Annotated in this window: 40 protein-coding genes, 1 tRNA gene and 1 pseudogene (1 of these 42 only partly in view); 26 read left to right on the forward strand and 16 right to left on the reverse strand. The window is 63.1% G+C overall.

Going from position 1 to position 41,330, the window contains the following annotated elements; genetic code table 11:
- The 5 genes and pseudogenes from QM716_RS24120 to QM716_RS24140 all read right to left on the reverse strand — a co-directional run.
- Positions 1 to 344, reverse strand: the beginning of a protein-coding gene (locus QM716_RS24120) for a carboxylesterase family protein (RefSeq protein WP_283306656.1). Its footprint begins 949 nt before the window's first position; 344 of the gene's 1,293 nt are visible here — the first part of the coding sequence; it begins with the start codon at positions 342 to 344; the stop codon falls past the left edge of the window.
- A gap of 98 nt (positions 345 to 442) precedes the next feature.
- Positions 443 to 1,003, reverse strand: a complete 561-nt coding sequence (locus tag QM716_RS24125; RefSeq protein ID WP_283306657.1) for a TetR/AcrR family transcriptional regulator — start codon at positions 1,001 to 1,003, stop codon at positions 443 to 445.
- A 15-nt stretch (positions 1,004 to 1,018) separates the two neighbouring features.
- Positions 1,019 to 1,485: pseudogene (locus tag QM716_RS24130) on the reverse strand (nuclear transport factor 2 family protein).
- A gap of 128 nt (positions 1,486 to 1,613) precedes the next feature.
- Positions 1,614 to 2,288: a Crp/Fnr family transcriptional regulator gene (locus tag QM716_RS24135; protein WP_003943506.1), complete on the reverse strand. Its 675-nt coding sequence runs from the start codon at positions 2,286 to 2,288 to the stop codon at positions 1,614 to 1,616.
- Positions 2,289 to 2,555: 267 nt separating this feature from the next.
- On the reverse strand, positions 2,556 to 2,828 hold the full coding sequence (locus QM716_RS24140) for a hypothetical protein (protein WP_019746620.1): 273 nt from the start codon (positions 2,826 to 2,828) through the stop codon (positions 2,556 to 2,558).
- An 80-nt stretch (positions 2,829 to 2,908) separates the two neighbouring features.
- Here QM716_RS24140 and nth point away from each other — a divergent pair, with 80 nt between their 5' ends.
- From nth to QM716_RS24160, 4 genes are read left to right on the forward strand one after another with little or no spacing between them, the layout of a single operon-like run.
- Positions 2,909 to 3,694 (forward strand): endonuclease III, encoded by a 786-nt coding sequence (gene nth, locus QM716_RS24145; RefSeq protein ID WP_003943471.1) that lies wholly within the window; start codon positions 2,909 to 2,911, stop codon positions 3,692 to 3,694.
- A 6-nt stretch (positions 3,695 to 3,700) separates the two neighbouring features.
- The gene (locus tag QM716_RS24150) at positions 3,701 to 4,354 is read left to right on the forward strand and encodes a TlpA family protein disulfide reductase (RefSeq protein WP_283306658.1); all 654 of its coding nucleotides are present in this window, start codon (positions 3,701 to 3,703) and stop codon (positions 4,352 to 4,354) included.
- Positions 4,351 to 5,070 (forward strand): NUDIX hydrolase, encoded by a 720-nt coding sequence (locus QM716_RS24155; protein ID WP_283306659.1) that lies wholly within the window; start codon positions 4,351 to 4,353, stop codon positions 5,068 to 5,070. Before QM716_RS24150 ends, QM716_RS24155 begins: the two co-directional genes overlap by 4 nt.
- Positions 5,067 to 6,257 (forward strand): MarP family serine protease, encoded by a 1,191-nt coding sequence (locus tag QM716_RS24160; RefSeq protein ID WP_283306660.1) that lies wholly within the window; start codon positions 5,067 to 5,069, stop codon positions 6,255 to 6,257. Before QM716_RS24155 ends, QM716_RS24160 begins: the two co-directional genes overlap by 4 nt.
- A gap of 3 nt (positions 6,258 to 6,260) precedes the next feature.
- Here QM716_RS24160 and QM716_RS24165 read toward each other — a convergent pair whose 3' ends face one another.
- Genes QM716_RS24165 through nhaA form a run of 3 tightly spaced genes read right to left on the reverse strand, consistent with a single transcriptional unit; the run spans position 6,261 to position 9,055 of the window.
- A complete protein-coding gene (locus tag QM716_RS24165) occupies positions 6,261 to 7,199 on the reverse strand; it encodes an alpha/beta fold hydrolase (RefSeq protein ID WP_283306662.1) in 939 nt (312 codons plus the stop codon).
- Between the two features lie 15 nt (positions 7,200 to 7,214).
- On the reverse strand, positions 7,215 to 7,724 hold the full coding sequence (locus QM716_RS24170; protein WP_283306663.1) for a phage holin family protein: 510 nt from the start codon (positions 7,722 to 7,724) through the stop codon (positions 7,215 to 7,217).
- Complete coding sequence (gene nhaA, locus QM716_RS24175) at positions 7,721 to 9,055, reverse strand: Na+/H+ antiporter NhaA (protein ID WP_502942131.1); 1,335 nt, start codon at positions 9,053 to 9,055, stop codon at positions 7,721 to 7,723. Before nhaA ends, QM716_RS24170 begins: the two co-directional genes overlap by 4 nt.
- 172 nt (positions 9,056 to 9,227) lie before the next feature.
- On the opposite strand from nhaA, the gene QM716_RS24180 reads away from it, so the two are divergent.
- Complete coding sequence (locus tag QM716_RS24180; RefSeq protein ID WP_283306665.1) at positions 9,228 to 10,619, forward strand: MFS transporter; 1,392 nt, start codon at positions 9,228 to 9,230, stop codon at positions 10,617 to 10,619.
- Between the two features lie 53 nt (positions 10,620 to 10,672).
- Here the strand turns inward: QM716_RS24180 and QM716_RS24185 are convergent, their stop codons facing one another.
- The 5 genes from QM716_RS24185 to QM716_RS24205 form a co-directional block, all read right to left on the reverse strand.
- The gene (locus QM716_RS24185) at positions 10,673 to 12,355 is read right to left on the reverse strand and encodes a purine-cytosine permease family protein (RefSeq protein WP_283306666.1); all 1,683 of its coding nucleotides are present in this window, start codon (positions 12,353 to 12,355) and stop codon (positions 10,673 to 10,675) included.
- A gap of 135 nt (positions 12,356 to 12,490) precedes the next feature.
- A complete protein-coding gene (locus tag QM716_RS24190; protein ID WP_283306667.1) occupies positions 12,491 to 13,546 on the reverse strand; it encodes an AAA family ATPase in 1,056 nt (351 codons plus the stop codon).
- 10 nt (positions 13,547 to 13,556) lie between these two features.
- Entirely contained in the window at positions 13,557 to 14,594 is a 1,038-nt protein-coding gene (locus tag QM716_RS24195) for an aliphatic amidase (protein WP_230816507.1), read from the reverse strand.
- A 26-nt stretch (positions 14,595 to 14,620) separates the two neighbouring features.
- Complete coding sequence (locus tag QM716_RS24200; RefSeq protein ID WP_283306668.1) at positions 14,621 to 15,241, reverse strand: AmiS/UreI family transporter; 621 nt, start codon at positions 15,239 to 15,241, stop codon at positions 14,621 to 14,623.
- A 110-nt stretch (positions 15,242 to 15,351) separates the two neighbouring features.
- A complete protein-coding gene (locus tag QM716_RS24205; RefSeq protein ID WP_283306669.1) occupies positions 15,352 to 16,431 on the reverse strand; it encodes a substrate-binding domain-containing protein in 1,080 nt (359 codons plus the stop codon).
- Between the two features lie 107 nt (positions 16,432 to 16,538).
- Here QM716_RS24205 and QM716_RS24210 point away from each other — a divergent pair, with 107 nt between their 5' ends.
- Positions 16,539 to 16,964, forward strand: a complete 426-nt coding sequence (locus QM716_RS24210; RefSeq protein WP_283306670.1) for a MarR family transcriptional regulator — start codon at positions 16,539 to 16,541, stop codon at positions 16,962 to 16,964.
- Between the two features lie 36 nt (positions 16,965 to 17,000).
- On the opposite strand, the gene acs is transcribed toward QM716_RS24210, so the two are convergent.
- Positions 17,001 to 18,932: an acetate--CoA ligase gene (gene acs, locus QM716_RS24215; RefSeq protein ID WP_283306671.1), complete on the reverse strand. Its 1,932-nt coding sequence runs from the start codon at positions 18,930 to 18,932 to the stop codon at positions 17,001 to 17,003.
- A gap of 364 nt (positions 18,933 to 19,296) precedes the next feature.
- Between acs and QM716_RS24220 the strand changes: the two genes are divergently transcribed.
- The 5 genes from QM716_RS24220 to QM716_RS24240 all read left to right on the forward strand — a co-directional run bounded on the left by QM716_RS24220 (position 19,297) and on the right by QM716_RS24240 (position 25,449).
- Entirely contained in the window at positions 19,297 to 20,913 is a 1,617-nt protein-coding gene (locus QM716_RS24220; RefSeq protein ID WP_283306673.1) for a peptide ABC transporter substrate-binding protein, read from the forward strand.
- 125 nt (positions 20,914 to 21,038) lie between these two features.
- The gene (locus tag QM716_RS24225; RefSeq protein WP_033235977.1) at positions 21,039 to 21,965 is read left to right on the forward strand and encodes an ABC transporter permease; all 927 of its coding nucleotides are present in this window, start codon (positions 21,039 to 21,041) and stop codon (positions 21,963 to 21,965) included.
- Positions 21,958 to 22,914: an ABC transporter permease gene (locus QM716_RS24230; protein WP_283306675.1), complete on the forward strand. Its 957-nt coding sequence runs from the start codon at positions 21,958 to 21,960 to the stop codon at positions 22,912 to 22,914. Before QM716_RS24225 ends, QM716_RS24230 begins: the two co-directional genes overlap by 8 nt.
- A 5-nt stretch (positions 22,915 to 22,919) precedes the next feature.
- On the forward strand, positions 22,920 to 24,644 hold the full coding sequence (locus QM716_RS24235; RefSeq protein WP_283306676.1) for a dipeptide ABC transporter ATP-binding protein: 1,725 nt from the start codon (positions 22,920 to 22,922) through the stop codon (positions 24,642 to 24,644).
- A gap of 55 nt (positions 24,645 to 24,699) precedes the next feature.
- Positions 24,700 to 25,449: a Fic family protein gene (locus QM716_RS24240; protein WP_020905979.1), complete on the forward strand. Its 750-nt coding sequence runs from the start codon at positions 24,700 to 24,702 to the stop codon at positions 25,447 to 25,449.
- Between the two features lie 391 nt (positions 25,450 to 25,840).
- Here the strand turns inward: QM716_RS24240 and QM716_RS24245 are convergent, their stop codons facing one another.
- On the reverse strand, positions 25,841 to 26,659 hold the full coding sequence (locus tag QM716_RS24245) for an HAD-IB family hydrolase (RefSeq protein ID WP_283306678.1): 819 nt from the start codon (positions 26,657 to 26,659) through the stop codon (positions 25,841 to 25,843).
- 311 nt (positions 26,660 to 26,970) lie between these two features.
- Between QM716_RS24245 and ssd the strand changes: the two genes are divergently transcribed.
- From ssd to QM716_RS24280, 7 genes are all read left to right on the forward strand, one after another.
- A complete protein-coding gene (gene ssd / locus QM716_RS24250; protein WP_283306680.1) occupies positions 26,971 to 28,065 on the forward strand; it encodes a septum site-determining protein Ssd in 1,095 nt (364 codons plus the stop codon).
- Positions 28,062 to 29,243 (forward strand): TadA family conjugal transfer-associated ATPase, encoded by a 1,182-nt coding sequence (locus tag QM716_RS24255; protein WP_283306681.1) that lies wholly within the window; start codon positions 28,062 to 28,064, stop codon positions 29,241 to 29,243. The genes ssd and QM716_RS24255 overlap by 4 nt, the downstream gene beginning before the upstream one ends.
- Positions 29,240 to 30,028, forward strand: a complete 789-nt coding sequence (locus tag QM716_RS24260; RefSeq protein WP_283306682.1) for a type II secretion system F family protein — start codon at positions 29,240 to 29,242, stop codon at positions 30,026 to 30,028. The genes QM716_RS24255 and QM716_RS24260 overlap by 4 nt, the downstream gene beginning before the upstream one ends.
- On the forward strand, positions 30,025 to 30,609 hold the full coding sequence (locus tag QM716_RS24265; RefSeq protein ID WP_283306683.1) for a type II secretion system F family protein: 585 nt from the start codon (positions 30,025 to 30,027) through the stop codon (positions 30,607 to 30,609). The genes QM716_RS24260 and QM716_RS24265 overlap by 4 nt, the downstream gene beginning before the upstream one ends.
- A gap of 65 nt (positions 30,610 to 30,674) precedes the next feature.
- Positions 30,675 to 30,878, forward strand: a complete 204-nt coding sequence (locus QM716_RS24270; RefSeq protein WP_230816494.1) for a DUF4244 domain-containing protein — start codon at positions 30,675 to 30,677, stop codon at positions 30,876 to 30,878.
- On the forward strand, positions 30,878 to 31,237 hold the full coding sequence (locus QM716_RS24275) for a TadE family type IV pilus minor pilin (protein WP_283306684.1): 360 nt from the start codon (positions 30,878 to 30,880) through the stop codon (positions 31,235 to 31,237). Before QM716_RS24270 ends, QM716_RS24275 begins: the two co-directional genes overlap by 1 nt.
- Positions 31,234 to 31,584, forward strand: a complete 351-nt coding sequence (locus QM716_RS24280; RefSeq protein WP_283306685.1) for an Rv3654c family TadE-like protein — start codon at positions 31,234 to 31,236, stop codon at positions 31,582 to 31,584. Before QM716_RS24275 ends, QM716_RS24280 begins: the two co-directional genes overlap by 4 nt.
- Positions 31,585 to 31,591: 7 nt before the next feature.
- Here the strand turns inward: QM716_RS24280 and QM716_RS24285 are convergent, their stop codons facing one another.
- A complete protein-coding gene (locus QM716_RS24285) occupies positions 31,592 to 33,880 on the reverse strand; it encodes a DEAD/DEAH box helicase (protein WP_283306708.1) in 2,289 nt (762 codons plus the stop codon).
- Positions 33,881 to 34,336: 456 nt separating this feature from the next.
- Between QM716_RS24285 and cspE the strand changes: the two genes are divergently transcribed.
- The 8 genes from cspE (at position 34,337) to QM716_RS24325 (ending at position 41,261) form a co-directional block, all read left to right on the forward strand.
- On the forward strand, positions 34,337 to 34,540 hold the full coding sequence (cspE, locus tag QM716_RS24290) for a transcription antiterminator/RNA stability regulator CspE (protein ID WP_003946117.1): 204 nt from the start codon (positions 34,337 to 34,339) through the stop codon (positions 34,538 to 34,540).
- Positions 34,541 to 34,725: 185 nt separating this feature from the next.
- Positions 34,726 to 35,310, forward strand: coding sequence for a hypothetical protein (locus QM716_RS24295; protein WP_283306686.1), 585 nt, complete (start codon positions 34,726 to 34,728; stop codon positions 35,308 to 35,310).
- Between the two features lie 169 nt (positions 35,311 to 35,479).
- Positions 35,480 to 38,410 carry a type I DNA topoisomerase gene (gene topA / locus QM716_RS24300; RefSeq protein WP_283306687.1) on the forward strand — a complete coding sequence of 977 codons (2,931 nt, stop codon included), beginning with the start codon at positions 35,480 to 35,482 and terminating at the stop codon, positions 38,408 to 38,410.
- Between the two features lie 33 nt (positions 38,411 to 38,443).
- A complete protein-coding gene (locus QM716_RS24305) occupies positions 38,444 to 39,673 on the forward strand; it encodes a DNA polymerase III subunit delta' (protein WP_283306688.1) in 1,230 nt (409 codons plus the stop codon).
- A gap of 30 nt (positions 39,674 to 39,703) precedes the next feature.
- Positions 39,704 to 39,776, forward strand: a tRNA-Thr gene (locus tag QM716_RS24310).
- Positions 39,777 to 39,897: 121 nt separating this feature from the next.
- Complete coding sequence (locus QM716_RS24315; protein WP_283306689.1) at positions 39,898 to 40,458, forward strand: RDD family protein; 561 nt, start codon at positions 39,898 to 39,900, stop codon at positions 40,456 to 40,458.
- Positions 40,459 to 40,488: 30 nt separating this feature from the next.
- Positions 40,489 to 40,911 carry a DUF2752 domain-containing protein gene (locus QM716_RS24320; RefSeq protein WP_283306690.1) on the forward strand — a complete coding sequence of 141 codons (423 nt, stop codon included), beginning with the start codon at positions 40,489 to 40,491 and terminating at the stop codon, positions 40,909 to 40,911.
- Positions 40,912 to 41,063: 152 nt separating this feature from the next.
- Complete coding sequence (locus QM716_RS24325) at positions 41,064 to 41,261, forward strand: hypothetical protein (RefSeq protein WP_003946112.1); 198 nt, start codon at positions 41,064 to 41,066, stop codon at positions 41,259 to 41,261.
- The last annotated feature ends 69 nt before the right edge of the window (positions 41,262 to 41,330 follow it).

The following is a 41,330-nucleotide window of genomic DNA, read 5'->3' on the forward strand; positions in this document are numbered from 1 at the left end:
GAGCCGCCGCCACTGGAATAGCCGCCACCGTGCAGCCACACCATCACCGGGCGATGACCGGTCAGCGACGGGGTTGTGACGGTGACGGTGAAGCTGTCCTCGCTCTGCTTCGGTTCGGGGAGCGGTGGCCCCATGATGCGTTCGAGTCGTGAAGGTGGTTGGGGGAACACCGTTCCAAGCGCTGTGGCGTCGAAGACGTCGGAGAACGGTTCCACCGGCCGCGGCTTCTCGAAGCGCGGTGCGCGGGCGTAGGGGATCGCACCGAAGTAGTAGGAACCGTCACGCTTTCGGCCGCGGATCTTCCCCGAAGTTGTGGATGCGATCACCGTCTCGGACGAGGACATGGGTTCCTTTCTTCTTGTGCTGTCGTTTCGGACATGCCTTTTCGAGCATGCCAGGTGGATGCCGCGGCACAAATGCCTTTGTGGTCGTGCGGTATGCGTTACGGCGTGAGTGCCTGTGCCAGTCGATCTTCGAGTCGCGTCGTCACTCGGGTGTACACGGCACCGTCGTCCAGGGCTCGGGACATCACTATCGCGCCTTGGATTCCGGCCACAGCTTCTTCGGCGAGTCCGATGGAATTTTCGGCACCGACGAGTGCCGCCTCGAGAGCGACTGTCCATTCGTCGAAGTAGGTTCGCACCCTGGCGCCGAATCGGGTTCGCTCTTCACCGAGTGCAAATGCGCCGAACAGGCAAATGCGTTGCCCTGACCGAAAGTAGTCGGCCACGGTAGCGAACATGCTCTGGATGCGCTGCCTCGGTGGAACCGACTCTGCTCGAAGCGGTTCGAAGACTTCGGTGCGAAACCATCCGTCGACCTCGTCGAGCACGGCCTCGGCCATCTCTTCCTTCCCGCGCGGAAAGAAGTTGTAGAGACTGCCTTTGCCCAAACCGGTGTGTTCGGTGATGACGGCCAGGCTTGCTCCGTCGAACCCGTAGGTTCGAAACACGTTCGCGAGAGCGGGGATCGTGTCCGAGCGTTCAGCTACCTGTCTGGCCATGGATTCATCCTTTCATCACAGACCCCACTCGCTCAGGCTCGGATGATCGTGCGGGCGTGGTCCGGTCGAATTCCAGAAGAACTTTCGCTCGGACTCCTTGATGGGGACGTCGTTGATGCTGGCATGACGGTGGTGCATGAGGCCGTCCGCGGCGAATTCCCAGTTCTCGTTGCCGTAGGCGCGGAACCACTGCCCGTCGTGATCGTGCCACTCGTACGCGAATCGCACGGCGATGCGGTCGTCGCTGTGTGCCCACAACTCTTTGATCAACCGGTAGTCCAGCTCGCGGGTCCACTTCTCGGAAGTTCGACGATCTCGGATCGGCCGGTGACGAACGTCGCCCGATTACGCCACCAACTGTCCGGCGTGTAGGCCAGCGATACCTTGTGTGGATCGCGCGAGTTCCATCCGTCCTCGGCGAGGCGGACCTTCAGGGCGGCGGTTTCGTGGGTGAAGGGCGGAATGGGCGCTCGGACGGTCATGGTGCGGCCTCTCGATTCAACGTGTACCTATCGGTACAAACTGTACTGATAGGTACAATCAAAGTCCAGAAACGATTTCGGCCGCCCCCACCGAAGTGGGAGCGGCCGACAAAGTCGAACAGGAAGAACTAGCGTGCGCGACGAGCCAGACGCTCGGAATCCGAGATCAAGACGCTCTTGCCTTCGAGGCGCAGCCATCCGCGGTGTGCGAAATCGGCGAGCGCCTTGTTGACGGTCTCGCGGGAAGCGCCGACGAGCTGGGCGATCTCTTCCTGCGTGAGGTCGTGAGTGACGCGCAGGGCGCCACCTTCCTGAGTGCCGAAGCGCTGCGCGAGCTGCAGGAGTGCCTTGGCGACACGGCCGGGAACGTCCGTGAAGATCAGGTCGGCCAGGGTGTTGTTGGTACGACGCAGTCGGCGGGCGAGAACGCGCAGCAGCTGCTCGGCGATCTCGGGGCGCTGCTGGATCCATGCCTTGAGAGCGTCGCGGTCCATGCTCACGGCGCGAACCTCGGTGACGGTCGTAGCCGTCGAGGTGCGGGGACCGGGGTCGAAGATGGACAGTTCGCCGAACATGTCGGACGGGCCCATGATCGTCAGCAGGTTCTCGCGACCGTCGGGTGAGCGTCGACCGATCTTCACCTTGCCGGACACGATGATGTACAGGCGGTCACCGGGTTCACCTTCGTTGAAGATGACATGTCCACGGGGGAAGTCGACGGGCTGCAGCTGCTTTGTCAGCGCCGCTACCGCTGAGGGCTCGACTCCTTGGAAGATGCCGGCTCTTGCCAGGACGTCGTCCACGTGCGCTCCTTGTTGGGATTTGTTCGTTTGTGGTGTCATTTTTGCGCTATCTATCTTTGTACCCGCGCTGCGCACAAACCGTCGTACACAGGCTCAGCCCTCACGAGTGAGACTGTGAGTGAGACACTGTGTCCAATGCAATCTGTGTTCAATGCAACAGGTACGGCATCGAAGTCTACGTCCCGATAGCTCGCGACGAGTGATTGATGCCACGTAAGAGCCGAAAATTCTTCCGGAATCTGCCGTGATGACTAGTTTGTATGGCCGTCAACTTGCCCGTTGTGTCCGGATTTCGCCCAGGCTGGCGCTTTCGGGAGCCTCCGACTGACGGCCCTTCCGCTTCCGGTGGAAGCGAGCGAAAGCATGGGGAAACCCATCGCTTGCCAGGCGGGCGACGTCGTCGTGACTTGCCTGATCGAGGAAGTCTTCTACTTCGTGCTCTTGAACCGAGAGCCGACGCAATCGCCCTTCGACTCGTTCCATCGCCAGGGCAAAGAGCATCAGCAGTAGCGGAAAGAGAATTACTGCGAGTCCTTGCATAGGGGGAAGTAAACACGTCGAAGGTCTCAGAATCGACACGACGGAGTCTCCACTCATGTCGTATCCGTACAGTTGTCTGAGTGCAGACCACCCCGACAGGCAGTTCAGAGCAGCGGAAGAAACCGCGTTCGGGGGGTGCGCGGAAAGAAGAATCACACCTCGGATTGGTACGCCGGGCGCGTCGGATGAATCGTGAGCTCGCCGTGGCATTTCCGCACGTGTATTGCGAACTCGACTTCACGACACCGTTGGAGCTGGCAGTGGCGACAATCCTGTCGGCGCAGTGCACGGACGTCCGCGTCAACATGGTTACGCCCGCGCTGTTCGCGCGTTATCCCGATGCCAAGGCATACGCGGAAGCCGATCGGACCGAACTCGAGGAGTACATCCGCTCCACCGGCTTCTACCGGAACAAGACGACGTCGTTGATCGGGCTCGGTCAGGCGCTACTCGAACGCCACGACGGTCAGGTCCCGAACAAGCTCGAAGATCTGGTGAAACTCCCAGGCATCGGACGCAAGACCGCGAACGTCGTGCTGGGCAATGCCTTCGACATTCCGGGAATCACCGTCGACACCCACTTCGGTCGGCTCGTGCGGCGGTGGAAATGGACCGAGGAAGAAGACGCCGTCAAAGTGGAACACGCCGTCGGGGCACTGATCGAACGTAAGGAATGGACGCTGCTCTCGCATCGCGTGATCTTCCACGGCCGACGGGTCTGCCACGCGCGCAAGCCGGCGTGCGGAGTATGTGTTCTGGCCAAGGACTGCCCGTCGTACGGTCTCGGCCCGACCGACAAAACCGAGGCCGCGGCCCTGGTGAAAGGCCCCGAGACCGACCATCTGCTCGCCCTGGCAGGGTTGTGATCGCTGATGACAAGTGCTGGAAGATGGTCTCTCGCTGCGCTCGTGGTCGTCGCCGCTCTCGTCGTGGCGATCTGGCCCCGCGGTGGGGACGACACGACGCCTACGTCGACGGGTCCGTCCTCGTCCGCGTATCAGCCGCCGACGTTCACTCCGTCGTCGGAATCGCTCGATCAACTCCGTAGCCAGGCGGCTCTGGCCCCTTGCCCGACTCCGACGGGCGAAGCGCCTGCCGGCTCGGCTCTTGCCGGAATCACCCTCGACTGCGTGTCCGACGGAGCGCCCGTCGACCTTGCCGCAACGGTGGGCGGAAAGCCGACTCTGCTCAATCTGTGGGCGTACTGGTGTGCGCCGTGCGCCGAAGAGCTTCCGTACCTTCAGGAATTCGCGGAGCGCGCCGACGGCAGCATCAACGTGCTGACTGTGCATTCCGATCCGAATCAGGAGAACGCTTTGACGCGACTCATCGACTACTCGGTGCGTTTGCCCGGCGTCCAGGACGGTGACGGCAAGGTGCGGATCGCGGTGGGCGCACCGCCGGTGCTGCCGGTGTCGGTGCTCGTGCGCGCAGATGGAACAGTCGCCAAGGTCTTGCCCCAACCTTTCCGCAGTGCGGACGAAATCGCCGCCGCTGCGGCGCAATATCTGGGAGTCGTCGTATGAGCACACCGGTTCCCGAGTGGTTGCGCGCTGTCGCCAGCACCCAACCCACCGATCCCCACCGGATCAACCCCGTCCTCGAGCGTCGCGCGCCGCGCGGCACCGTGACGCGTCCGGCCGCGGTGCTCGTCCTCTTCGGCGGACCTCGCGAGGCCGATCCTCTGGCCGTCGGCGGATTGCCCGAGGGCGCAGACGTCTTGCTGACTCAGCGGGCGTCGACGATGCGTCAGCACAGCGGACAGGTCGCATTCCCCGGCGGCGCAGCAGACCCGGGCGACGACGGTCCCATCGGCACCGCGCTGCGTGAAGCGCAGGAGGAGACCGGGCTCGAGCCGAGCGGTGTTCAGCCGCTCGCCGTGCTGCCGGAAATCTTCATCCCGCCGTCAGGTTTCGACGTGACGCCGGTGCTCGGCTACTGGGAGCAGCCGACGACAGTGGGCATTCAGGACGAGGGTGAGGTCGGACGGGTGGCGAGGGTGCCGCTGCGCACGTTGCTCGACCCCGACAACCGGTTTCAGGTTCGCCATCCCCTCGGATATCAGGGCCCGGCGTTCCGCGCCGACGGCATGCTGGTCTGGGGGTTCACAGCAGGAATCCTCGCGGCGCTGTTCACGGTGTCCGGCTGGGAGATTCCATGGAACTACGAGGACGTGAGAGACCTGGACACAGCGCTGTCCGAGTTCGGTGAAGGTGTCGAGGATTCGGCGGTGCCGCGATGACAGGTTCTCGTTGGGTGGACATCGCCATCGTTCTGGTCGCTCTCATCGCGGCCACGTCCGGATGGCGTCAGGGCGCGGTGGCGTCGGCGCTGGCGTTTGTCGGCGTGATCCTCGGTGCCGTCGCCGGAATTCTGTTGGCGCCGCACCTGCTCGTGCACGTCACCGAAGGCAAACTGCGCATCCTCGCGGGCATCTCGCTGATCGTGGTGTTGGTCATCATCGGCGAGGTCGCCGGCATGGTGCTCGGACGCGCAGCGCGCAGCGGAATGCACAGTCCGACCGCGAGGTCCGTCGACAGCGTCATCGGTGCGGGCCTACAGGCGGTGGCCGTCGTGGTCGCGGCGTGGTTGCTCGCAATTCCGCTCACTTCTTCGTCGCAGCCGAATATTGCCGCCGCTGTTCGTGGTTCGGATGTTCTCGCCAGTGTGGACGAAGTGGCGCCGCAGTGGCTGCGCCGCATCCCGACCGAGTTTTCGGCGTTGCTCGACACCTCCGGCCTGCCGGACGTCATCGGCCCGTTCGGGCGCACGCCCATCACCGAGGTGGAAGCACCCGACGCGAGCGTTCTGGCCAGTCCGTTGGCGGCGCAGTTGCGTCCGAGCGTTCTACGCATCAACGGCGTCGCGCCGAGTTGCCAGCGCGCGCTCGAGGGATCCGGATTCATCGTCGCTCCCGAACGCGTCATGACCAACGCACACGTGGTGGCCGGAACCGAGAGCATCACGGTGGACACCATGGAGGGCGCACTGCCCGCACAGGTGGTTCTCTTCGACTCCGCCGTCGACATCGCGATTCTGGCGGTTCCCGGATTGGACGCGCCGGTGTTGCCATTTGCTCCGGAGCAGGCTCAGACCGGCGACAACGCGCTGGTGCTCGGCTACCCCGGTGGTGGTCCGTACACGGCCAGCGCAGCCCGCGTTCGTGAGGTCCTGAACCTGAACGGGCCGGACATCTACAAGGCCGGAACCACCCAGCGCGAGGTCTACACCGTTCGCGGATCCATCAGACAGGGCAACTCGGGTGGACCGATGGTCGACGATCAGGGGCGGGTCCTCGGCGTCGTGTTCGGCGCTGCCGTCGACGACAGTGACACCGGATTTGTCCTCACCGCGCAGGAAGTCTCGCGTCAGTTGAACGCGGCTGCCTCGGCCTCGACCCCCGTGCCGACCGGCGCCTGCATTTTGTAGCGGTCAGGAAGGCTCGTCGGTCAGGAAGTGCAGGAGCGTGCTGTTGACGCGCTCCGGGGCTTCCTGATGTGCGTAGTGGCCGACTCCGGGGATGGTGTGGAGTTTCTCGGTCGGCGCCCAGTGCCGGTCGCGACGCACGGTGCGCGTCAGGACGTACGGGTCCAGTTCGCCGTGGATCTGGAGGATCGGGATGCGAAGCACCTGATCCATCAACTTCATGAAGCGACGCCCTTCGGGGCGGAGTTGGCTGCGGAAGGCCCAGCGCTGGTACTCCAACGTCGAATGCGCGACGCCTGGGATCCGGATCGCGGATCGCATCTTGCTCATGACGTCCGCGAACTCGGGTTGCTGCGGCCAAGTGGGGCCGGACCTCGAGCGAACGAGGCGCTCCACCTCGGCGCCCTTGTCGGCCGTCAGTCGTCGTTCCGGGCGTAGCGGTACCTGGTAGGCCAGGAACGAGCGCAACAGTGCCCGGCGCTGATAGGGGTCACGGACGACGGCTTGCTTGAGCGCCATCGGGTGTGGTGACGAGATCAGCGCGATCGACCGCACCAGGCGTGGATGCAGGAGGGCGGTCGCCCAACACACCAAACCTCCGTCGGCATGACCGATCAGCGTGGCCTTGCCGTAACCCATCGCACGAATGAGGCCGGCTACGTCACCGGCGAGCGTCCAACCGTCGTAGCCGCGAGGGGGTTTGTCGGAATCGCCGTACCCACGAAGATCCATCGCGACGACGCGGAAGCCCTGCTCGGACAGTGCCGTGAGCTGATGGCGCCAGGACCACCAGAAATCGGCGAATCCGTGCAACAAGACCACCAACGGAGCATCCGGCTCCGCGTCGCCTACCTCGACGACGTGAAACCGGATGCCGTTGGCGTGAATGTCCCGGTGAATCCAGGGGCCGTCGAACCTGACGGTGGATGGATCTGGGGCTGCCACTTTCGATCAGACTCGCTACCGGCGCGCGTTGAAATCGACGGACGGCTTTGCGTCGTCATGGCTGCCGGGGATGACGTTCCTGGCCTGCTTGAGCGATTCGATCGTCTTCTCCGGAGCCCTCAGCTTGCGCACGCGCAGATAACCGAGCAGCGCCAGAATCGCGGTGGTCACCACCATGATCAGGAAGACGATGAGGAACGCCAGCCAGCGCGGCACCCAGATGTCGAGCATCTCGGCCAGGAAGAAAAAGAAGAAGAACGAGCTGAACAGCAGAACTGTGAAGGCCAGGATGAAGAAGACACTGCCCTGCAGGCCCTTCTTGACCTCGCCCGTGACCTCGGCCTTGGCGAGTTCAACCTCGGCGCGCACGAGGGTGGAGACCTGTGCGGTCGCATCCTTGACGAGGGCCCCGATGGTGGCCTCGCCCGGCGTGCGGGCGTCCACATCGGTGAGAGGGATGGAAGAGACCGTGTTCGGTACTCCATCTCCGGTGAAGCGCTGGCTCTCTCCGTTGGTCAAGCTCACTTGTCGACCTCTCCAGGTAGTTCTCTCGCGTCCGTGGCAATGGCGGTGGAAGCGTCGTCTCGAGCCGCATGAACCCGTCCACGTCGCCACAGCAGCGCTGATCCGATCAGCGATGCCACCAACGATGTCACGAGAACTGCGGCCTTCGCTATCTCGGCCTCGCTGCCATCGCCGACCCCGTCCAATGCGAGGTCTGCTACAAGCAGGCTAACGGTGAACCCGATGCCACCGAGAACTGAGAGGGCAAACATGTCTCTCAATTCCAGTGTCTTGGGTTTGGTTGCTATCCCCAATTTGATCGCGAGCAGGGAAATCCCGAAGATTCCGACGGTTTTGCCGACCAGAAGACCGACGACAACCGATTGCCCCACTGGGTCGGTGAAAATGTCGCCGAGTACCGCGGCGCTGATCGGAACACCGGAGGCGAACAGTGCGAAGACGGGGACGCAGAAGCCTGCGGAGTACGGCTGAATGCGGTGCTCGAGACGGCTGCCCGGCGCGTACTCCTCGTCCGGATCACGCCTGACCCGGGTGAGTAAGCCGAGCGCGACGCCGGCGAGTGTGGCGTGTATCCCCGCTTCGTGCATCGCATACCAGGTCAGTAGTGCCAGCGGGACGTAGAGGAACGGCGTCGTGATGCGTTTGTGTTGGGCGTAGGCGTAGGTAGCCAGGGCGGCGGCCGCGGTCAGCAGCCACAACATCGCGAGGGAACCGGTGAACAGTACGGCGATGAGGATGATCGCGAGCAGATCGTCGACGACGGCCAGGCTGAGCAGGAAAACTCGGGCGCTCGCTGGGATCTTCGAGCCGGTGAGCGCGAGCACGCCGAGGGCGAAAGCGATGTCCGTCGCGACGGGAATGGCCCAGCCCTTGTCCATGCCGGGTGTGCCGAAGCCGATGGACGCCGCGATGATCGCGGGGACCAGGACGCCGCCGCACGCAGCGATGATCGGGAGCATCGCGGCTTTACGGTCCGCGAGTTCGCCGACCACCAGTTCGCGTTTGAGTTCGAGGCCGGCGACGAAGAAGAAGACGGCAAGCAGTCCGTCCTGCGCCCACGTACCCAGGCTGAGGTCGAGATGGAGTGCGGACGGGCCGATCTGGAAGTCGCGTAGTGCGATGTAGCTCTCACCGAAAGGAGAGTTCACCCAGATCAGAGCGACGGCAGCGGCGATCAGGAGTATCGATCCGCCCACCGTTTCGGTGCGGAGATAGCGGGACAGTTCGGAACGCAGAGTGGAGATCACGCGTGGGGACGACCTTCGTTCGTGCACCCGAGTTCGGATGCAACAGACATGAACGTGATCGACGTTGTGAAGCATCGAATGCACGTGCCGACCAGACTTCCCGGCTCACCTTTACGGGATTTTATCGCGGATTGCTCGCTGAGCCGAATTTGCGAACCGAATTTGCGCCCGAAACCCCGCGGGTGTTCAATTCCTACTGATTGGGACAGCATCCCACCAATTGGACAATTTTCGTATAACGGCGCAGGAGCATGCTTTGAGCACGTCAGTCAGTGAGAATCCACCCAAGCCTGAGGGCGGCGACGCAGATACCGTCGCCGGAGTGCCGCGCAGCCGAATCGTGGTTGCCAGCATGGTGGGTACGTCCATCGAGTTCTACGACTTCTACATCTATGCAACAGCGGCAGTATCGGTGTTCCCGCACCTGTTCTTCCCGAAGGGCAACGACACCACCGCGCTTCTCGCGTCGTTGGCGACCTTCGGTCTTGCTTTTGTCGCCCGCCCCCTCGGCTCGATTCTCTTCGGACACTTCGGCGATCGGGTGGGTCGTAAGGCAACCCTGGTCGGCTCGCTGCTGACGATGGGCATCGCGACCTTCCTCATCGGACTTTTGCCCACCTATCACCAGATCGGTCTGCTGGCCCCGGCGTTGTTGGCGCTCATGCGTTTCTGCCAAGGTCTCGGGCTCGGCGGTGAATGGTCGGGTGCTGCTCTACTCGCGACCGAGACGGCCAAGGAAGGCAAGCGGGCCTGGGCGGCGATGTGGCCGCAACTCGGTGCACCCATCGGCTTCTTCATGGCCAACGGCCTGTTCCTGATCATCACGCTGTTCATGAACCACGACAATTCCAGCCCCGATCTCGAGGGCGCGTTCCTGAGCTGGGGTTGGCGAATTCCGTTCCTGCTCAGCGCAATCATGGTGATGATCGGCCTGTACGTCCGGCTCAAGCTCGAGGAAACCCCGGTGTTCGCGCGCGCAGTCGAGCGCGGCGAGAAGGTCAAGACCCCGGTCGCCGAGGTGTTCAAGACCAGCTGGCGTCAGCTGATCATCGGTACGTTCGTGATGCTCGCGACCTACACGCTCTTCTACATCATGACCACCTGGGTGCTCAGTCACGGAACCGGCAAGACGTCGGCCGACGGCGGAACCGGCGCCGGCTTCAAGTACACCGATTTCCTTGTCCTGCAGCTGATCGCAGTCGTGTTCTTCGCTGCCGCCGTGCCGGTCTCCGGTTGGCTCGCAGACCGTTACGGGCGCCGGATCACACTGCTGATCATCACCGGCCTGATCATGGTGTTCGGCTTGACCTTCGGAGTGTTCCTCGAACCGGACGGAATGAACGACGGCCGCATGTTGGCGTTCCTCATCGTGGGCATGCTGCTCATGGGCCTGACCTTCGGACCGATGAGTGCCGTTCTCCCGGAACTCTTCCCGACCAACGTCCGCTACACGGGTTCGGGGATCGCGTACAACACTGCCAGCATTCTGGGCGCTGCGGTGGCGCCGTTCATCGCCGTCTACCTCGCCAAGAACTACGGCGTCGGTTGGGTCGGCATTTATCTCCTCGTAGCGGCGACACTGACTTTTGTTGCGCTGCTGGTCATGCGTGAGACGAAGGGTGAGTCGCTCGATGATGTAGGGGCGTAGCCCCTGTGCGCCTTTTTGGTAGTGGGGGCTACCGAAAAGGCGCACAGCAGGTGTCAGGGCTGGGCAGGCAGGACGTGCTCACCGGTCTTGTCGGTGCTCAGTGCCAAGGAACTGATGTACTGCTTCTCGCCGTTCGGGCCGGGAACATTGGACGCGAGCATGTCGGGACGCTCGAACTCGATTCCGCTGACGCAGCACAAAAGCGTTTCACCGGAGGGGTTTCCGTACTCGTCGAACATCGGCAGATCGATGCCGTCGTCAGTGCGTCGTAGGTAGTACTTGCCCTTGGTGGCGACGGCCAGGACCGGCGGCATGACCAGCGCGATGACGATGGCGACGATCGGGGAGAACGGCTTGATCGCCGAACCGAAAGCGCCGAAGAACACCAGGATCGAAACTCCCGCAGCCAGCAGCATCGACACGAAGCCGACGGGATTGACGTCGTAGAGCATCCCGCGTCGGAACTCGGGGACCTTCGGGGAGAGCTTCAACCAGTACTTGTTGATCGCGATGTCCGAGGCGACGACAACGACCCAGGCGATACCGCAGTTGGCGTAGAATCCGAGGATCGTGTTGAGGAAGTCGAACATGTTGGCTTCCATCAAGATCAGTGCGATCGCCAGGTTGACCAGAACGAAGACCATGCGCCCCGGGTAGGTCTTGGTGACGCGGGTGAACGAGTTGGTCCAGGCCAGTGAGCCGGAGTAGGCGTTGGTGACGTTGATCTTGATCTGGCTGATGACCACGAGGATCACGGCCAGCGTCATGGCGAGCCAGTGCGGCATCATGTCCTGGTAGATCTCGAGGAACTGGTGCACGGGCTGGTTGGCGATCGAAGATCCGTCGACGACGTTCGCGATGATGTACACGGCGAGGAACAGTCCGACGATCTGCTTGAACGCACCGAAGATGACCCAGCCCGGTCCGGCGAGAATTACTGCAGCCCACCAACGACGGGTGTTCTCCGGCGTCTTGGGCGGCATGAAGCGCAAGTAGTCGATCTGCTCGGCGATCTGCGCGATCAGCGACAGGCAGACACCCGCGGCCAGCATCACCGAACCGAAGTTGACACCCTTGCCGTTTGCGCCGTCCTCACCGCCGAAGGCGAAGAACGCGCTCACCGAATCAGGGTGTTTGAACAGCAGATACAGGAACGGCAGCACCATCATGACGAGCCACAAAGGCGTCGTCCATACCTGGAGCTTTGCCAGAGCCTTCATGCCGTAGATGACCAGTGGGATGACCATCAGCGTCGAGACCGCGTACCCGATCGAGAGTGGGATCCCGAGCCCCAGTTTCAAACCTTGGGCCATGATGGAACCCTCGAGGGCGAAGAAGATGAACGTGAACGTCGCGAAGATGACGTTGGTGACAACCGAACCGTAGTATCCGAAACCGCTTCCGCGCGTGATCAAATCGAGGTCGATGTTGTATCGCGCAGCGTAGTAGGCGAGTGGGAAACCCGTGGCCATGATGACGACGGCAAACACTGCGATGCCCAGAAGCGCGTTACCGGTGCCGTACGAGATGCCGATGTTGGCGCCGATCGAGAAGTCTGCGAGATACGCGATTCCGCCGAGTGCGGACGTCGCGACGACTCCAGTTCCCCATTTGCGGTAACTGCGTGGCGCAAAACGGAGGGTGTAGTCCTCCAGCGTCTCCTTCAGTGCGGTGTTCTGACCGGGATTCGCCCTGTCCGGCGCGACTGCGGACACCTGCTCGTTCACTGCTGTCATGACGTCACTTCCCCTGGGTGCCTGTGCATGTGCACTTTGTGGTGCAGGCACCCAACCTAGGGAGGTGGCGTTACGCGGACATGTTTGAAATGTGTCGCCCACGTTGCGGATTCGATCCGCAACGTGAGCGAGCACTCATGGGGCTTTCTTTACCTGTATCTGATCACCAACCGCGCGGGCCTGCAAGGCGAGTGGCTGCGTCCCGACTGGCCGAAGGTCGAGAACGGCGCCGGCCACCGGGTCAGCCAGGACGTTCCGGATAGTCCGGCGCAGGCCACGTGCTCCGTACACCGGATCGAATCCGCGTCGTTGCAGTAGAGCGACGGCGCTGTCGTCCACCTCGACGTCGACGCCTCTCCTGGCCAGCCGAGCTGTGATCAGTCCGATTTCGAGCCGAGTGACCTGCTCCGCCGTCCGTTCGTCGAACTCGTCGAGGATCACGGTTTCGTCGATGCGGTTGAAGAACTCGGGGTCGAAGAACTTCTCCAACGCGCGCTGCACCAGGTGATGACCGTGGCGTGGTCGATCGAGGCGGACGCGATCGGCGATCCGTCGTAGCCGGGACCGTCGACGTTCCGCCACCGCAGCCGAACCGAGATTCGACGTCAGGAACACGTAGCTGTTGCGAAACGAGATCTTCTGCTGACCGTTCGCCAACCGGAGCTCGCCGTTGTCGAGGACCTGCAGGAGCGCACGCAGCACGGTGGGGTCGGCCTTCTCCACTTCGTCGAACAGGACGATTCCGGGGGTGTACGGATCGCCCTCGACGGTGTTCTTGTCGAACAGTGTGAAGGACTCCTTGCTACCGGCATATCCAGGAGGAGCCCCGGAAAACGACGCCGCATAGTGCTCTTGTGCTAGAGCATTCATGTCGATACGGCACAGATCGTCGGGCCCTGACCGTAGTTCCGCGGCCACCCGTCGCACCAACTCAGTCTTGCCGACGCCGGTGGGGCCGACCAGAAGGATGTTGGCGAGCGGACGTGTCGGATCGGTGGCACCGACATGCGCGATCGAAATCGCGCGAACCACAGCGTCGACGGCGGCCTGTTGCCCGACGATCTTGGAACTCAGGGCTTTCGAGAGCTTCCGTGCGTCGAAGGCTCCTACCGGTGCGGGCTCGGTTCGGTCCTCGGCCGGTGGTGGTGCTGCACGGTTCCGGTCGTGGAGCATGTCGGTGATATACGGCACGGTGAGATCCTTACGCTTCGATTGTCTTCTCGACCGGCAGATTTCCGACGCGGCAATCCGCTACGCCCACTGTGTCTCGGGTGATGGCCTCGACGCGCTCCTGAGCCTTCTGGGCGTCGGTGACCCACAGTTTGTAGAACTCGAACGGGCAGTCCGCGACGCCCTTGTCTCCGTCACCTGCTGCATGGACGCCGGAGTAGCCGCGGTGGAGGAGCTTGAAGATGTGGTTCTGGGATTGATCGTTCTCGCGTGCATCACGAATGGCCGAGACGGACAGTTGCGCGTACTGGATTCCGTATTCTTCCTCGCCGGTTTCGCCCAGCGTACGGCCGTCGAATCCGATGATTGCCGAGTGTCCGAAGTAGGAGTAGACGCCGTCGAATCCGGCCGCATTGGCAACTGCCACATAACAATTGTTGGCCCAGGCCATCGCCTTGGACATCATCACCTGCTGGTCTTTGGCGGGGTACATGTATCCCTGGCAGCGGACGATCAGCTCGGCGCCCTTCATCGCACAGTCGCGCCAGATCTCCGGGTAGTTACCGTCATCGCAGATGATCAGCGAAATCTTCAGCCCCTTCGGGCCCTCGGAAACGTAGGTAGTGTCACCGGGGTACCACCCTTCGATGGGGCACCAGGGCAGGATCTTTCGGTACTTCTGAACGATTTCGCCCTTGTTGTCGATGAGAATCAGCGTGTTGTACGGCGGCTTGTTCGGGTGATCTTCGTGCTGTTCGCCGGTGATGGAGAAGATTCCCCACGTGTCGGCTTCGCGGCATGCGGCGGAGAAGATCGCGGTCTCGTCGCCGGGGATGGTGGCCGCTGTCGCGTACATCTCCTCTTCGTCGTACATGATTCCCTGCGTGGAGTATTCGGGGAAGACCACGAGATCCATTCCGGGGAGACCGGTCTTCATGCCGATCATCATGTCGGCGATCTTGCGCGCGTTCTCGAGGACGCCGGCGCGATCGTGCAGGCGGGGCATCTTGTAGTTGACCACTGCTACGCCGACTGTGTCGTTGCTCGAGGAAATGTCACCGTGTCGCATTGTCTTTCACTCCTTGGTTGTGTGGATCAGTTGAAGACTGGACGGGATTGGGGTACTGCGGCTTTGGGTGCGGCGAGGATCTTGGCCAGACCTAGGAGAACCAGAAGTGCTCCGGCCCAACCGACCGCGACGGCAGGCGCGGTGTGGAAGTTGTCGGTCAGTATCAGGAAGGCGGGAACCGTGCAGGTGGGCTGGCTCAGAAGGACTGCAGCCCAACCGGTGAAGCGGCCGAGATTTTCCCGGCCCAAGCCGAGCACCAGGAAGAACAGCGTCCAGAGCGCTGCCCATGCGAGCCAGATGACGCCGAAGACCGGGTCGTTGCTCACCGTGAACGAGAGGAAGGAATACACCAGTGCGGCGCACGCGACGAACAGCGAGAACCAGCCGATTCCTTCCGGTTCGAAGCCGGCGAGATTGCTGATGCCCACGTAGAGGTAGGTGAATCCGAACAGGTAGAGCCCCGAGGCCGCCAGGACGGCACTCGAATCTCCCTGTGCCTGAATCAACATGACGGTGGGGACGACGCACTGAAGAGCGCCGACGAAGAGGTTGAGGACCGAGGCGGATCGAACGGGAACTGTGCCGAGCAGCATCAGCCCGTTGACGAAGAGGACGGCTCCCACGTAAAGCAAACCAACACTGCCCATCGGGCACCTCCGGTTACTTTCGGGACGGGTTATTTTCAAATGAAATGATTCCAAATGAAACTAAGTGATGCGCGCCACAGAAGTCAAGAGGTGGATCTCAGGGAAAGATTTCAGAGGGTTGCGATGATCGAGAAGTCGAGTCCGTCGGCGACGGCAAGCTGAATCTTCTGCCGTGCAACACGATCACGAAACTCGACGGTTCCGCGAGGTCCGTCGTACGCGGCGCCTTCGACGACGGCATCCAGGTCGTGCGGATGTGTGCTGTCGGCGCGTCGAACCAGGACCGAAAGGGTATGTATCCCTTCGTAGCACGACTCAGCAGCGTTGTTCAGTGCTGGGGCGTGTGCGCCATGTAGTGCAACGTAGCGTCCGAGCAGGTCCATGGAGTTGCCGTCGACCATCGAACGGAAGTACGCGGCGGAGGCAAACAGGTTTCGCGTTGCCCTCGGCCCGCTCGCGAGCAGCATGTTTTCTTCCATCAACGGGCTGAACCGGATCGTCGACTCGTCGAGCCCGCGGTGGGCGAAGGCGCGGTTGAAGTCGACGGCGTCCTGCCCGACGAGGAGCATGATCACGCCGTCGCACCCGGAGTTCGAGACGGTCTCGACCAACTGTTTCATGTTGCCGCGCCCCAGGTCGACAAACGAACCACCGACCAGGGTGAGGTCGAGTTCGGTCGCGAACTGTCGGACGGCCCCGAGCGAACTGTGTGGCCAGATGTAGTCGTCGCCGACGACAAACCACTTACGCGCTCCGACGTTGTCACGCAGCCACTTCAGTGCCGGCGCGATCTGCTGCCGTGGTGTCTCGCCTGAGCAGTAGATACCTGGTCTGACCTCGCCGCCCTCGTAGAGCGAGGTGTACGAGTACGGGATGCGGTCGGCGACCACGGGCGCAAGCGCGTGGCGGACCGAGGAGATGTGCCAGCCGCTGACGGCGTCGATGTCGCCTGCGTCGAGTAGTTGTTGCACGCGGGCGGCGACGGCGCTCGGCGTCGCACCGCCGTCGATCACTTCGATCTGGACTTCGCGTCCCAGTACGCCACCAGAGTTGTTGAGGTCGAGGGCGGCCAATTCGCTGATTGCTTCGCACGACGGACCGAACAGTCCGGCCGGTCCCTGGAGGGGAACCACCATGCCCAGGCGCCACACCGCGCTGCGCGCGCGTTCGAGCGCGCCGGTAGCGCTCATGCGTCGCCGCCGGAATCGGGAGTCAGCGGCCTGACCTGGGTTACTATCATTTCATTTGAAAGTATTGCCCGAGAAGTGTGAACTATGCAACAGCGGGGGAGCGATCAGTGGGAAAAAGTGACTCCGGAATTCTTGATGCGACGCTGACGACCGCGCTGGTCCGAGCAGCTCGAATGGCCGCGGCAGCGGCGGAGAAGACGCTGGCGGCAGAGAATCTCACTCTCGATCACTGGATGACGCTCGAAGCCTTGGCGTCGACCGAGGGGCTGACGATGGCTGAGCTGCGCGATCGAACAGGAACACCAGCCCCGACGCTTACGAGAGTCGCGGACAAGCTGGTCTCGCTTGCGCTCATCTATCGCGAAGTCGGTGAGGACGACCGCCGGAAGGTACGCGTGTTTCTCTCGGCGCGCGGAAAGGCTCTGCACAAGCGGGTTGCCGCAGATATTCGCGTGGCCGAGGAGTCCTGGCTGACGTCGAAAGAGGAAGTGAAGTTACGAGAGGGGCTTCGCCCCTGTGCGCCTTCCTGGTAGTGGGGACTACCAAAAAGGCGCACGGGGCCGCAGGCCCTACTTGCCGCGTATTGCGTCGAATACCTTGGGGTCGACCAGGGTTGAGGTGTCTCCGAGGTCTCGGCCTTCGGCGATGTCGCGCAGGAGGCGGCGCATGATCTTGCCGGATCGGGTTTTGGGCAGTTCCGGCACGATCGTGATCTGACGGGGCTTGGCGATGGGGCTGATGTCGGTGGAGACCTGAGCCTTCAGTTCTGCGATGAGTGTGTCGCCGGTGTTCTCGACGCCTTCGCGCAGGATCACGAAGGCGACGATGCCCTGTCCGGTGGTTTCGTCGGCGGCGCCGACCACGGCGGCTTCGGCGACGCCGTGGTGGCCCACCAGTGCCGATTCCACTTCGGAGGTGGAGATGCGGTGCCCGGAGACGTTCATGACGTCGTCGACGCGGCCGAGTACCCAGAGGGCGCCGTCGTCGTCGTATTTGGCTCCGTCACCGGCGAAGTACCAGCCTTCTTGCGCGTAGCGGGACCAGTAGGTGTCGCGGTAGCGGTCCATGTCGCCCCAGATGCCGCGGAGCATCGCCGGCCACGGCTCGTCGAGGACGAGGTAGCCGTTGCCGCCGGGGCCGAGGGGTTTGGCGTCGTCGTCGACGATTTTCGCCGAGATACCGGGGAGTGGCGCCATGGCGGATCCGGGCTTGGTGGCGGTGATACCGGGCAGCGGGGAGATCATGATCGCGCCGGTCTCGGTCTGCCACCAGGTGTCGACGATGGGTGCTTTGTTGCCGCCGATGACCTCGCGGAACCAGCGCCACGCTTCGGGGTTGATGGGCTCGCCGACGGAGCCGAGGAGGCGGATGGAGGACAGGTCGTGGGCGTCGGGGATCTCGCGGCCCCACTTCATGAAGGTGCGCACGAGGGTGGGTGCGGTGTAGTAGATGGAGACGCCGTACTTCTCGATGATGTTGAAGTGGCGGTGCTCGTCGGGGGAGTTGGGGGTGCCTTCGTAGACGACCTGGGTTACACCGTTCGAGAGGGGGCCGTAGACGATGTAGGAGTGTCCGGTGACCCAGCCGATGTCGGCGGTGCACCAGTACACGTCTTGCCCCGCTTTGTGATCGAAGACGTTGTGGTGGGTGTAAGAGGCTTGGGTGAGGTATCCGCCGGAGGTGTGGATGATGCCCTTGGGCTTTCCGGTGGTACCGGAGGTGTAGAGGATGAACAGGGGATGTTCGGCGTCGAAAGCCTGCGCCTCGTGTTCGGGTGAGGCCTGTGCGACGGTCTCGTGCCACCACAGGTCGCGGCCGTCTGTCCAGTCGACGTCGATGCCGGTCCTGTTGACCACCAACACGTTCTGGACGGATTCGGCGCCGGCGACGGATTCGTCGACCGCGGTCTTGATGGGTGCTGCTGCGCCGCGTCGCCACTGGCCGTCGACGGTGACGACGAGTTTGGCCTGGGCGTCGTCGATGCGTGAGCGTAGGGCGGTGGCGGAGAATCCGGCGAAGACGACGGAGTGGGTCAGACCGAGGCGGGCGCAGGCGAGCATTGTGACGATCGCTTCGGGGATCATCGGCATGTAGACGGCGACGCGGTCACCGGCGACGAGGCCGAGGTCGGTGAAAGTGTTTGCGGCACGGCTGACTTCGGCGAGGAGGTCGTTGTAGGTCAGGTCGCGACTGTCGCCAGGTTCGCCTTCGAAGTGGATCGCGACGCGGTCGCCGTTGCCGGCGAGGACATGGCGGTCGACGCAGTTGTAGGCGACGTTGAGTTTTCCGCCGACGAACCACTTGGCGACGGGGGCGTCGGTCCAGTCGAGGACGTCGGTCCATTTCTCGTGCCAGTGCAGACGCTCGGCTTGGTCGGCCCAGAAGCCGAGGCGGTCGGTATCTGCGGCAGCCGCCAACTCCGGTCCCGCGTTGGCGGCCGCAGCGAACTCTGCGCTCGGCGGATATGCCTGGGGGACGTCTGTTTCGGCTGCGCTTGTCATGGCTGACGGCCTTCTTTCCACATTGATCGACACTTTTCTGACTCCGTGTGAGGGTAGTCACAAGCTCACGCAAGCGCACCGTTGCATCACGTTGCAACCCGTTGTCCTGCGACGATCGGTCGAAACGATGCGACGGGTGGTCGCTTCTGCCGACGAATGAATGTGTGCGAATTCAATTACCCCCAAATTTCCAACAATGGGTGCGGTGCGCGCTTCGGGTTCGATGTGTCTATTGTCAAACCATTATTCGACCACAACTCGAAGTCACGTTCACTTTCAGTTGTAGGCGACACGACGCCGGCAGTTACGGCTGTCGGCAGGCCGCGAGCATGCTCGGGGTCACTTAGATGTGGAAGGAATTCCTTTGCGTATCTCACGCATAGCGACCGGCGCGGTCGCGCTCGGAATGACGGCAGTGCTGATCACGGCATGTTCGTCCGGCGATTCGTCGGGCGGATCGTCCAGCGGCGTCGTCAACGCCTGGGCGGGCGAGCCTCAGAACCCGCTTATCCCCACGAACACGAGTGAGAACATGGGCGGCCGCGTCCTCGACTCACTGTTCTCCGGTCTCGTTTCGTACACCGCCGACGGCGGCACCGAGAACGAGGTTGCCGAGTCCATCGAGAGCACCGACGGTCAGAACTTCACCGTCAAGCTCGCGGACGGCTGGACCTTCACGGACGGCACCCCCGTCACCGCGAAGTCGTTCGTCGACGCCTGGAACTACGGCGCCCTCTCCACCAATGCTCAGCTTCAGGCTTCGTTCTTCGACCCGATCAAGGGCTACGACGAAGTTGCCGCCGAGGTCCCGACGGCTCAGACGATGTCGGGTCTGAAGGTCGTCGACGACTCCACCTTCACCATCGAACTCAAGCAGCCCGAGTCGGCGTTCCCTGATCGCCTCGGCTTCACCGCGTACTACCCGCTGCCCGAGGTCGCGTTCAAGGACATGGCCGCATTCGGTGAGAACCCGATCGGCAACGGCCCGTACAAGCTCGACGGCACCGGCGCGTGGCAGCACAACGTCCGCATCGACACGGTCGTGAACCCGGACTACAACGGCAACCGCAAGCCGAAGAACGCCGGCGTCGACTTCATCATGTACAACAGCCTCGACACGGCGTACACCGATCTCCTCGCCAACAACGTCGACGTCCTCGACCAGGTCCCGCCGAGCGCGGTCACGACCTTCGAGACGGATCTTGCCGGTCGCACGGTCAACCAGCCGTCGGCAACCATCGAGACGTTCACGATCCCGGGCCGCCTGCCGCACTTCAGCGGTGAAGAGGGCACGCTCCGCCGTCAGGCGATCTCGATGGCGATCAACCGCGATCAGATCACGCAGCAGATCTTCAACAAGACCAGGACGCCTGCACTCGACTTCACCAGCCCCGCAATCAAGGGCTGGAACGACTCGCTGACCGGTAACGGCAACGTGAAGTTCGATCCCGAGGCAGCAAAGGCCGCTTGGGCCAAGGCCGACGCCATCGCGCCGTGGTCCGGCAGCTTCGAGATCGCTTACAACTCGGACGGCGGACACCAGGAATGGGTCGACGCCACGGCGAACAGCATCCGCAACACCCTCGGCATCGACGCGAAGGGCAAGCAGTACGCCACCTTTGCGCAGATCCGTACCGAAGCCACCAACCGCACCATCCAGAGCTCTTTCCGCTCCGGCTGGCAGGGTGACTACCCGCAGCAGTACGGCTTCCTGGCGCAGAACTACCAGACCGGCGGCAGCTCCAACGACGGTGAGTACTCCAACCCCGAGTTCGACCGCCTCCTGCGCGAATCGGCCGGCCAGACTGATCAGGCGAAGGCTCAGGAACTGCTCGATCAGGCTCAGGAAGTGCTGCTCAAGGACCTGCCCGCAGTTCCGACGTGGTACCGCAATGCTGCCAGTGGATGGTCGGAGAACGTCTCCAACGTGACCATAAGCTGGAACGGTGTTCCGGTCTACGAAGACATCGAAAAGAACTGACGCGTAGAACGATCCGCATCTGAAACGTGAGTTCGGGGCGGCAGGCGCCCTGCCTGCCGCCCCGAACTCGTGTTCACGCCGGACTGTCCGCTGACGTACACGATCATCGACAAGGAGGTGATCCGATGCTCTGGTACATCGGTCGCCGAGTGCTTCAAATGATCCCGGTTTTTCTCGGGGCCACTCTTCTGATCTACGCCATGGTCTTCCTGCTTCCCGGTGATCCGATTGCCGCGTTGGCGGGCGACAAGGCGCTCAGTCCGGCTGTTGCACAGCAGCTTCGGGAGCGCTATCACCTCGATCTCCCCTTCTATCAGCAGTACTTGCTGTACCTGAAGGGCATCTTCACGCTGGACTTCGGCACGTCGTTCTCCGGACGACCTGTCAGTGAAGTTCTGGCACAGGCATTTCCGATCACGATGAAACTTGCCTTCATGGCACTGATCGTCGAGACCGTCTTCGGTGTCGGCTTCGGCCTCATCGCCGGCCTGCGTAAGGGCGGATTCTTCGACAGCACCGTCCTGCTGTTCAGCCTCGTCCTCATCGCCATCCCGATCTTCGTGATCGGCTTCCTGGCTCAGTTCTTCATCGGCGTCAAATGGGGCATCGTCCCGCCGACGGTCGGTGGCAACACCAGCTTCAAGAATCTCCTGCTCCCCGCCCTGGTTCTGGGTTCGGTCTCGTTCGCCTACGTACTGCGACTGACTCGAACGTCCGTGGCGGAGAACCTGAGTGCCGACTACGTCCGCACCGCTACGGCCAAGGGACTTTCCCGTGGACGAGTGGTTCGCGTGCACGTGTTGCGCAACTCGCTGATCCCTGTGGTCACGTTCCTGGGCGCCGATCTCGCGACGTTGATGGGCGGCGCCATCGTCACCGAGGGCATCTTCAACATCAACGGCGTCGGCGGCACGATCTACCAGGCGGTGACCAGAGGTGAAGCGCCGACGGTCGTTTCGTTCGTCACCATCCTGATCGTGATCTACCTGATCGCGAATCTGCTCGTCGACCTCTTGTACGCCGCGCTCGATCCGAGGATCCGCTATGTCTGAGACCTTGAAGACCGGACGCGCAGTCCGGCAAAGCCATTTCGTGGCGCCGCCCGAAGTTGCGGCACCGGGGGAGACGGACGCCGTCAAACTCGATCAGGCGCCGACGAGTATGTGGACCGACGCGTGGCGCGATCTGCGCAAGCGTCCCCTGTTCATCATCTCGACGATCATCATCCTCGCGGTCATCGTCATCGCAGCGTTTCCGAGCTTGTTCACGAGCACCGATCCGCGGTTCTGCGACCTCACCTACAGCATGCAGGGGCCGACCTCAGGGCACTGGTTCGGTTTCGACCGTCAGGGTTGTGACGTCTACTCGCGCACCATCTACGGTGCTCGCGCATCCGTACTCGTCGGCGTCGGCGTCACTGCGTCGGTGCTGGTGATCGGAGTGATCTTCGGCGCGCTGTCCGGCTTCTACGGCGGCTGGACCGATTCGATTCTCTCCCGCGTCGCCGACATCTTCTTCGGTATCCCGCTGATCCTCGCTGCCATCGTTCTGATGCAGCTGTTCACCGATCGCACGATCTGGACCGTAGTCGGCGTCCTGGCGCTGTTCGGTTGGCCGCAGATGGCAAGAATTGCTCGTGGCGCGGTGATCTCGGCGAAGAACAACGATTACGTCATGGCCTCGGAAGCGTTGGGCGTCTCGAAGCTCAAGACACTGATCCGCCACGTCATCCCGAACTCGTTGGCGCCCATCATCGTGGTGGCCACCATCTCGCTCGGCACGTACATCGTTGCCGAGGCGACGCTGTCCTTCCTCGGTATCGGTCTTCCGTCCACCGAGGTTTCCTGGGGTGGAGACATCAGCAACGCTCAGGTGACGCTGCGTCAGGGATCGACCATTCTGTTCTACCCGGCAACGGCTTTGGCGATCACCGTCCTCGGATTCATCATGATGGGTGACGCACTACGCGACGCTCTCGATCCCAAGTCTCGGAAGCGGTGAGCACGATGACCACCAAGGAAACTCTCACCTCGGAGGAAACTCCGTTGCTCGAGATTCGTGATCTCGAGGTGTCGTTCCAGTCCAATTCCGGTCCGGTTCCGGCAGTTCGAGGTGTCAGCCTGACCGTGTATCCGGGTCAGACGGTCGCCATCGTCGGCGAATCGGGCTCGGGTAAGTCCACCACCGCCCACTCGATCATCAATCTGCTTCCCGGCACCGGCAAGGTGACGGCAGGCGAGATCATCTTCGACGGCAAGGACATCTCGAAGGTTTCGGAGAAGGACTTCGTCCACATCCGGGGCAGCCAGATCGGTTTGGTTCCGCAGGACCCGATGTCGAATCTGAATCCCGTGTGGAAAGTGGGCTTCCAGATCGAGGAAGCACTGGCCGCCAACGGGATCGCCAAGGGTAAAGCCGCCAAGGTTCGCGCCGCCGAACTGCTCGAGGAGGCCGGCCTCGCCGAAGCCGAGAGCAGGTTGGGGCAGTACCCGCACGAGTTCTCGGGCGGTATGCGTCAGCGCGCACTCATCGCGATCGGGTTGTCCGCTCGTCCGAAGCTCCTGATCGCGGACGAGCCGACGTCGGCGCTCGACGTCACCGTCCAGCGTCAGATCCTCGATCACCTCGACGGTCTGACTACGGAACTCGGCACCGCCGTTCTGCTCATCACTCACGATCTGGGCTTGGCCGCCGAGCGCGCCGAGCACCTGATCGTGATGAGCAAGGGGCGCATCGTCGAATCCGGTCCGGCACTGGAAATTCTGAAGCGCCCGCAGCATCCGTACACACAGAAGCTGGTCGCTGCTGCGCCGTCGTTGGCGTCGAAGCGACTCAGTTCTTCGGTAGCGCGCGCCGAGATTCGGGAACAGGCGGAGGAGGTCGCCGAAGCGGTCAAAGCAGAGGAAGGTACGGCAGAGTCCTTCGGCAAGGCGACCGACGACGTTCTTGTCGTCGATCATCTGACCAAGGTATTCAAGCTGCGCAAGGGTTTCCGCAAGACCACCGACTTCACCGCCGTGAACGACGTGTCTTTCAAGGTCCGCCGCGGAACCACAACGGCGATCGTCGGTGAATCGGGTTCCGGTAAGTCGACGGTCGCGCAGATGGTCCTCGGCTTGCTCGAGCCCACCGCGGGCAACGTGGTTTTCGACGGTCAGGACGTGGCGAAACTCGGCGCGAAGGAAACTTTTGCGTTCCGCCGCCGAGTGCAGCCGATCTTTCAGAACCCCTACGGCACGCTCGATCCGATGTACTCGATCTACCGCACGATCGAGGAGCCGCTGCGTACCCACAAGGTCGGGACCAAAGCCGAGCGTGAGGCTCGCGTCCGCGAACTTCTCGACAAGGTGGGTCTGCCTCAGTCGGTCATGCGGCGGTTCCCGAACGAGCTCTCCGGCGGACAGCGTCAGCGCGTCGCGATTGCGCGAGCATTGGCTTTGCAGCCGGAGGTCGTGATCTGCGACGAGGCGGTCTCCGCTCTCGACGTGCTCGTTCAGGATCAGATCTTGACGCTGCTCAACGACCTGCAGGCAGAGTTCGGGTTGACGTACCTCTTCATCACGCACGACCTGGCCGTGGTTCGTCAGATCGCGGACAACGTGTTGGTGATGTCGCGTGGCTCGATCGTCGAATCGGCGCCGATCGACGACGTGTTCGGCAATCCGCAGCAGGACTACACACGCAAGTTGCTCGACGCGATTCCCGGTGGGTCCATCAAGCTGGGAAGCTGACGCAACAGGTAGGTAGGCAAGTCCGCAGAGGGGCTGCAAGGTACCGTCGTTGATCGTGACGGACCCCTTGCAGCCCCTCGTCGATCTTCCAGGCGTACGCGCCGCCGCCGATCATGCGCGCGACGCTCTGGGTGAGGTTCATCGGCACAAGACGAACCGTCGCGGTTGGCCCACCACTGCCGCCGAAGCCGCCGTTCGCGCTGCGCGAGCCAGCGCATCGCTCGCCGGCGGCACCACCGAATTGCCGGCCGAGGGCATGGCCGGCGACCCGATTCTCGCGGGTGCTCTGCGGGTAGCTCAGGCTCTGGACGGCGACAGCCTTCCGCTCATGGAGTCGACGTGGAAGCGCGCCCCACTGCAGGCTTTGGCCCGGCTGCACCTGCTGGCCGCGGCAGACCTCGTCGAGGACGCGGATCAACTGGGACGGCCACGGTCGGATCGCGGCGTGGGGGAGCGCTTGGACGCTCTCGCCCAACTCGTCACCGGCGGAACCAGTGCACCGGCGCCGGTTCTGGCAGCCGTCGTCCACGGAGAACTCTTGGCGCTGAGCCCGTTCGGCACGGCCGACGGCATCGTCGCCCGCGCGGCCTCGCGTCTGGTTGCGGTCTCGTCGGGGTTGGATCCGCACAATCTCGGGGTCCCCGAAGTCAGTTGGCTTCGGCGGCCGCAGGCGTACACAGATGGAGCGGCGGGGTTTGCTTCGGGAAATCCAGCGGGCGTCGGCAGTTGGGTGATCCTGTGCTGCGGTGCGCTCGAAGCCGGTGCGCGAGAAGCGACTTCGATCGCCGACGCCGCTACCGGGTAGTCCGGACAATTGCCCCTGTTGGAACATAACGAACGGGCGGCGCTGCCGATAAATCGACTTCGCCGCCCGTCAGCACGGACTACTCGTTACCAAGCGTGCTCGGTGGGTTGTGTGGGTGGCCTCGGCGAGGGATCGCACTTTCTGAGGTCGTCCCCGCAACCTGTGCGGGGTCCTCGCTCAAATTGAACGAATCTCGCAGGCCCACAACGCTTCTGCCCTTATAGTGGCTTGTGCTCCGCGTGGGTGCCCTAGTGCCCGTGCTAGGAATTTCAGTTGGGGAAACGGTCCTTCTCTTCCGAGCCGTTCCTGGCCTTCCGTTCTTCCGTAACTCCTTTGTACCCTGTGTCCGGGCTCACAGCAAGTACCAATTTTTGTTTGTGGGCCTTGGATTTCAGCGTTTCCGGCGCAGTAGCCCGAAGGTCATGGCGCCGGCCACCAGAGCTGCGATTCCCACCGCGGCAGTAGTGGCCACCGTCGTCGTGGATTGGGCCGACAATCTAGCGCGAAGTGAGACCGGATTCGAGAAAGTCAGTATGGGCCAACCGTTTACGGCTGCTTCCTTGCGCAATGCACGATCGGGGTTGACCGCGGTGGGATGTCCGACCGCCTCGAGCATGGGCAAATCGGTCACCGAGTCGGAGTAGGCGTAGCTGGCGGCGAGGTCGTAGCCGTACTCCGCGGCGAGTTTTTCCATCGCCTCGACCTTGCCCGGACCGTAGCAGTAGAAGTCGACCGCGCCGGTGTAGTGGCCGTCTTCTTCCCTCATCGACGTCGCGACGGAATGGGTGGCGCCGAGGGCGCGGGCGATCGGTGCGACGATCTCTTCACCCGAAGCCGACACCACGATGACGTCGTGTCCACGCAGCTTGTGATCTGCGATCAGATCGGCCGCCTCGGCGAAGACGAGGGGGTCGACGATGTCGTGCAGAGTTTCCGCGACGATGGCCTTCACCTGCTCCACGTCCCAACCCGCACACATCGCCGTCAGGTGCTCGCGCATGCGCTCCATCTGATCGTGATCGGCGCCGGACAACAGAAACAGGAATTGTGCATAGCTGCTCTTGAGAACCGAGCGTCGATTGATCAGACCCTGGGCGAAGAATGGCTTGCTGAACGCCAGGGTGCTCGACTTCGCGATGATCGTTTTGTCTAAATCGAAGAAAGCGGCTGTCCGCCCGGTATTCAGTCCGTTCGCAGGCTTGTCGGTCACAGGAATGAGGATAGTCCGACAGGCGGTTCGTGTGCTCCCGGCAAGCGTCCTCTGTCGGTGAAAAACAGCAGTTCAGTGCAGCTCAGGCTTGCGTTTCTCGCCGATGTCGGGTGTAAGATCGTTGCTGTTCGATTCGTTCGAACCAGTTCAGCCCGACCCCCCGGGGCTGAACTCAGACGGCCCCCGCCTCCTCCCCCCATTGGTGGGGGTCGTCCTCTGTCTCAGGCCCGTTTCTCCACAACTTCGTAGTTGTCCACAGGGTCGTTCACCGCACTGTTTTCGGTGCCCGTGCTCGTTCAGGCTCTGTAGTCATGAACACGACGATCAATTCTCGGGAAACCGGCGCTTGCATTCTGGTTCTCGTCGACGACGCGAAGGTCCTCGCGAGTGTGCGACGCGTTGCTGCCGCGGTGGACCGCCGTCTGGACGAGGCCGAGCATCCCGTGTCCCGGCAACAGTGGAACCGAGCCTCGGCGGTCGTATTGGACGCGTCGGCTGCGCGCGATGCACTGGCTCGTTCCCCGAGGCGAACGCGAGTGTTCCTCGTATGCGACGGCACACCGACCGTCGACGATTGGAAGAGCGCCACAGCGATCGGAGCCGACAGCGTCCTGTCTCTGCCCGAAGAGGAGAACGCGTTGGTCGCAGTTCTGGCCGACCACGTCGACGTGGGTGGTGACGGCACCGTCGTGAGCGTGGTGGGTGGTTGTGGCGGCGGCGGAGCTTCGGCAACTGCGGCGGCTGTCGCGCTGACGTCGGCGGCGCGTCACGTCCCGACACTCCTGGTGGACGTCGACGCACTCGGTTCCGGCGCCGATGTCCTGTTGGGTATCGAGACTGCCCCCGGATTGCGCTGGGGTGCACTGACCGTCGAGGGCGGACGGTTGGCCCCGGATGCGCTGCGTGATGCGTTGCCGGCAAAGGGAAAGTTCTTGCGGGTTCTGGCGAGCAGTCGGCGGGAGATCGACGGTCCGACGGTGACCGCTGTTCGCGCCGTGACGGATGCAGGCCGCAGATCCGGCGGACTCGTGGTCTGCGACGTGCCGCGTCACCCCAGCGAAGTCGGCCAGGCCGTCCTGGAGATCTCGGATTTTGTCCTCGTGGTGGTTCCGGCCACCGTGGCCGCGTGTGTCGCTGCCGAGAAGGTCGGGGCCTGGGTGGTGCGACACAACTCCAACGTCGGACTCGTCGTGCGTGGGCCGGCGCCGGGTGGGCTACGCGGCGCCGACGTGGCGGACATGCTCGGCCTTCCCCTGACGGCCGTGATGCGCGGTCACCGCTCACTGGCACCGATGCTCGAGCGCGGCGGGCTCGAATTGACCCGCGGGTGTCCGTTGAGCACCGCGGCAACAGCGATACTCGATGCCGTCGAATCCGGAGTACGCCCCCGCAGGGCTGCGGCATGAGTGCGTTGGTCACGGCCGAACTGCTCGACCGAGTTCGCGAGCGATTGACGGCGTTGTCGGTCGCCGAGCCGACGGCAGCCACCGTTGCCGATGCCGTACGAGCCGAGTCCTCGGGCGTTCTGGCGGACACGGATCTGTTGGAGGTCGTCAGGGTGCTCCAGACGGAACTGACGGGCGCAGGGCCGCTCGAACCGCTGTTGCACGAACCCGGTGTCGCCGACGTACTGGTGACCGCGCCGGATCAGGTCTGGGTGGACCGCGGGGTCGGCCTCGAAAGGGCAGCGGTGCGGTTCACCGACGAGGCAGCTGTGCGTCGACTGGCGCAACGGTTGGCGCTGTCGGCAGGTCGACGCCTCGACGATGCCCAACCGTGGGTCGACGGGCGCCTGCGGGGTGTCGGCGACGGGCACTTCGGGGTGCGACTGCATGCCGTCCTCGCACCGGTGGCCCAGGGCGGAACCTGCGTGTCACTGCGAGTGCTGCGGCCGGCGACACAGGGCCTCGACGCGCTGTGCGCTCACGGCGCCGTGGAACCGGACGCGCGCGAACTCCTGAATCACATCATCTCTTCTCGCTTGGCTTTTCTGGTGATCGGCGGGACTGGCGCGGGAAAGACCACGTTGTTGTCCGCGATGCTCGGTGCCGTCGACCCGCGCGAGCGAATTGTCTGCGTCGAGGACGCGGCCGAACTCGCGCCGCCGCATCCGCACGTCGTCCGCCTCGTGGCCAGAGCTCCCAACGTGGAGGGCGTCGGAGAGGTGACGGTGCGCGATCTGGTGCGGCAGGCTCTGCGGATGCGTCCCGATCGCATCGTCGTCGGTGAGGTTCGCGGAGCAGAGGTGACGGATCTGCTCACGGCGATGAACACCGGCCACGACGGCGGGGCCGGTACCGTCCACGCCAATTCGCCCGAAGAGGTGCCTGCCAGGCTCGAGGCGTTGGCTGCGCTCGGCGGTATGGATCGCCACGCGTTGCACAGTCAACTTGCCGCGGCGGTTCAAGTGATCCTGCACGTGCACAGATTGGCCGACGGATCGAGGCGTCTCGAACAGATCGGTGTCATCGACCGCGGTGCGGACGGATACGTACGAATCATGCAGGCGTGGCCGGACGGCGGTTCGGGTCGTGAGAGGCTCGAGCGGATGTTCCGGCTTCGTAATCGGGAGGTCGTGACGTGACAGTTTCACTCTTGGCCATCGCGTTGGCAGTCTCGATTGCGCCGGTGCGGGATTCACGCGCTCGGCTCGCGACGTACACCCCGAGTATCCACAAGCCCTCCCGGCAGATTCCGTGGGAGCTCGTCGCCGCATTTCTTGCGATTTCGGCTGCATGGGTTCTCGGAGGTCTTCCGGCAGGGTGCGCGGCGGTCGTCCTCGTCGGAACCCTGACCTTCCGCGGCCGACGCGCGAAGGCGGCCGAAAACCGGGACCTCTCACAGAAGATGCTGCTCGCCGGTTTGGAGGTGCTGATCGCAGAGTTGAGCGTCGGCGCACATCCTGCGACGGCCAGTTCTGTTGCAGGCGAAGAATGTACCGGCGAAGTGAGCGCGGTGTTCCGGTCCGCTGGGGCGAGAGCGCGTCTCGGCGGTTCTGCCGCAGCGGCCTTCGCGGTACCGGATTCGTGCATCGAGCGTGAGTTCTCCCGCATCGGATCCGTCTGGCGGGTCGCAGACCAACATGGGCTGGCTCTGGCGGAACTACTCGGCGCCGTCCGGACGGACATGCTGGGACGTAGACGCTTCCGTCAACGCACCGAAGCCGGGTTGGCGGGCGCTCGGGCGACCGCTGCGGTGCTGGCTTTTCTGCCACTGCTGGGGATCGGGCTCGGGCAGTTGATGGGTGCGTCGCCGTTGCGCGTGCTGTTCGGAGGTGGGCTCGGCGGCGTGCTCCTCGTGATCGGAACTGCTTGTGTCTCAGCTGGTTTGCTCTGGACCGATCAGATAACTGCGAAGGTGACGTCGTGAACTGGATGTCGGCGGCGATGATCGCATTGGCGCTCGTGGTCATTCCCACTCGTCGCGGTGCTTCGGTCAGGGCGGCGGGAATTCTGTTCACGGACACAACAACAGAAGTTTCGGTTTCGGTCCCGGACAAGCCGGATCCACTGGCGGTAGCAGCAAGTCTCGACCTTCTCGGAGCCTGCCTACGTGCTGGGCTTCCCGTCTCCGCCGCGATCACTGCGATGGCGTCAACGGCACCGAAAACGATGGCCGACTCGCTTCGTCGCGTCGCCGACCTCCTCGCGCTCGGTGCCGACCCCGATACTGCGTGGAGCGAAGCCGCACTCGATCCGGACACCGAAGCTCTGGCCAGAATGGCTCGGCGTTCTGCCCGTTCGGGTTCGTCGTTGTCGTCGTCCATGACCGAACTCGCCGAGCATAGTCGCGGTGAGGCCGAGGATCGGGCTGCTGCTGCCGCCGAACGCGCGGGAGTGTTGATCAGCGGCCCACTCGGGCTGTGTTTCCTGCCCGCCTTCATCGCCTTGGGCATCGTCCCAGTGGTGATCGGGCTTGCCACGACTGTGCTCGGTAACGGCCTGCTGTGAGCCGGTTCCGTGTGAAAGCTCCTGCGGCAGAAGTGCTGCCACAGGTTTCGATTGAAGGGGGAGCAATGATTTCGAAGACGTTGAGGTCGGTGTCGGCCAGATTTGCCCTGTTGGTTGCCGAGGACGACGGCATGTCCACCGCGGAGTACGCGATCGGCACGATTGCGGCGGCGGCGTTCGGAGCCGTCCTGTACACCGTGGTCACCGGTGACTCCATCGTCTCCGCGCTGACGGGCATCATCGACAAGGCGCTCAAGACGGCTGTGTGATGTTGTCCACGAGAGGTATTCGGCAAGCCGACGACGGCGCCGTGACGGTCGAGGCCGCGATTGCCCTGGCTTCGATCGTCACTGTGGTCGTGCTGTGTATCGGCGGAGTCCTGGCGGTGTCGATGCAGGTTCGGTGTGTTGACGCCGCTCGTGAGGCTGCACGTCTGGTGGCACGTGGTGATCGTGAGTCTGCGGTCACCACGGCCCGCCGGATCGCTCCCGATGGTGCATCTGTCTCGGTGGAGATCGTGGACGGCTTTGCGGTGGCTGTCGTCAGCGCCGAAAGTACGTTGCTGCCGTTGGTCGATATTTCTTCCGAGGCGGTGGCAGCAGTCGAGCCAGGGGTGGGGGAGGGGTGAACCTACGTGACGACGAGGGTGTTGCCACGGTTCTGGCATGCTGCATTCTGGCGGCGATCGTGCTGGTGACCGGCGGGATACTGCATGTCGGGTCCGCGGTGGTGGCCAGGCACACGGCGCAGTCGGCGGCTGATCTTTCTGCCCTCGGCGGGGCGGGCGCCTTGGACGGCGGTGACGAGGCGGCGTGTGAGATGTCCGCGGTGATCGCGGAGCGGATGCGTACGGTGCTCGAGGAGTGCGACGTCCAGGGGTGGGATGTAGTCGTCGAGATACGCGCACCGGTGTTGTTGTCGGGCTTCGGAATCCGTGATGCGCAGGCTTACGCTCGTGCGGGTCCGGTCAGCTGATCGCGTTTCAGCTGATCGTGTCGATGACGGCGGTCAGAACCTTCACCGCACCGTCCTTGTCGAGCGGATCGTTTCCGTTGCCGCACTTGGGTGAATAGACGCAGGACGGGCAGCCGTGAGCGCATTCGCAAGACAGGATGGCGTCCCGCGTCGCGGTGAGCCATCGTGACAGTTCGCTGTGCCCCCGGTCGGCGAATCCGGCGCCGCCGGCATGACCGTCGTAGACGAAGACCGTCGGGAGCCCGGTGTCCGCGTGCATCGCGGTCGATACTCCGCCGATGTCTCCGCGGTCGCAGATCGCCACCAGCGGCAGAAGTCCGATCGCTGCATGTTCGGCGGCATGCAGTGATCCGGGGAACCGTTCGGGCGGCACCCCGATGGATTCGAGAAGTTCCGGCGTGACCGTGTACATCACTGCCCTGGTGGGCAAAGTGTGTGCGGGCATGTCGAGTTCGATCGAGTCGAGGACTTCACCCGAAGTCAACCGTCGTAGGTATCCGACGACTTGATGTGTCACCTCGACCTGGACGAGAGCGACGGCGATGTCGCCGTAGTTCTTGTGCTCGAGTTGTTCGGTAATCGTGATTTCGGTGGTCTCGCGGGCCGAGGTGGTCCAGTCCGGATTCTCGGTGTGTACCAGTGCAAGTCCGACGTCGAGGTCCAGTTCGTCGACGACGTAGGTCTCGCCTTGGTGGATGTGGACGGCGCCGGGATGAACTGTGGCGGGAGCGCGGCCCGCGTCGACAGTGCCGAGCATCCGGCCGGATTCACCGTCGACAATGGCCACCTGTGTTCCGATACCGCCGCGAATGTCCAAAGAGCCGTGGGGGTTCGAATCAGCGGTGACGAACCATCCGTGCTTTCGGCGCCGGATCTTGCCGTCCTCCGACAGTCTGGTCAGAACCTCGAGAGCCCCGAATGCGTCCACCTCGGCGTCGGAAAGGGGGAGTTCCATTGCAGCGCAGAGAAGTTGTGGTCCTAGAACGTACGGATTTCCCGGATCTGTCACCGTCGCCTCGACGGGTTTGTCCAGTACTGCCGACGGATGGTGAACGAGGTAGGTGTCGAGTGGATCGTCGCGGGCGATCAACACGACGAGTGAACCCTCACCGCGTCGCCCGGAGCGACCGGCCTGCTGCCAGAACGACGCGACGGTGCCCGGGAAGCCCGCCACGACAACGGCGTCGAGGCCTGCGATGTCGACGCCGAGCTCCAGTGCGTTGGTGGTGGCTGCGCCCAGCAGTGTGCCGTCGGCGAGTGCAGCTTCCAGTTCGCGTCGGTCCTCGGCCAGATATCCGGCGCGATACGACGCAACTCGCTCGGCGAGCTCCGGGTCCACCTCTGCGAGTAGACGTTTGGTGGCCATCGCGGTCAATTCGGCGCCGCGGCGGGAGCGAACGAAGGTGAGAGTGCGGGCGCCCTCGATCATGAGGTCGGCCATGATCCGCGCTGCTTCCGCGCCGGCGGGACGTCGTACCGGGCTACCGTTTTCGCCGGTCAATGCTTCGAGCAGCGGCGGTTCCCACAGTGCGACGGTGCGTGGGCCGTGCGGCGATCCGTCTTCCGTGACCTCGGCGCAGTGGGCGCCGATCAGTCGCGAGGCCGCCGCGCCGGGATCTGCCGTGGTTGCGCTGGCCAGGATGAAGGTGGGTTCGGCGCCGTAACGGGCTGCAATCCTGCGCAGTCGCCGGATCACGAGCGCTACGTTCGATCCGAAGACTCCCCTGTAGGAGTGGCATTCGTCGATGATCACGTATTTCAGGTTGCGGAAGAAGTGCGCCCATCGCTGATGGGTCCGGAGCAGTGAAATGTGGATCATGTCGGGGTTGGTGAAGAGCCAGCGCGAGTTCTCGCGTGCCCAGGTGCGGAGTTCTTGCGAGGTGTCGCCGTCGTACGCACTGGCGTTGGTGCTGCGAAGTTCGACGTCGAAGTCGGTGAGGGACAGCACTGCTCGCAGTTGATCTGAACCCAGCGCTTTGGTGGGGGAGAGGTAGAGGGCAGTTGCGAGCGGATCGGTTGCCATCGCCGTCAGCACCGGGAGTTGGTATGCCAGAGACTTACCCGACGCCGTACCGGTGGCTACGACCACGTGTTTTCCGTCGTATGCGAGGCCGGCGGCCTCACTCTGGTGGATCCACGGGGACCGGACGCTGTGTTCGGCGAGCGCGCGTACGACGCTGGGGTGCACCCACTCCGGCCATTCGGTGAACTCGGCTACGCGGGCAGGTAACTGCGCGGTGAACATCAGTGGTTTTTCGCTTCCACTGACCCCGGCGACGACGCGATCGAGCAGCATCTGCCCGTAGGTCTCGGCAGGCTTCCCTCCCGGGGCGGGGATCGGGGAAGGTGCGTTCACGTGACTCTCCGGGCTCGGCGTTGGGGTGTAACGGCAATCGGAAACTGTCGCTACCTGCAGTTTTGATGATACGCAACGGCCAGCGGTCTTGGTGGAACCGGGTGGTCGGCGCGCACGCGGGAAAGCACGATCGCGGGCTTTTTTCTCGTAGCGAACTTTTAACGTTTTTAGTTCCGATTTCGACTGTTGTGCACGCGGAGAACATGGTTGACTGACAATCGGTCGCAGCTTCTGTGTTCGTAGGCTTGAGAAAGTGCACGCTCGCAGGATCGTTGTTGCGGGCGCGGTGCTCTTGCCTTTCCTGAGGGGGAAATAAAGACGTACAGCGGTCGGAACCGGCCCGGTGGACTGTAAGGGCTGTTCACCGAATCCGGTGTTAGAAAGAGAAGGAAAAGCATGGCACAGGGCACTGTGAAGTGGTTCAACGCTGAAAAGGGCTTCGGCTTCATCGCTCCCGAAGACGGTTCCGCAGACGTCTTCGTTCACTACTCCGAAATTCAGGGCAACGGCTTCCGTACCCTCGAGGAGAACCAGCGTGTGGAGTTCGAGGTCGGCCAGGGCACCAAGGGTCCCCAGGCTACCGGCGTTCGCGCGGTCTGATTTTTCCGCTCACTTGCTGAGCGAATAGTTCGGACAGTATTTGTCCCCCATCGCATCTGTGCGATGGGGGACAAATCTTTTCGGTGCAAGCAAGTACCTTCTCCGTCCGGGGTGAATGGACGCAGCTGTTCGACCACGGCCGGTCGTCTATGCCGTCAATACCTTCGTGGCTTACGTTTCACTCTGTGAGCCAACTGTCCTTTTTCTCTGCCGAGTCGATTCCACCTGCCGTGACGGACCTTGCCGGAATGCTGGCCGGACCGGGTCAGGTCGTGACCTCGGAGGATCGTGCCCGGATCTCGATCGTCGTGGATCGGGACTGGAGAGCGCAGGCCGTGGCCGAGTTGATCGCGCAGTGTGGACTCGGGGCCGAGGTGACGCGCAGTGACGAGGGCAGTCCACTCGTGCGTACTCAGTCGACGCCCGCACTACTTCCGCTGTCCGTGCAGTGGACCAAGGGAGCGGTGAAGGCAGTGCCAGTCGGTTGGGTGCCGAACTCCCGCCAACTCCGAGTCTGGGCCGTCGCCGCCGGCCGCCTCGAAGAAGGCGGTGAACGGTTCGTGTTCGGCCTCGACCCCCATGCCAAGGAGACGCACGCTCCGCTCGCTCAGGCCTTGATGCGTGTTGGTATCGCGCCGACCCAACTGGGTAACCGGACACCGGGCCCGGGGCTCCGTGTGTCGGGAAAGAAGAGACTGACAAAGCTCGTCGAATACCTCGGTGAGGCGCCGAAACACATCGACACTTCGGTCGCCTGGCCGCACGTCTGACGGTGTCGATGCCGCGTGTCCGACTGGGCCCATACTGTACTGATCTGCACGAATGTCTTGCGGGTATGTCACTCTGTAAAGAGAGACACGGGGTATAACTTGCTCCACACGTCTAGTTCTGAAGAACTGCCGACGGCAGTGAACGTCCAAAGGAAGGCTCGGGCAGCAGGTGGCTAAAGCGGACAACGGCAGCGGTCAGGGAGCGTCCGGTAACCCTCGTCGCCTCGTGATCGTCGAGTCACCGACCAAGGCGCGCAAAATCGCTCCCTACCTCGGTAAGGACTACGTCGTCGAGGCGTCGGTCGGTCACATTCGCGACCTGCCACGCGGCGCAGCAGACGTTCCGGCCAAGTACAAGGGCGAGTCCTGGGCCCGCCTCGGCGTCAACGTCGATCACGACTTCGAGCCGCTCTATGTCGTGAGCCCGGAAAAGAAGGGCAAGGTCGCCGAACTCAAGTCTCTGTTGAAGGACGCCGACGAGCTCTTCCTCGCAACTGACCCCGACCGCGAGGGCGAGGCAATCGCCTGGCATCTCCTCGAGACTCTCAAGCCCAAGATTCCGGTTCGTCGAATGGTCTTCCACGAGATCACCGAGCCGGCAATTCGTGCTGCCGCCGAAGACACCCGCGAACTCGACACCGACCTCGTCGATGCTCAGGAAACCCGCCGCATCCTCGACCGTCTCTACGGTTACGAGGTAAGCCCGGTTCTCTGGAAAAAGGTCATGCCGAAGCTCTCGGCCGGCCGCGTCCAGTCGGTGGCCACTCGCGTCATCGTCCAGCGCGAACGCGAGCGCATGGCGTTCAAGTCGGCGTCGTACTGGGACATTTCCGCGACGCTCGACGCCGGTGCAGAGGCCAGTCCGCGTAGTTTCGGTGCTCGCCTCGTCTCCGTCGACGGTTCGCGTGTCGCGTCCGGCCGTGATTTCGGAGCTGACGGAAAGCTCAAGGGCAGCGCGGTCACCGTGCTCGACGAGGCCTATGCGCGTCGTCTCGCGGAAGCGTTGCAGGGCGTCGACCTCACGGTGTCGTCCGCCGAGGACAAGCCGTACACCCGCAAGCCGTACCCGCCGTTCATGACGTCGACGCTCCAGCAGGAGGCCGGACGCAAGCTTCGTTTCACGTCCGAGCGCGCCATGCGTATCGCGCAGCGTCTGTACGAAAACGGCTACATCACTTACATGCGTACCGACTCGACGACGCTCTCGGAGTCGGCGATCGCTGCCGCTCGTGCGCAGGCCACCGAGTTGTACGGTCCTGAATACGTCCATCCGACGCCGCGTCAGTACACCCGCAAGGTCAAGAACGCGCAGGAAGCCCACGAGGCGATCCGCCCCGCTGGTGACGTGTTCCAGACCCCGGGTCAGTTGCACTCCAAGCTCGACTCCGACGAGTTCAAGCTGTACGAACTCATCTGGCAGCGGACCGTCGCTTCGCAGATGGCCGACGCCCGCGGTACGACGCTGACTCTTCGCATCTCCGGCACAGCAGGCACCGGTGAGGACTGCACGTTCTCCGCTTCAGGTTGCACCATCGTGTTCGCGGGCTTCCTCAAGGCTTACGTCGAAAGTGTCGACGAAGAGGCCGGCGGTCAGTCCGACGACGCCGAATCCAGGCTTCCGGTACTGGTCAAGGGTCAGGAAGTCACGGCGACCAAGCTCGATCCCGACGGGCACAGCACCAACCCGCCCGCTCGCTACACAGAAGCCAGCCTGATCAAGACGCTCGAAGAACTCGGCATCGGCCGTCCTTCGACCTACTCGTCGATCATCAAGACCATCCTCGATCGCGGATACGTCTACAAACGTGGCAGCGCACTGGTTCCGTCCTGGGTGGCGTTTGCCGTCATCGGACTGCTCGAGGTGCACTTCGGCCGTTTGGTCGACTTCGACTTCACGGCCGGAATGGAAGACGATCTCGACGCGATCGCCGGCGGCCGTGAGCAGCGTGGCAACTGGCTGAGCAGCTTCTACTTCGGCGGCGAGACAGGCGCAGAAGGTTCGGTGGCCCGCGAGGGCGGCCTGAAGAAGATGGTCGGCGTCAACCTCGAGGAGATCGACGCCCGCGAGGTCAACTCCATCCGTCTCTTCGACGACGCCGAGGGCCGCGAGGTTCACGTGCGTGTCGGCCGATTCGGCCCCTACCTCGAGCGCATGGTTCAGAATCCGGATGATCCCGAAGGCGATCAGATCTCGCAGCGGGCCAATCTTCCCGATGACCTGCCGCCGGACGAACTCACCCCCGAGTACGCCGAGAAGCTGTTCTCGACGCCTCAGGAGGGCCGCAAGCTGGGCGTCGACCCATTGACGGGCCACGAGATCGTCGCGAAGGAAGGCCGCTTCGGTCCCTACGTGACTGAGATCCTGCCCGAGCCTCCGGCCGAACCGGAACCGGACATTGTTCCCGTTCCCGAGCCGGAAGAAATCAGTTCGGGCAGTACCAAGACTGCGGTGAAGAAGGCCGCGGCCAAGAAGGCGCCGGCGAAGAAGGCTGCCAAGAAGGTCGCGGGCCCCAAGCCGCGGACGGGGTCGCTGCTCAAGTCCATGGACTTGGCGACGATCACCTTGGAAGATGCGCTCCGTCTGTTGTCGCTTCCTCGCGTCGTGGGTGTCGACCCGGAATCGAAGGAAGAGATCACTGCGCAGAACGGCCGTTACGGTCCGTACCTGAAAAAGGGCACGGACTCGCGTTCGCTCGCCAACGAAGAGCAGATGTTCACCGTCACTCTCGACGAGGCGCTCAAGATCTACGCCGAGCCGAAGCGTCGTGGGCGTCAGGCCTCGGCAACGCCTCCGTTGCGTGAGCTGGGCGTCGATCCGGTCAGCGAGAAGCCGATGGTGATCAAGGACGGCCGTTTCGGTCCGTACGTCACCGACGGCGAGACCAACGCCAGCCTTCGCAAGGACGACGACGTCGAATCCATTTCCGATGCTCGTGCGTCGGAGTTGCTGGCTGATCGTCGTGCTCGCGGCCCGGTCAAGAAAAAGGCAGCAGCCAAGAAGGCTCCGGCGAAGAAGGCCGCTGCCAAGAAGACAGCCGCCAAGAAGGCCCCGGCAAAGAAGGCAGCTGCCAAGAAGGCTCCGGCGAAGAAGGACTCGTAGGGCTTCGTCGGTGCCGACGGTTAGGGTTTTTGCATGAGTACTGAAGTGGCCGAACGAGGTGTGTTCGGTCGGCTGGTGGGTCAGCACGACGTCGAGAAAAGTCTGCGTGATGCTGCACTGTCGGCTCGCGGCGATTCCAGCGGCTCGGAAATGACTCACGCGTGGCTGTTCACCGGGCCACCTGGCTCGGGTCGTTCGGTTGCTGCTCTCTGCTTCGCCGCAGCCCTGCAATGCACCTCCGAGGGTGCACCAGGGTGCGGTGAGTGCCATGCGTGTACGACGACGATGGGCGGCACCCACGGTGACGTACGACGGATCATCCCCGACGGCCTGAGCATCAGCGTCAAAGGCATGCGCGAGATAGTCAACATCGCTTCGCGTCGGCCGACGACGGGGCGGTGGCAGGTCATCGTGGTCGAGGACGCCGATCGTTTGACCGAAGGCGCGGCCAACGCACTCCTGAAGGTTGTCGAGGAGCCACCGGACCGCACGGTCATCCTGCTCTGCGCGCCAACGACCGATCCGGAAGACATGTCCGTCACCTTGCGCTCGCGGTGCCGGCACATGCCGTTGGTGACGCCGTCCGTCGAATCGATCGCTCAGGTGCTGATCGACCGCGACGGCCTGGATCCGGAGCGGGCGAGAATCGCCGCATCGATCAGCGGTGGACATGTCGGTCGGGCGCGGCGCCTTGCTACCGACGACAGTGCGCGGGACGAGCGTCAGCGTTCGTTGCGGCTAGCTGCTGACGCTATCGGTGCGTCGACGGCCTACAAGGCCGCCGAGAACCTGGTGAAGTCGATCGAGGCCGACACCAAGGCGTTCTACGCCGAACTCAAAGAACAGGAACTCGAAGAGCTCAAGGTCTCGTTGGGTGGCGGTGGTACCGGCAAGGGAACGGCCGGGACTCTGCGCGGATCGGCTGGTCTGATCAAAGACCTCGAAGCGCGTCAGAAATCGCGTGACACGCGGGCCCGCCGCGATCTCCTCGACCGGACCCTGATCGACCTGGCCGGCATGTACCGGGACGCACTTTCCTACTCACTGGGATCGACGTCGACGGCGACCCATCCCGACATGGCTCGTCAGGCCGCCGAGTTGGCTGCCCGAACGTCCCCGGAGGGGTTGCTGAAGTGCATCGAAGCGGTGCTCGAATGCCGTGAGGCTGTCGACTTCAACGTCAAGTTGCAGTGGGCGCTCGACGCGATGGTCGCTTCCATCGGAGCCTCTTTCAGACCCCCGTTTTCGCGATCCGGGGGTTGACCAGATAGACTCGCCACCGCCGAAAGGCACGCTGCCTTAGCTCAGTCGGTAGAGCATTTCACTCGTAATGAAAAGGTCGAGAGTTCGATTCTCTCAGGCAGCTCAGCCAAGAGCCCCGCACCCGGAAATCCGGATGTGGGGCTCTTGTCATTTGTCCCCACTTCTTACGTATGTGCGGTTTATCCTGATTCTGGCCAACACGTGCCTGAGCAGGGGAGACTTCGATGTCGGATCAGAACTGGGGATCAGGCCAACCACCGCAGAATCCGCCGCCGTACGGGCAGATGCCGCCGCAGGGCTACCAGTCACCGACGCCCGCCTATCCGTACGCAACGTGGATCTCTCGTGTTCTCGCGTCAATCCTCGACGGCTTTGTCGTTCCGCTTCCCGGCGTCATCCTCGCGATCATCGGGGCGGTGATCGCGTTCTCCGGATCCGAAGTGACCACATACGACGACGGCAGCGTGAGCGCTGAGGGCGGCAATCCGGTCGGCATAATCGTTATGGTCGTCGGCATACTGGCCATCTTCTTGATCGAGGTGTGGAATCTCGTCTTCAGACAAGGAAACACCGGACAGACGCTCGGCAAGAAGTGGCTGGGGATTTCTGTGATTCGGGAGTCTGACGGTGTACCTCTCGGCCCGGTGGTGGCGCTGCTTCGTTGGATCTTGATGGCGATCCTGGGTGGCGCCTGCTTCCTCAACTATCTCTGGCCGCTCTGGGACCCGAAGCACCAGTGCTGGCACGACATGGTGGTTCGATCGGTAGTCGTTCGCGCGAGCTAGTCGCTGCCGGGGTCTCTTACAGTGGGTGCCATGGAGTTGGAAGCGCTGGCAAGTCGACGACGCGCGCTGGCCGCACCCGTCGGTGTCGCTGCCGTGGCCGCGACGGCCGCCGCGGTTCTCCATTTCCGCGATCCCCACAGTGCGGGTAGTTACGGCGTTTGTCCGATGTACGCGTTGACGGGATTGTGGTGCCCGGCGTGTGGTGGCCTTCGTGCGGTCAATGACCTGACTAATCTGGATCTTGGTGCCGCAGTGTCCAGCAATATCTTGATCGTGCCGTTTGTCGCGGTATTGGTGATCGCGTGGATCGCTTGGACAGTGCGCCGCTGGAAAGGCACGCGGGATCGCATGATCGTGCTTCGGCCGACCGTGACGATCGTGGTGCTCGGAGTTCTCGTTGCATTTACGGTTGTTCGAAACACCCCGTGGGGGAGCTGGCTCGCGCCGGCGTGACGGTAAGAGGTCGACATGGCAATGCAGGTTTTTTCGCTCATCGTTCTGCTCGGCGCGCTGATCATTCTGATTCCGACGGCACGACGTGTCTTCGGCAAGAAGGACGACGAGTAGGCCTCGACAACTGGGCCGGCGGGGAACATGCTGGCGGTATGGCTGATTCGTTGAAAGCTCGTGTCAAGGAGAAGCTGCTGCGGCAACTCGCCGAGGACGGTCGGCACCCGATTCAGGAAGCTGAGGGTGACGATCCCCGGTTGGTGTCGATCAACGACGACCTCGAAGCCTTGGAACAGGCCGAAGAAGGCGATCCGATCGTCGAAGAACTGGCCGAGAGGTACTGGGTTCCGTGAAGTTTACCGACCGCAGTGCTCTGACCTGGCGATTTGGTGTTGTGTTGATCTTCGCGTAACTTTGTCCAG

The sequence above is a fragment of the Rhodococcus sp. IEGM 1409 genome (assembly GCF_030056735.1).
Classification (GTDB): Bacteria; Actinomycetota; Actinomycetes; order Mycobacteriales; family Mycobacteriaceae; genus Rhodococcus_F.

Coding starts and splice junctions, on each gene's coding strand:
- QM716_RS24125 (WP_283306657.1), bottom strand. CDS start 1,003: ATGGCCAGACAGGTAGCTGAACGCTCGGACACGATCCCCGCTCTCGCG.
- QM716_RS24140 (WP_019746620.1), bottom strand. CDS start 2,828: ATGCAAGGACTCGCAGTAATTCTCTTTCCGCTACTGCTGATGCTCTTT.
- QM716_RS24150 (WP_283306658.1), top strand. CDS start 3,701: ATGACAAGTGCTGGAAGATGGTCTCTCGCTGCGCTCGTGGTCGTCGCC.
- QM716_RS24155 (WP_283306659.1), top strand. CDS start 4,351: ATGAGCACACCGGTTCCCGAGTGGTTGCGCGCTGTCGCCAGCACCCAA.
- QM716_RS24160 (WP_283306660.1), top strand. CDS start 5,067: ATGACAGGTTCTCGTTGGGTGGACATCGCCATCGTTCTGGTCGCTCTC.
- QM716_RS24185 (WP_283306666.1), bottom strand. CDS start 12,355: ATGACAGCAGTGAACGAGCAGGTGTCCGCAGTCGCGCCGGACAGGGCG.
- QM716_RS24195 (WP_230816507.1), bottom strand. CDS start 14,594: ATGCGACACGGTGACATTTCCTCGAGCAACGACACAGTCGGCGTAGCA.
- QM716_RS24200 (WP_283306668.1), bottom strand. CDS start 15,241: ATGGGCAGTGTTGGTTTGCTTTACGTGGGAGCCGTCCTCTTCGTCAAC.
- QM716_RS24205 (WP_283306669.1), bottom strand. CDS start 16,431: ATGAGCGCTACCGGCGCGCTCGAACGCGCGCGCAGCGCGGTGTGGCGC.
- acs (WP_283306671.1), bottom strand. CDS start 18,932: ATGACAAGCGCAGCCGAAACAGACGTCCCCCAGGCATATCCGCCGAGC.
- QM716_RS24225 (WP_033235977.1), top strand. CDS start 21,039: ATGCTCTGGTACATCGGTCGCCGAGTGCTTCAAATGATCCCGGTTTTT.
- QM716_RS24230 (WP_283306675.1), top strand. CDS start 21,958: ATGTCTGAGACCTTGAAGACCGGACGCGCAGTCCGGCAAAGCCATTTC.
- QM716_RS24235 (WP_283306676.1), top strand. CDS start 22,920: ATGACCACCAAGGAAACTCTCACCTCGGAGGAAACTCCGTTGCTCGAG.
- ssd (WP_283306680.1), top strand. CDS start 26,971: ATGAACACGACGATCAATTCTCGGGAAACCGGCGCTTGCATTCTGGTT.
- QM716_RS24255 (WP_283306681.1), top strand. CDS start 28,062: ATGAGTGCGTTGGTCACGGCCGAACTGCTCGACCGAGTTCGCGAGCGA.
- QM716_RS24270 (WP_230816494.1), top strand. CDS start 30,675: ATGATTTCGAAGACGTTGAGGTCGGTGTCGGCCAGATTTGCCCTGTTG.
- QM716_RS24275 (WP_283306684.1), top strand. CDS start 30,878: ATGTTGTCCACGAGAGGTATTCGGCAAGCCGACGACGGCGCCGTGACG.
- QM716_RS24285 (WP_283306708.1), bottom strand. CDS start 33,880: ATGCTGCTCGATCGCGTCGTCGCCGGGGTCAGTGGAAGCGAAAAACCA.
- cspE (WP_003946117.1), top strand. CDS start 34,337: ATGGCACAGGGCACTGTGAAGTGGTTCAACGCTGAAAAGGGCTTCGGC.
- QM716_RS24305 (WP_283306688.1), top strand. CDS start 38,444: ATGAGTACTGAAGTGGCCGAACGAGGTGTGTTCGGTCGGCTGGTGGGT.
- QM716_RS24315 (WP_283306689.1), top strand. CDS start 39,898: ATGTCGGATCAGAACTGGGGATCAGGCCAACCACCGCAGAATCCGCCG.
- QM716_RS24320 (WP_283306690.1), top strand. CDS start 40,489: ATGGAGTTGGAAGCGCTGGCAAGTCGACGACGCGCGCTGGCCGCACCC.
- QM716_RS24325 (WP_003946112.1), top strand. CDS start 41,064: ATGGCTGATTCGTTGAAAGCTCGTGTCAAGGAGAAGCTGCTGCGGCAA.